This window comes from Streptomyces sp. NPDC040718 (genome assembly GCF_055593565.1).
Map to the genome: position 1 here is coordinate 335,804 of NZ_JBVIXO010000006.1, position 56,816 is coordinate 392,619.

Consider the following 56,816-nt stretch of genomic DNA (forward strand, 5'->3'; position numbering starts at 1 on the left):
GTCCCCCAGGTCGGGGTGTTCGTGGTTGGGGCGCGCCGCGACCGCCTGGCGCAGCCGTGCGGGAAGCCGGTAGGGCGGCCGCACGGCCCGGCCGGGCCCGCTGGTGAGGGAGCTGAGGTCCTGGGTCGTGATGGGCGGGGAGGTCCAGATCACGGAGGCGGCCAGGGCCGCTTCGAGGTCCTCGGGGATCTGCGGCAGGTGCGGCAGGTGCTCCTCGGCGGGCAGGGTCCGGGCCTGCTGCTTCCAGTGCCGGGCGGTACGGACCTCCGCGCAGGAGAGGTGGTGCAGGTAGAGGCAGTGCGCGGCGGTCCGGGAGCCCGCCCCGGCCGCGTACTGGAACCAGAACCGCGCGCCCTCCGTCCGCTCCGTCAGGTGGAGCAGACAGCCGAACAGCAGGGCCGAGTCCACTCCGTGGGGCCAGGACTCGGCGTGCAGGGCGAGCTCCGCGAAGTCCCGGCTCTCCACGAGGGACCAGGTGACGTCGTCCAGGACGCGGGCCGCCCGTACGTGGCAGGCGGCGTCGAGGACCAGGTCGTCGTGCTCGGCGTGCCCGGTCTGCCCGCCGGCGGGCAGGTCCGGGCCGGTGGCGCTGCCGATCGCGGAGCGGGCCCGGTCGGCCACGATCCGGCGGGCGATGCGGCGCCGGGCCGCTCCCTCGTCGTAGCCCGCGTACTCCTCCGCGAGCACCTCGGCGTTCTTCAGGGCCGCGTCCAGTTCGCACAGCGGCATGTCACGGTCAGCGGGCATGTCGCTCACTGGTCCTTCTCCTCTCCGGGGATCCAGTCCACCCCGAGCTTGCGGGACAGGGTTCGGCGTGCGCCGCGTACGTGCGAACGGACCGTCGCGGGGGAGATCCCCATCATCCGGGCGACCGTGTCCGAGTCGTTGCCCAGCAGGAACGCCAGCAGCACCACGTCGTACTGCCGCTCGGACAGCTCCGCGATGGCCGCGTACAGGCCGAGTTTGGACTCCAGCAGTTCGAGCCGTTCCCGCGACGAGCGGCGCAGGGCCGAGAACCACGCCGTCTCCACCATGGCCACCTGGCGGCCGAGGGCCGCCAGCCGGCGTTCGACGTGTTCGCGCAGCACCGCCCAGGCGAAGCCGTGGAGGCTCGCCTCCTTCAGGGCCTGGCGCCACACCTTCAGCAGGAAGGTGAACACGTCGTCGACGACTTCCTGGGCGTCCTTGGCGTTGCCCAGCTGGAGGTGGGCGTAGCGCAGGTACGCGCGGTGCTGCTGGGAGTGGAACGCGGTGAACTCCACGGGCAGGACGCCCGCCAGTTCGCTGGAGACCGTCTGGTCCCCCGCCGGGTCGAACTCGCCTTCGCTCATGCACTCCCCCACCGTTGCTCGTCGCCGCCCTCCGGGGCGGTGGGTGTCACATCGCTCGAGAAAACACGGATCGTGGTGGCGACTATCAGCGCGAGGGCGACAATCTCGGCAACATTCACTTCGGCGCGAAACCTTCCAAGTGGTGTGTAGGGGTGGTCGGCTGCCCGCCCCCGTGTGCGGCAGCCGTGGGGCGGCAAGCGCCCCCCATCACCACCCCATCGGAAATCACGCCCGATCGTGCAAGCCGGTCCCGGAAATCTTCCGGAAGAGTGGCATCCGCCGCCCCGCACGCCCCCTTGCCACCAGCGCGCGCCCCCGCGCACGGGTACGCGCCCCGTACCGGGCCGCGGCTGCGCCTGCGGGCGCCGTGCTCTTTCCTGCGGGAGACTCGGTCGCACTGCCGCGCCGGGTCCGCCGGCGCTCCCGAGGAGGTTCTACGTGAGCTGGACGCTCGAAGTGGTCCCGGTACCGGTCACCGACATGGACCGGGCCAAGGAGTTCTACGCCGACGCGGTCGGCTTCGGGGTGGACCTCGACGACGAGGTCGCCCCCGGGGTGCGCATCATCCAGCTGACCCCGCCCGGGTCGCGGTGTTCGGTGGCGCTCCTCCGGGGGATGCCGCCCGCGCCGGGCACGGCGGTGATGGCGCCGGGCACGCTGCACGGACTCCAGCTCTGCGTCACCGACATCGAGGCGGCCCGCGCGGAACTGGCGGCGCGGGGCGTGGACGTCTCCCCGGTGCGCCGTCTCGGGGCGGCGGGCTGGGAGGAAGGGAAGGGCGACACGTGGAACTCGTTCCTGACGTTCCGCGACCCGGACGGGAACGGCTGGGTGGTGCAGGAGGCGCCCTCGGAGCTGTCGCAGCGCTGAGGAGGGCGCGTCGCGGCGGCCTCAGTCCTGGGCGCGGGCGGTGACCGGGGCGTCGGTCCGGTCGCCGAGGAACTCGTACCAGCGGCGCTGGAGGCACAGGTAGCGGGTGTCGGCCTCGGCGAGGTCGAGGAAGGATTCGACGGTCGTGGCGAGGCGCTCGCCGAGCCCGCGGTCGCCCAGCGCCCCGTCCTCGGTGAACTCCTGATGGGCCATCGCCAGGCTGAACATGTCGGGGTACACCCGCGCCCCGAGGTGTTCCAGCGGGACGCGCAGCGCCCACAGGCCCCGGTTGCCGCCGACCATCGAGGGCGAGGCCGACACCAGCAGGACCTGCTTGTCCTTGAAGGGCTGCGGCCGGATGCGGGAGACCCAGTCGACGGCGTTCTTGACCACGCCGGGGACGGAGGCGTTGTACTCGGGCGAGGCGATGACGAGGGCCTGCGCCGCCTCGATCCGCTCGCGCAGGGCCAGCGCCCCCGGCGGCACGCCCTCGTCGGCCTCCAGGTCGCCGTCGTACAGCGGCATCGGGAAGTCGCCGAGCAGGGCGGGCTCGGCGGTGGCTCCGGCCCGTACCACCAGGCTCGCCACGAGGGCGGCCAGGCGCGCGTTGACCGAGCCGGTGCGGGAGGAGCCCGAGAGCACGAGCACGTGCAGCGAGGCCCGCCCGGTGAGTTCCCCGTCCTGGGGGCGGGCCGGATCCGACGGGAAGCGGTCCTGGTCGGTGGTGTTCACGGCTGTCTCCCTTGCCGGTGCGCGGCCTGCGGTGACGGAGGCGGGGGTGCCCGAAGCGGACTGTACGGTGCGCCCGGCCGGCACCGGGGCCGGGCGCACCGTGTCCCGGCGGGGCGGCGGTCGGAGATCACCCGGGTGCCCGGCACGGCTGCGCGGCGCCCCGCCCGGTGCTCTCGCACACTCGTGGCAGCGCCGCACGGGGCGGTGCGTGGCCGAGGGAGCGACTGTGGTGGATGTGGGACGACGTGCCGCGATGGCGGCGCTGCTGGCCGCGGGTCTGGTGCCCGCCCCGGGTGCCGTCGCCGCCGGTCCCCCGGTGCACGGGGGCGGTCCCGGCGGCGCGGCGGGACCGCGGCCGCCGGCGTCGCTGCTCGGGCAGGAGATCCGGCGGCTGCCCACCGCGCGCAGGGTGGTGGCGCTCACTTTCAACGCGGCGTGGGACGAGAGCGGTCTCGACGCCGTCCTGACGGAGCTGCGGCGGCGGAAGGCGGCCGCCACCTTCTTCCCCACCGGCCTGTACGCGAAGGCCCGTCCCGCGGCCGTGCGGGCGATGGCCGCCGCCGGGCACGGGCTGGGCAACCACTCGCACAGCCATCCCTACTTCGACGACCTCGACACGGCGGAGCGGGCGCGGGAGGTGCGCACCGCGGACGCGGCGATCCGTACGGCGTCCGGGGCCGAGCCGCTGCCGTTCTTCCGGTTCCCGTACAGCTCGACCACCGAGGACGCGGTGGACGACGTCAACGACCTCGGCTACGCGGCGATCGAGTTCACCAACGACACGAACGGCTACCTGGGTCCGGCCGGCGGGATGACGGTGGACAAGGCGGTCGGCAGGGCGGTGGGTTCCTTCCGTCCCGGAGCCATCCTGCAGATGCACGTGGGCAGCAGCGCGGGCGACGGGGTCGTCCTCGACGCGCAGGCCCTGCCGCGGATCATCGACGCGGCGCTGGAGGAGGAGTACGAGGTCGTGGACCTCAGGGAGTTCCTCACCGCCTCGTGACCATGAGGAACCGCCCGCTCCCGCGGCCGTGAGGCCGCGGGAGCGGGCGGTCGGGGTGTTTCCACCGGTTCCGTCAGGGTGCTGCTACCACCAGATGACGGCGTAGCCGGCGCCGCCGGCCTGTCCCGCGAGGCCGGGGCGAGCGCTCTCGGGCGAGGGGCGGCCGCCCGCACCGCCGTTGCCGCCCTCCGCCACGTGCGTGGGGAGGCCGACGATGCCGTCGGCGGGGGTGCCGCCCAACCCACCCGGGGCGCCGGCGGTGGCCGTGGCAGCGGTGCCCGGCGCACCAGCGCCGCCGGCTGCGCCGCCAAGGTTCACGCCGCCCGTGGAGCACGTCCCGGCCCCTCCGGCAGTGCCCGCGGTGCCCGCGGCACCCGCGGCGGCGACCGGGGTGACGGTCGCACCGCCGCCACCGCCGCCGCCTCCACCACCGGGCGCAGCGGCGAGCTGGGTGTTGGTCGCCGACGCGATGATGGTCGTGGCGCCGCCACCGCCACCCGTGCCACCGTTGCCGCCGTTCACCGCCGCCGATCCGGCGGTTCCCCCGGTACCGGGGGTTCCCGCGTCGCCGATGTCCACGCCGTAGTCGGCCAGCGGGGTCACGTTGAGCGTGCACCAGGTGAAGCCGCCGGCGCCGCCACCGCCGCCGCCACCGCCCGCGAGGGCGTTGGTGGCGCCACCACCGCCACCGCCGCCACCACCGGCGCCCCAGACCTGGACGAACACGGTCTTCACGCCCGCCGGGGCGGTGAAGGTGTTGTCAGAGGTGAACTGCCGCAGGCCGTGCGGGAACTGCGCCGGCTTCTTGTAGTGGTCCTTGTCCTTGTCCTTGTCCTTGTCCTTCTCCGGGTTCCTCTGCTTGTCGTGGACCGACGGCGCGTTCTGGCCCGACGGCTTCGGCCCGTCCGCGGACGCAGCCGGGGCCAGCGCCACCAGCTGGCCGGTCAGGGCCGCCGCCGCTGCGATGGAGGCGAGCAGCACCCGGGACCGCGTCCGGGGCACCTTCTGAGCGTTCAGGTTCATGACTTCCTTCCCCGTCGGCACCGCAGCGCCGAGGGAGTGCGAGGGAACGGTTGCGTGGGACCCGTGACCCGTTGGACGGGCCGGGCGCCTCTCCACACACCGCACATACCACCCCTCCCCGCCACGCCGGGCACCCCGACAGGCCGGGAGCATGGGCCGGGCAGGTGAGGAGTTCGTCAACCCGGAGCAATCCCGCCGTCACCCGGGCGTGCACAGCGGGCGGAACGGCGGGGTCCGGGTGCGGGGGCGGGCGGGGCATGGGGCAGGATGACAGTTCCGTTCGGAATGCGTACATCCGCTCCAACGGGGGTGCGCACAAAACGACCTGACAGGTGACAAGGTGACGACACAGCACATACGGCGGCCGGCGGCGGCCCGTTCCCTCGCCCTCCACGGTGCGGGGGCGGGCCGGTGACCCGGGACCTGGTCCTGCACGACTGGGTGGTGGCCGGCATCGCGCTGGCCGCCGGTGGTGTGGCCGGTCTGGTGCTGCGGTCTCTGATGAAGTGGCTGGCCAAGCACGCGAGCCGGACCAAGTGGAGCGGCGACGACGTCATCGTCGACGCGCTGCGGACCATCGTCCCCTGGGCGGCCGTGATCGCCGGGGCCGCGGTGGCCGCTTCGGCGCTGCCGCTCACCGCGCGGGTCGGGGGTGTGGTCGACCAGTCGCTGATGGCGGTGCTCATCGTCATCGCCACCCTCAGTGCGGCGCGGGTCGTGGCGGGTCTGGTGCAGTCGGTGGCCGCGTCCCGTACGGGCGTCGCGGCGTCCGCGACCATCTTCGTCAACATCACGAGGATCGTGGTGCTGACGATGGGCGTCCTCGTGGCGCTGGAGACCCTCGGGGTGTCCATCGCCCCGCTGGTCACCGCTCTCGGCGTGGGTGGTCTCGCGGTCGCGCTGGCCCTCCAGGACACCCTCGCCAACCTCTTCGCGGGGGTGCACATCCTCGCCTCGAAGACCGTCCAGCCGGGTGACTACATCCGTCTGACCAGCGGCGAGGAGGGGTACGTCGTCGACATCAACTGGCGCAACAGCGTGGTGCGCAACCTGTCGAACAACCTGGTGATCATCCCGAACGGCCGCCTCGCGCGGACGAACATGACCAACTACAGCCAGCCCGAGCAGAAGCTGTCGATCCTGGTCCAGGTCGGGGTCGGCTACGAGAGCGACCTGGAGCACGTGGAGCGGGTGACCCTCGACGTCGTCGACAGCGTGATGGCCGACATCACAGGCGGGGTCCCGGACCACGAGGCCGCGGTCCGCTTCCACACCTTCGGGGACTCCAGGATCAACTTCACGGTGATCCTGGGCGTGGGCGAGTTCAGCGACCAGTACCGGATCAAGCACGAGTTCATCAAGCGCCTGCACCAGCGGTACCGGACAGAGGGCATCTCGATACCGGCGCCCGCGCGCACGGTCTCGCTCCGGCAGGAGGAGGCGGCGGCGCCGCTGTCCGTCCCGCCGGTCCCGCACCAGCGGGACGCGTCGTCCGAGGTGCTGGCGGACCGGCGGCGCTAGGAGTCCCGGGGGCCGGGCCCGCCCCGTCGGCGGGACGTCAGCCCACCCAGGCCCCCGTCATGGCCTGGACGGCCGAGCCGTCCAGGTCGGAGAGCTTGAGGCCGACGAAGTCACGGGCCCAGTCCGAGGTCTGCACCCGGAAGGCGGGCTTCTCGGCGGTCAGGGCCTCGGTGATCGGCGCGGCCGCCTCGGCCGGGGTCTGGGCCTGGTCGAAGGACTCGACCGTGCGCTCGACGTACGTCCGGAGCGCCGGGGCGTAGGGACCCACCGCGGCGAGCAGCGCGGGCACGTCCAGGTCGATGGTGTTGACGAACTCGCTCGCGACCGCGCCCGGTTCGACGAGGGTGACGGCGACGCCGGCGGTCGCGGCGACGGGGGCGAGGGACTCCATGAAGCCCTCGACGGCGAACTTGGCGGCGCAGTAGGCCTCGTTGAAGGGCTGGCCGATCACGCCGCCGACGCTGGTGACCGTGATCAGGCGGCCGCGCGAGGCGCGCAGGTGCGGCATCGCGGCACGGGTGACCTGGACGACTCCGAAGAAGTTGACCTCCATGGTGGCGCGGACGCCCTCGACCGTGTCCTGTTCGATCGTCGCGACCCGGCCGGCGCCGGCGTTGTTGACCACCGCGTCGAGCCGGCCGTGCTCGGCGAGCACCTCCTCCAGGCAGGCGTCGATCGACGCCTGGTCGACCACGTCGAGCCGCTTGACCTGGACCAGGTCCTCGACCCCCGCCTCGGCCGCGGCGCGGCGCAGCGGGCCGGCCTTCGCGGTGTCGCGCATGGTGGCGACGACCTGTCTCCGCCCACATCGACCGGGAACTCACGCGGGCCCACGGGCTGCCGCTGTCCTGGTTCGAGGTGATGCTCTGGCTGAACAGCCAGGGCGAGCCGGTCGCCGCCTCCGCCCTGGGGGCCAAGACCCTCCTCAGCCGCAGCCAGGTGTCCCGCGTCGTGGACCAGCTCCAGGCCCGGGGGCTGATCCACCGGGTCCCCTCCCCCACGGACGCCCGCTCCGTGTGCGTGGGCCTCACGGCCGAGGGCCGCCGCGCCTTCGCCGAGGCGGACGCGACCCGCCGGGAAGCCCTGCGGGAGGTCTTCGACGACCGGCTCGACGACGCGGACATCGAAGCCCTCGGAACCGTGTGGGCGAAGCTCAAGCGCCACTGACCCCGCCGCCCGTCCCCGCCCCGCCCCCGCCCCCCGTCAGGAGGCGGAGGGCACCTGGGCCGGGGGCCGGGGCAAGGAGCGGCCACCGTCGCAGAGCAGGGTGATCAGGACGCTCGTGGTGGGGCCGTCCTCCGGGCGGGCGCCCGTGAGCGAGGCCATCGCCGTCCAGTTCCCCTTGCGCATGCTGAGGACCCGCGGGCCCAGGTCCTGTCCGGGCTGCCAGCCCCGGGCTGAGCGGGCACCGTCGAAGGCCGCCTTCAGTGCCGCGTCCGCCGTCGCCGAGGGCGGCCGGCCGACCAGCATCTCGTGGCACTCCATCGCCTGCATCCGCAGCTCCGGCGGGTTCCGCCGCATCTCGACCCCCTGCTCCGCCATCGCCTGCGTCAGGTCGGCCACCACCGCGTCGGGCGGCAGCGGCGGCCCGGAGAAGCGCGGCGGCAGCGGCCCCAGGTCCTGGAGCGGATGTGCGCAGGCCCCGGCCGCCGCCATGACCAGCGCCACCAACCCCAGCCGCCGTCCCATTCGCACGGTTCCGCCCGCCCTTCCCGTCCCGTTCACAGTCGAGCAGTCTCGCATCCCGCGGAACGGCGGCGGCACTCAGGGCAGTTCGGCGAGGGTCCCCTCGCCGAGCAGTACGACGGGGCCGCCCACCTCGACGCTCCGGACGTCCGTTCCGCTCCCGTGCGCGGCCACGGCCATCTCGCCGGGGCGGCCGGTGAACCGGCCCTGGCGCAGCACCACGGTCTCGCCGTCGCCGATGCGGCCGTGGCGGCGCAGGTACGCGGCCGCGCAGCCGGCCCCGCTGCCCGTCGCCACGTCCTCCAGGAGGCCGTCGTTGGCCCAGTGCCGCCCCTCCCGTGCCCCGGCGTCGAGGAGGTAGGCGTAGTCGGCCCCCAGGCGGGCGAGCGGAACGTCGAGCGGGGCGGTGATCCCGGCCCGGGCCAGCGCGTCCCCGCGTACGGGGAGGACCAGGTAGCGCAGTCCGGTCGACACGGTCTCCGGCGGCAGTGCGGGGTCCAGGTCGCGGGCGTGGAGGGAGAAGAGGGCGGCGATGGCGGCGGCCCGCGCGCCCGCGGGGCGGCCGAGGAACTCCGCGGGGCCCTGGTCGAGCACGGCCGCGTACCGGCGCGGCGCCTGCCGGCGGGTGGCCACCCGCACGGTGCGGGCGCTCAGGCGCAGGGTCCAGGCGGCGGCACCGGTGCCGGGGGCGTCCAGGGCGTGCAGCACGCTCGCGGCTCCGATGACGGGGTGGCCGGCGAAGCCGAGTTCCCCGGTGAGGTCGAAGACCCGTGCCCGGCAGGTGCGCGGGCGCGCGGGGTCGCGTACCAGGAAGACCGATTCGAAGTGGCGCAGTTCCCGGGTGATGGCCAGCATCTGGGCGGCGGTCAGCGCTCCGGCGTCGGGGAACACCGCGAGACTGTTGCCGCTGTAGGGGCGGGGGGTGAAGACGTCGACGTGGTGGTAGCGCACCGGGGACCCCTTACGGCCGTACGAGGGGCCGCGCGTCGGCACCGGCGGGCGCGGGCGGCAGTTCCCGGGCGGTCCGCAGCGGGGACAGGAGGAGGGGGACGACGGCGAGGAGCTCCCCCAGGGCGCCGATCCACATCGCGGGCCGGGCGCCGAGCCACTGCCCCAGCAGTCCGCCGGCGAGCGCGCCGACGGGCATGGCGCCCCACACCAGGAAGCGGAACGTCGCGGCGGTGCGGCCGAGCAGGGGCTCGGGGCACACCCGCTGCCGGTGGGCGACCGAGCTGATCTTGAAGGTCATGAAGGCGGTCCAGCCCAGCCCCTGGAGGGCGACGGCGGCCGCGAACCGCCAGTCGTCCTGGTAGAGGGGTACCGCCGCCAGCCACAGCACCCCGCTGACGATCACGGACGCGCACATCGCCCGGCCCTGGCCGAACGCGGCGGCGACGCGCAGGGTGATCAGGCTGCCGAGGAGGCCGCCCAGGGCCTCGGCGGTGAACACGGCCGCGCACAGCAGCGGGGACAGCCCGAGCTCCCCCGCGAGCAGCACCATCAGCATGGCGGCGCCGGCGGTGCCGAACAGGTTGGAGACGGCGGAGGCGGTGGTGAGCGCCCGCAGGGTCCTGTCGCCGAGGAGGAAGCGCAGCCCCTCGGCGATCTCGGCGCGCAGGCTCGTGCCGCGCCGCGCGGCGGGACGGGGCTCGGGTTGGCGGACGCGCGAGACGAGGAACGCCGACAGGAGGTAGCTGAAGGCGTCGACGGCGAGGGCGACGGGCGCGGTCAGTGCGCCGACCAGGACTCCGCCCAGGCCCGGCCCGCCGACCTGGGTGATGTTGCGGCCGGCTTCCAGCCGGACGTTGGCGGCCGCCAGGCGGTCCGCGTCGACCAGGCGCGGCAGCGCGCTCTGGGCGGCCACGTCGAAGAAGACCGTGCACACCGACATCCCGAAGGACACGGCGTACAGCTGGGGCAGCGACAGCACGTCCAGCCAGGCGGCCGCGGGGACGGACAGCAGGAGGGCGGCGCGGCCCAGGTCGCCCGCGATCATCACGGGGCGGTGGCGCAGCCGGTCCACCCAGGCGCCGGCGGGCAGGCCGATCAGCAGGAAGGCCAGGTACTCGGACGTCACCAGCAGTCCGGCCTCGAACGCGGTGGCGTCCAGGACGCCGATGGCCACGAGCGGCAGCGCGATGAGGGTCACGGCGGAGCCGGCCTGGCTCACGACGTCGGCGGTCCAGAGCCGGCGGAAGCCGGCGGGGAGGGGGTGGTGGTTCTTCATGTCCGCGAAGATGTCGGCCTCGGAGGTGGTGGGGCCAATGTTTTAGGCTGCGCGAAAAGGTGCTGCTGGGTTGGGGGCGGGTACGTGGGTGAAGTGCGGTTCGGGGTGCACGACATCGCCGGCATCAGGTTCGCGGTCTCGCCGCTGTGGGAGACCCTCGCCGGTTTCCGGGCCACCGCCGATCCGGGGCGGCACGCGGTCCATCTGCCGTGGATCAAGTCGGCGTTGCCGCTGCGCGAGGACCGCTCCCTGGCCGCGCGGATCGCGCCGCTGCGCGCCGCGGCCGCCTCGCCGGGGTTCGCCACTCCGCCGCCGCGCTGTCCGCTGGCCGAGTTCGAGGAGGAACTCGCCCTGATGGCGGCCGCGCCGGAGCTGGGCGAGGCCCTGCGGGCCTGGTGGGAAGCGGCGGTCCGGCCGTACTGGCCGCGGATCCGGGCCGTGCTGGAGGCGGACATCGCGTACCGGACGCGCCAGCTCGCCGAGGACGGCATCCAGGAGGTGTTCGCCCGCCTCCACCCGTCGCTGCGCTGGACCGGCGACCGGCTGGTGTCCGCGGAGCTGCCCCCGACCGGACCGGCCCTCGGCGGCACGGGCATCGTCCTGGCCCCCAGCGCGTTCGCCGCGCGCTGCCACCTGCTGACCGGGAGCTCGACCGCACCCCCGGCACTCGTCTACCCCTCGCGGGCGGTGGGCGGCCTGTGGGAGCGCCGCGGCACCTGCGCGGACGGGCTGGCCCGGCTGCTGGGCCGCAGCCGCGCCCGGCTGCTCGCCTTCACCGGATCGCCCAGCACCACCACGCAGCTGGCGGCCCTGAGCGGGCTCAGCCTCGGCGCGGTGTCCCAGCACCTCTCGGTGCTGCGCGACGCCGGCCTCGTCACGAGCCACCGCTACCGGCGCGAGGTGCACTACACGGCGAGCGAGCTCGGTACCGCCCTGCTGGAGCGGTCCTGACGGTATGTTCGGCGTCCGCCCCTGTACAGGAGGAGACGGCGTGACGGTGAGCGAAGAGAAGGCCGTGGGCGTGGGGCCGGCGGGCATCGAGGTGGCGTACGAGCGGTGGGGGGACGGGCAGGCTCCGCCGGTGCTGCTGGTCATGGGGATCGCCCTCCAGATGCACGGGTGGCCCGACGGCTTCTGCGCGGAGCTGACGGGGCGCGGCGTACAGCTGGTCCGGTTCGACAACCGGGACGCCGGACTGTCCACGCACTTCCCGGACGCGCCGGTGCCCGATGTGCCGGCGGCGCTCGCGGGCGACCTGTCGTCGGCCTCGTACTCCCTGTCCGACATGGCCGGGGACGCGGTGGGCCTGCTGGACGCGCTGGGGCTGGACAGCGCCCACGTCGTCGGCCTGTCGTTGGGCGGGGCGATCGCCCAGACCATGGCGATCGAACACCCGGGCCGGGTGCGGTCGTTGACCTCCCTCATGTCCACGACGGGCGCCCGTGCGGTGGGGCAGCCGGACCCCGGGGCGCTGGGCGCGCTGGCGGGACCGGCACCGAGGAGCCGCGAGGAGGCGGTCGACCGCACGGTCCACGCCGTTCGGGTGCTGGGCTCGCCGGGGTTCGCCTTCGACGAGGCGGCGGTGCGCGAGCGCGCCGGCCGCGCCTTCGACCGGTCGTACGACCCGCTCGGCGTCGCCCGCCAGGCCTTGGCCTCGGTGGCGTCGGGCGACCGTACGGCGCGGCTGCGTTCGCTGCGGCTGCCCACGCTGGTGATCCACGGGGCCGAGGACCCGATGTGCGACGTCAGCGGCGGCCGGGCCACCGCCGGGGCCGTACCGGGCGCCGAGCTGGCGGTCTTCGAGGGCATGGGCCACGACCTGCCGCGGGCGCTGTGGCCCGCGATCGCCACGCTGATCACGGACCTCGTCCACCGCACGGAGGCGGGCCGCCGGGCAACCTAGTGCCGTGACCGCAGAGGTTCACCGGGTCGCGGCGCCCGGCCTAGGCCGCGAGGCGGCCGACGGGAGCCGGGTGGTCGGTGTGGACGGTCGCGGCCGCCATCCTGGGGATCGCCCGGATCAGCGCGTGCTCGGCGGCGAGCGCGAGTGCGTGCGCCTGGACGACGGTCAGGTGGGCGGGGACCACGATGTCGGCCTCGGCGCGCAGGGTGTGGCCGATCCACCGCATGCGCAGCTGCCCGACGCCGAGCACCCCCGGTACGTCCCGCAGGGCGTGCTCGGCGGTGTCCACGAGGGTGGGGTCGACACAGTCCATCAGCCGGCGGTAGACCTCGCGGGCGGCGTCCTTCAGCACCAGCAGGATGGCGAGGGTGATCAGCAGGCCGACGACGGGGTCGGCGGCCCGCAGGCCGGCCGCGGAGCCCGCGGCCCCCAACAGGACGGCCAGTGAGGTGAACCCGTCGGTGCGGGCGTGCAGTCCGTCGGCGACCAGGGCGGCGGACCCGATCCGCCGGCCGGTGCGGATGCGCAGGCGGGCCACCCACTCGTTGCCCGCGAAGCCGGTCAGCGCCGCCGCGCAGACCGCCCACAGGTGGGTGACCTCCCGGGGGTGCAGGAGCCGGTCGACGGCCGTCCAGGCTGCGAGGGCGGCGGACGCGGCGATGGCCAGCACGATGAGCACGCCGGCCAGGTCCTCGGCGCGGCCGTAGCCGTAGGTGTAGCGGCGGTCGGCCGCGCGCCGGCCGAGGACGAAGGCGATGCCCAGCGGTACGGCGGTCAGCGCGTCGGCGGTGTTGTGGACCGTGTCGCCGAGCAGGGCGACGGACCCGGACAGGGCGACGATCACGGCTTGGCCGGCGGCGGTCGCCCCGAGCACGACGAGGGAGGTCCACAGCGTGCGCATGCCCTCGCGGGAGGCCTCCATGGCGGCGTCGACCTTGTCGCCGGCGTCGTGGCGGTGCGGGGTCAGCAGGTGCCGCAGCCCGCGCCGACGGCCGTGTCCGTGGTCGTGTCCGTGGTCGTGTCCGTGGTCGTGTCCGTGGTCGTGGTCGTGAGGGTGGTGGTCGTGCCGGTGCCGGTGCGTGGAGGTGCTCCGGTCGCTGCCCCGATTGCCGTCCATGGGGCCTACGTTGGCACAGGGAACCCATTGCGGCTACAGCCTTCGTACCCGCCGTGACCAGGTGCGACGGCCTCGCACCTGCGCACCCTGTTAACGTGCGGGCATGCGCGCCCCCATCGGACCCTTCGAAGACGCCCGCCCCGCTCCCGACTGCCTGCCCGAGCTGGTCGCCCCGGTCGCCGGGGCCGTACGCGGCCTCGACGGCGAGGACCCTGCCGCCGCCCGGCAGATCGTCTACGTGGACACCGACCCGGCGATCGCCGACACGGCCGCCTTCGTCGAGCACTACGGGCAGGACCTGCTGGACCGGTCCGCGAACTGCGTGGTGGTCGCCGCCAAGCGGGGCGGCGAGACCACCCTGGCCGCCTGCCTGGTGTCGTCGGCGGCCCGGGCCGATGTGAACGGGGTCGTCCGGCGGCGCCTGGGGGCCCGCAAGGTGTCCTTCGCGCCGATGGCCACGGCCGTGGAACTGACCGGCATGGAGTACGGCGGGATCACCCCGCTGGGCCTGCCGGCCGACTGGCCGCTGCTGGTGGACGCGGCGGTCGGCGACATGCCGTACGTCCTGGTCGGCAGCGGTCGCCGGCGCGGCAAGCTGATCGCCCCCGGCGGGCTGCTCGCCCGGCTCCCGGGCGCGGAGCTGGTCGAGGGCCTCGCCGTCACGCCGTAGCCGGCGGCGGCTCCTGCCCGGCCCGGCTCAGAGGACGGCCGTGAGGAGCCCGACGAGGAGGCCGGCCGCCAGGCCCAGGACGATCACCGCCACCATCGCGGCCAGCGCCGCGAGCACGAACCCGCCCCCGTCCACGGGCTCGCCGCGGCGGGCGCGGGCCGCCAGCCAGGACGCCAGCGCGAGGAAGGGGACGAGGAGCAGTCCGGTCGCGACGCCCAGGTTGCCGACGGCGAAGCCCGACAGTTCGTACGCCTTCCCGCGGGCGGTGCGCACCTCCACCCGGGAGCCGGGCCGGTGCTTCTCCGCGGCCGTCTCCAGCAGGATCTCCTCCGGCGGGCCCGCTCCGCGGCGGGCCGGGGTGTAGCGGCCCTTGCACTCCGTGCCGGCCGCGTACCCCTCCACGTCGGTGGCCTCGTAGCACTCGGCGATCGTCACGACTCCGTCAACGGGGCCGAAGCCGAGTACGGCCGCCAGTTGCGGGCCGGGCAGGAGCCAGACCAGCCAGGCGGCGAGTGTGAGGGTCGCCACCGATCCGAGCGCCGCCGCGCCCCGGGCCGCCGAACGTGCACCATCCCTCACTCCGCACCCCCTCCCCCGCTGGGCCATACCCGTGACGGCGGCTGCCTAACGCGGGACGTGCCCAAGTAGCCACCTTCCGCCATCCGCCATATGGGGTGCCGACGCCCCCGCGGGGTACCGCGGGGCTCCTAGGATGAGGCCCGCCGCGGCCCGGGAGCGCCGCGGTTCGGGTACACAGGCAGGGAGTTGACGAATGAAGCGGTTGCGCGCACTGGTGGCGGTCGGGGTCCTGACACTGGCGTCGGCGGGGGCGGGCACGGCCCAGGCCGTCGCCCTCTCCCCCGCCTCCGGCCCGGCCGGCTGCCCGGCGGCGGAAATCTTCGCCACCGACAACACCGCCGTCATCACGGATCCGGCCGACCCCCGGCTCCGCACCCGGCTGCACCGCTTCGACCGCGAGGTGCGGGAGATCATCCGCTCCCACGGGGCGCGCACCGAGTCCTCGACCCTGCTCGACGGGGTGTTCTGGTCCGAGGACGAGCAGCAGGCCACCTACGAGCGTTCGCGCGAGTTCGACCTCGACCGGGTCAACGCGGACGGGCTGCACCACATCGCCGACGTCATCCGCAAGCAGTACCGGCAGGAGTCGGTGCTGACGTTCCGCTGCCTGCCGCGCACCTCGCCGGAGACCGACGCCGTCGAGATCGAGGCCGGGGGCGTCAGCGCCACCCGGCTGCGCGACGCGCTGCTCGCCGACCCCGTGGCGCGGGAGCGGCTCGGCGGCGGCTCGGTCGCCCTCGACGGTCGGCTGATCCTGATCGCGCCGATCGCGGACCTGCCGCTCGCCCGGAAGTTCACGGCCGAGCTCGGCGTCGACTGGAACACCGCCGAGGTGCGGTACGGCGACGAGGAGTTCGTCGCGTAGGGCCCCCGCCGTGTCCGGTCGGCGGACCGTCCCGGAGCGGCTCGGCGCCGCAGGCTACGCTGCACGCTCGCGGGGGACGACCACAGAACGGGCGAGGTGAACATGTTCGAGCCGGCGCAGGAGAATCCGTACCCGGACAGCGACGTCCTCGGGGAGGGGCCCGAACCGCATCCGCTGCTGGCGCCGGTGCTCCCCCTGCTGGGGCGCTGGCACGGGCGGGGGCGGGGCGAGTACCCGACCCTGGAGCAGGACTTCCGCTACGAGCAGGAGATCTCCTTCAGCCACGACGGGCGGCCCTTCCTGCGCTACGAGGCACGCGCGTGGCTGGTCGACGCGACGGGCGCCCCGGTGCGGCCGGCGGGCCGGGAGGCCGGGTGGTGGCGGGTGACGCCCGACGCGTCGCTGGAGGTGGTGCTCGCCCACCCGACCGGCATCGTCGAGACGTACACCGGGCGGGTCTCCGCTCCGGCCGCGGCCGGGCTGGAGATCGAGATCGAGACCGAGGACGTGTCGCTGACCCCGCTGGCCAAGGAGGTCACGGGCACCCGCCGCCACTACACCCTCGACGGCGACGGCCTGACGGTCGTGCACGACATGGCGGCCGTGGGCCGGCCGCTCCAGCACCATTTGACGACGCGTCTGCTGCGCCGCGCCTGAGGGGGGGTGGCACCAGCACCACCCCGGATACGGGTGGTGGGGAGATCGTTCCGGGCCCCGGTTTCGCGGAGGATCGTCACGACCGATCACCGCGACGGGGGAGACCGACCGGATGGACCTGTTGAAGAAGACCGCGCGCCGGGCCGCGGCCGCCGCCTGCGGGCTGCTCGCCGTGGCGGCGCTGCCCGCAGCCCCGGCGAACGCCGCGCCGGGCGCCGAGGCCCGCGCGATACCCGGCCGGTACGCGAACCAGGGCCTGGACTGGCGGCCCTGCGGCTCGGGGCCGCTGGAGTGCGCCTCGATGACGGTGCCGCGCGACTGGTACCACCCGGGCCGGGGGCAGGACCTCACGGTGGCCGTGTCCCGGCACCGTTCCACGGACCCCGCCGCCCGGCGCGGCGTCCTGATGATGGCCGCCGGCGGCCCGGGGGCATCGGGGCTGGGGCGGCCGGCGGGCCTGGCCTCGTACGCGCCGAAGCTGGCCGCCGCGTACGACATCGTGAGCTTCGACCAGCGCGGTGTGGGGGCGAGCACGAACGTGGTCTGCTCCGGCCAGGAGAAGGTGGACGCCCTGTTCGCGCCCGGTGATCTGCGCGACCGCTCGGAGGAGGCCGTGCGCGGCACCGTGGAGCGCGCGCGGGACTTCGTACGCGACTGCCGGCGCAACTCGGGCGGCCTGCTGCCCCACATCACCACCGACCAGGCCGTGCACGACATGGACCTGTACCGGTCGCTGCTGGGCGTCCGGCAGGTGTCGTACTACGGCCCGTCCTACGCCACCCACCTCGGCGCCGTCTACGCGACCCGCTTCCCGCGCCGGGTCGAACGGGTGGTGCTCGACAGCAACATCGACTTCAGCGGCAGCTGGCAGGAGTTCCTGACGGGGCAGCCGATGAGCTTCCAGCGCCGGTTCGAGCAGGACTTCCTGCCGTGGCTGGCGGCGAACGACGCGACCTACCACCGGGGCAGGACCCCGGGGGAGGCCAAGGCCTCGTACGAGCGGCTGCGCGCCTCGCTGCGCGAGCACCCGCTCGACCTGGAGGGGACCCGCGTCCTGCCCGACCAGCTGGACGCGGCGGCGACCGGCATGATCTACAGCGGCGACCGGTTCCCGGACCTGGCGGCGCTCCTCGGCGTCCTGGAAAACCCGTCGAGCGTACCGGCCGCCACCCGGCGGGCCCTCGCGCAGAAGCTGAAGCACCCGATGGACGCCCGGTTCGCCGCGGACTTCTTCTCCGTGGTCTGCCAGGACACCCCCTGGAACCGCGACACCGCGTACTGGGTGCGCAGGAGCGGGGCGGACAGCCGCGCCTACCCCATGGCGGGCGCGCGGGAGCTGGCCTTCACCTCGGTCTGCGCCGCCTGGCCCCGCTCCGGCGCCCCGCGCGTCGAAGTGACCGGCCGGGGGCTGCCGCCCGTGCTGATGCTCAACTCGGAGCGCGATCCGGCCACCCACTACGAGGGAGCCGTACGGGCCCACGAGCGGCTGGCGGGATCGCGCCTGATCACGGTCGGCGGCGGCGACCACGGCGCCTACCAGTCGAGGAACGCCTGCGTGGACCGCTACGTCGAGGACTTCCTCCTCGACGGCCGGATGCCGGATTCGGACGCCGCGTGCGCGGGACGGCCGCTGCCGGATCCGGCCGCGCGCGGCGGGGCTCAGGCGGAGGAGCCGCTGTCCACGACGAGGTCGGTGCCGACGACCGAGCCGGCCGCGGGCGAGGCGAGGTAGAGCACGGCGGCGGCCACTTCCCCGGCCTCCGCGACCCGGCCGAGCGGGTTCTCCGACTTGACCCGCTCGGCCCGGTCGGCCTCGGTCTCGCCGGGCCGCAGCGACATGGGGCCGTCGGAGGCGCCGGGGCTGACCGCGTTGATGCGCACGCCCTCGTGGATGTGGTCGAGGGCGGCGGCGCGGGTGAGGGCGGAGACGGCCGCCTTGGAGGTGATGTAGGCGGCGGCGTTCGGGATCCGCATGTGCGCGCCCAGGTTGGAGGAGATGTTGACGATGGTGCCGCCGCCGTTCTTCCGCATGTGCGCGATCTGGTGCTTCATGGCGAGCCAGACGCCGGTGACGTTGGTGCGCAGGACGGCGTCCCAGTCCTCTTCGCTGACGTCGCCGACGGGCCCGACGCCGCGGAGTATGCCCGCGTTGTTGACGGCGATGTCCAGGCCGCCGAAGCGGGAGACGCACTCGCGGACGAGGTCCTCCAGCCGGCCCGAGTCGGTGACGTCGGCGGGGACGGCGGCGGCCGTGCCGCCGGCCGCCCCGATGAGGGCCACCGTCTCGTCCAGGGTGGCGGCGGTGCGGCCCGCGGCCACGACGGAGGCGCCCTCGGCGGCGAAGGCGATCGCGATGGCCCGGCCGAGGCCGGAGCCCGCGCCGGTCACCAGGACGGTCCTGCCGGTGAAGCGGTTCATCTTCGGTGACTCCTTCGAGGGGCGATGGGCCCCGTATTTGAACGTTCGGTTCAGAATTCGGGCATGCACAAGGGCATGACGGAGGCGTACGAGGGGGCGGGCCGTCAGTCCAGCAGGGCCAGTGCCTGTTCCGCCGCGTCCCGGACGCGGGCGGGGTCGTCCGAGGCCTTGCCGACGACACGGACGCCCTGGAGCAGGACCAGCAGCATCCGGGCCAGCGCGCGCGGATCGCGGTCGCCGGCCAGCTCCCCCTCCCCCTGGGCCCGTACGAGCGCCGAGTGGAGCAGGGTCTCGAAGCGGTCCCAGCTCACCTCGACGCGGCGGGCGGCCGCGGGGTCGTGCGAGGCCAGCTCGGCCGCGGTGTTGGTGATGAAGCAGCCGGTGAGCCGCTCACCGGGGGTCGCGGCCTCCGCGGCGAAGCGGCGCACGACGGCCCTTACGGCGGGCAGCGCGGGCCCGGGCGCGGAGAGCTGGGCCAGTAGCAGCGGGTCGAACGCCTCGGCGTAGCGGTCCAGCGCCTTCAGGTAGAGCTCGTGCTTGCTGCCGAAGGTCGCGTAGATGCTGGCCCGCCCGATGCCGAGGTGCTCGACCAGGTCGGCCACCGACGTCGCTTCGTAGCCGCGTCGCCAGAACAGCTCCAGGGCCGACTGGAGCACGGCGTCCGGGTCGAATTCCTTGGTCCTTGCCACGTCGAAGATCATAAAGCCATCTGGAACGAACGGTCAACAATCTCTCGCAACCGGAACCGTGCTCCCGGCGCGCCGCGCCGCTCCATCCGTGCTGTCCTCGTAGGGGAGGACACGGAAGGAGGAACACCATGGACAGGAACCTGCTGGCCCGGGACATCATGACCATGGGCGTGCAGTGCATCCGCGAGGACCAGTCCCTGCAGGACGCGGCCCGCATGATGCGCGAGCTGAACGTCGGCTCCCTGCCGATCTGCGGCGGCGACGGGCGCCTCAAGGGGCTGATCACGGACCGCGACATCGTCGTCAAGTGCTGCGCCGACGGCAAGGACCCGGCGGCGATGCGGGCCGGGGACCTCGCCGGCAACCTGCACTGGATCGACGCCGACAGCAACGCCCAGGAGGCGCTGGACACCATGGAGGTCCACCAGATCAAGCGGCTCCCCGTCATCGACGTGGAAGGCGGCCACCGCCTCATCGGCATGATCACCGAGGCCAATCTGGCGAAGAACCTCTCCGACGCGGACATCGCGGAGTTCGCGGTGCGGGTGTACGCAGCCAACTGAACGGAGTGACCGGAGGAATCCGCCGGGCGCCGGCCGTGACCGCCGGGCCGCCGGCTCGTTGAAGGGGGCGGTCAGCGAAGTGCGCAGAGCGCCGGCCGGGCACTTCCAGCCCGGTCGGCGCCTTGTGTCCTCGGGGCCCGGGAACGGTCCGGGGGCGTGTCGCAACAGCCGCTGTTCCGGTTCTCGTCCACCGTCGTCCGGGGACCCTGGAGAGAGCCGAGTTGCGCACCCGCGGATTCCCGCTGACGCCCGTCACCGCCGCCCTGAGCTGTCTGCTCGTCACCCTGGCCGCGGCCGGCGGGGAACCGGCGGCCGCTCCGCCGCCGCACGCCGTCACCCTGACCTCGGCCGGGGCCGCCGTGCTCGCGGACTCCCGGACCCCCTTCAGCATGCTCGCCGTCACCGCGCCCGCCGACCGCCCGGGCGGGCCGGGCACCGGCGGGTACCGGGTCCGCGCCCGGCAGCGGGGCTCCGGCCACTGGTCGCCGTGGACGGTGGTGGAGGGCCGGGAGCCGTGGTGGGCCGGGCCTTCGGACGGCGTCGAGGTACGAGCGGCCGCCCCCGGCGGGCGGCTGCCGCACGGGGTGCGGCTCGACCTGGTGGACCCGGGGCCGGACCCCGCCCCCGCCGCCGCACCCGAGCCGGTGGCGCACGAGCTGGCCGGCGCCGCCGGTTCCCGGCCCCGGATCGTCCCCCGCGCCCGCTGGGGCGCGGCCGAGGGCCCCGGGGAGCCCGCCGTGTACGGCAGGGACGTCAAGGCCGTGTTCGTCCACCACACCGCCCAGAGCAACGACTACGACTGCGCCGACTCCCCCGCCGTCGTACGCGGCCTCCAGGCCCTCCACCAGCGGGTCAACGGCTGGAAGGACCTCGGCTACAACTACGTCGTCGACAAGTGCGGCACCGTCTTCGAGGGCCGGGCCGGCGGCTCCGGCCGGCCGGTCACCGGGGCGCACACCCTCGGCTTCAACGCCGACACCATGGGCGTCGCGGTGATCGGCCGGTACACCGACCTGGAGGCCCCGCCACAGGCCACGGCGGCCGTCGCACGGCTCGCCGCCTGGGCCCTCGGCCGGTACGGGCACGACCCGTCGGGCACCGTCGAGCTGACCGCCTCCGTCGACAACGGGCGCTTCGGCGCCGGGGAGCGGGTGACGGTCGAGCGGGTCTCCGGCCACCGCGACGTCTTCGCCACCGAATGCCCGGGCAGCGCCCTGTACCGGCAGCTCCCCGCCGTCCGGGCCGGCGCCGCGGACCCCTTCAGCGAGCTGTTCGGCGGCCGCTGACCGCCCAGGCTCGGGCGGTCAGCGCGATCGACCCGTCGGGCCGCACGGGCAGGGCCCCGGCGAGCGCGTCGCGCAGCCGCCCGCGTCCGGCGGGGGCCAGGGAGGCGACGTAGCCGGGGGCGGGGCCCTGTCCGGCCAGGAAGGGCTCCCAGAGGTCCGCGAAGCCGGCGAACACGGTCGGCACCTCGACCGGGACGACCTCCACCGCGTCCAGCCCCGCCCCCTCCCACAGCGTCCGCAGCGGCCCCGGCCGGCACAGGGGGAAGCGGCGGCGCTCGTCCAGGGCGGCCGCCGACGGGTCCAGGGCGACGGCGGCGTCCCAGAAGTGCCCCAGGAACCCCATGCCCTCGGCGTAGTCCCAGACGTACGCGGCCACCAGCCCGCCCGGCCGCACCGCCCGGGCCGCCTCGGCCACCGCCGCGCCGGGGGCGGGCAGGAAGTTCAGCGCGAGGGCGCTGACCGCGGCGTCGAACGCCCCGTCGGGCACCGGCAGCGCCTGCGCGTCGGCCACCGCGAAGACCGGCCCCGCCGCCGCGGCCCGTGCGGCGGCCCGTGCGGCCGCCACGAAGGCGGCGGACCGGTCCACGCCCAGCACCAGCCGCGGGCGGCAGCGGTCCGCCACCGCCCCGGCCAGTGCGCCCGTACCGCATCCGGCGTCGATCCACCGGGCGCCGGGGCCGACGCCGAGCGAGACCGCGAAGTCCTCGGCGACCAGCCGGCTCCACCGGCCCATGTAGCGCTCGTAGCCGCCGCCGGCCGCCCAGGTGTCGAAGCGTCCTTCCATCAGACGGGGTGGCCGTCGGGCCCGGTGAGGTCGGCCTGGCTGGAGAACTTGTTGAGGAAGACGTCGTACAGGCCGTCGGGCCGGCGGGTGAGGGTGGCGCCGTCCTGCCAGGTGCCGTTGTCGTCCCACCACTGGCTGCCGTACGGATCGCCCTGGTTCTGGTGGACGTTGTGCATGCCGAGCCCGTGGTCGAAGGGCTCCCCGAAGATCATGATTTCCCGGCCGGGCAGCAGGATGGGTTCCAGCGCCTGGGCCGCGTCGAGGTTGGAGCCCGAGATCCAGGGGCGGGGCGGGTTCAGCCGGTCCATCAGCCCGCGGAGCCAGGCGGGCGGACGGACGGGGAAGGCGCAGCCGGGGCGGTGCCGGAGGGCCGGGTGGCGGAGGTGGTCGAGGGCTCCGGAGCCCGAGGTCATCGAGAGTTCGTGGTAGCCGGGGTCCAGGGAGGGCACCGGATCGAGCACGGAGGCGGCCAGGGTGAACACCTTCCACTGGACCCCGGTGGTGGACTGTTTGCTGTCCACGTCGACGGCGCACCGGTACCGGCCGGCGGGCGCGTCCACCTCCAGGTTGACGTGGAACCAGTGCCCCTGGGTGTCGGGCGTGTCGCGGAAGTGGCGGTGCAGCGTTCCCGACAGCACCCCGTAGGAGTCGAGCGGCATGCGGCCAGTCAACCACCGCTCCGGCGGGCGGCGGCGTGACGCGCGGGGGACGGGGGCTGCCGTCATGCGGTCATCGTAGGGGGCTACTCGTGCGGGCCCGGGGCGAAGGCGGCGAGCATCCGTTCCAGGGCGGCCTGGTCGGGGCCGGTGTAGGGGGTCAGGCCCGGGACCGCGGTGAGGAGGTCGAGGAGGCGCGGGGTCAGGCCGGACGCCGGGGGCAGGTGGGTGGAGAGGACGGTGCCGGGGTCGGCGGAGCGCAGCGGGCCGGCGGCGGCGAGGAAGGCTTCGCGGTCCACCACCTGCGCCCAGGGGCTGTCCACGCTGGCCCAGAGCAGCTGGGCGGCCTTGAGGTCCTCGGCGTCCAGCTCGCCGGCGTCGGGGCAGGTCGCGAGGTCCGCGGTGGGGAGGGGGGCGCCGAAGCAGTCGGAGCTGAAGCAGGTGCCGGTGCGGTCGTCGAAGAAGCCGACGGTGGCGGGGTTGTCGAAGAGCGGCGGCCGGAAGGCGTGCAGCGTGCGGTCTCCGACGGCCAGGCTCTGGCCCGGGTTGAGCAGGTACACCCGGTCCAGGGGCAGCGGGCACTCGGTGGACATCTCCCCCACGCCGAGGAAGGTCGTGATCACCCGGGCCAGGGGCGCCGCCTCCAGGAGGGCGAAGAGGCCGCCGGTGTGGTCCCGGTCGGGGTGGGTCAGCCAGATCCAGCGCACGTCGGCGGGGTCGATCACGCCGGCGAGGGTGGCGAGGAAGTCCCGGTCGGGCAGGCCCAGACCGGTGTCGACGACGACGGGCTCCTCGGCGTGCAGGACGAAGGCGTTGACGGGGATGAAGCCGACTCCGGGGACCTCCAGGCAGTCGGCGAGGACGGTGGTGTCGGGCCCCACCTTGTGCGTGCTCATGATCGTCTCCAAGGCCCTGTGGGAGGAGGGGGCCGTACGTCCATCGTGCCGCCGTACGGGTGGGCCCGCGCGGCGCGCGGGCCCGGTGCTCAGTTCGCGCAGCTCGTGTCGCGGGCGGGGCGCACGCCGGTGGTGAGGAACCGGGTGACGGTGCGGTCGCCGCAGGCGTTGCCGTTGCCGAGGTAGACGCCGTGGCCGCCCTGCTCGACGGTGACGAGCACGGCCCGGTCCCCGAGCGCCTCGCGCATCTTGAGGCTCTCGGAGTGGGGGGTGGAGGGGTCGCGGCGGCTCTGGATCATCAGGACGTTGGAGGGGCCGTGGTCGGTGATCCTGGTGGGCTTCTGCTCGGGGGCGTCCTTCCAGAAGGAGCACGGGAGCACGTTTACCGGCATGCCGGCCGTCAGCGGGTGCCGGGCCCGGTCCTCGTCGACGGCGCGCTGCCGGTCGGCCTGGGAACCGCCGGGCCAGGCCACGTCGTTGCACAGCACCGCGACGAGCTGGGCGGCGTCCTCGTCGCGCAGGGGCCGGGCGAGTTCCGGCGGCAGGGCGGGGGTGTGGGCCGGGTCGCGCAGGGCCGCCGCGAGGCGGGCGAAGCCGGGGAAGGCGGAGTCGCTGTAGAGGGTGTTCTGCAGGGCCTGGCGCAGGCCGTTGCCGGTCAGGGGCACGCCGGGGGTGGTGGACGGGCGGGGCGTGCGGTCCAGGGAGGCGAAGAGCGAGAGCAGGAGGGGTCTGACGTCCTCGGGGCGCTGCGCGAGCCGCAGGCCGTCCTTGTCGCGGTCGGGGTGGGCGACCCAGGCGGCGAAGTCGGGGAAGCGGTCGTCGGAGCCCCGGGCCATGTTGGCGAGCCAGCCCCGGGCGACCCGCTCGGGGTCGGGGTCGCCGCTGCTGTCCAGGACCCAGCGGTCGGTGCGGCCGGGGAACGTCTGCGCGTAGACGGCGCCCACGTAGGTGCCGTACGAGACTCCCCAGGCGGACAGCTTGCGCTCGCCCAGCGCGGCGCGGAGGCGGTCCATGTCGCGGACCTGGTTGGCGGTGCTGAAGCTGCGCAGCACGGGTCCGCCGTTGCGGGCGCAGGCCTCGGCGGTGCGGCGGGAGCGGGCGAGGTTCTCGGTGATGTCCCCGTCGGCGGCGGGCCAGGAGCGCAGGGCGGTGAGGTAGCGGTCCTCGGGGGCGAGTCCGCAGCTCGCGGTGGTGGAGCCGCCGACGCCGCGGGGGTCGAAGGCGACGAGGTCGTAGGCCCCGGCGAGCTGCTGCCGCAGGGCCTCGCCCTTCTGCGTCAGGCGCTGTACGCCGGAGCCGCCCGGGCCGCCGGGGATCACGACGAGGGTCCCGCGCCGGGCCTGGGGGCGGTCGCTGCGGAGCCGGGATACGGCGACCTTGATCTGCGGGCCCCGGGGGTCGTCGTAGTCGAGGGGGACGGGGAGGTCGGCGCACTCCTGGGCGGCGGGGCCGCCCGGCTCGGCGCAGGGGTGCCAGTCGAGGGCGGGCGCCTCGGCGCGGGGGGCTCCGGCCGCCTGGGCGGGGAGGGGGACGGCGGTGATCGCGGTGGCGGCGGCCGCGGCGGAGAGCGCGAGGAGGAGGGACTTGTGCCGGAAGTTCGTCATGGGGCAAGCCTCGTTCAGCCGGCCCCGGCGGCCCATCCGGCGTACCGGCCGCCGCGGGGTGGGGGTAACCCCCCTACAGGAAGCGCCCGTTGACCCGGTGGGCGGTGCAGCAGGAGTCGCGGTGCAGCTGGCGCAGCACGGGCCTCCAGGCCTGCTCCGGTGCCGGGGTGACGGGGTCGGGGAACGCGGCTTCCAGGTCGGCGCGTTCGTACGGGGTGCCGGCGCGCAGGACGGACCGTACGCGGACCAGGTCGGCGAAGTCGGTGAAGGGATCGCCGTCGACGAGGGTGAGGTCGGCGAGCTTGCCCGGTTCGGCCGTGCCGAGGTGGGCGGCGGCGCCGTAGACGCGGGCGGGGGTGCGGGTGGCGGTGGTGAGGGCCTCGGCGGGTGACAGGCCGTACCGGTGGAGGGCGCGCAGGGCGAGGTGGAGGTGGAGGCCGACGGGGGTGAGCGGGGCGTCGGTGCCGAGGGCCACGCGGCCGCCGCCCGCGAGGACGGCGCGGTAGACGGCGATTTCCCGTTCGAGGGCGGTGTACTGCTCGGGGGTCGGCGGCTGGGCGGCGGCGGTCTTGAGGGTGGCCGCGTCCCAGGGCGGCATCATCGCGGTGACCCGGCGTTCGGCGGCGAGCTGCGGGTCGGCGCCGATCAGCGGCAGGGCGGTGAACGGGGTGGCGACGAGGTCGAGGCCGCCGCGGGTGTAGACCTCCAGGGTGTCCTGGTGGGTGTGGCCGGCCGGGGTGGCGCCGTGGCCGTACTCGGCGCGTTCGGTGGCGACCAGATGGGTGGTCAGGTCCTGGCCGGACTGGATGCCGGGGGCGCACAGGTGGGAGCCGGAGCGGACGCCGAGCACCTCGTGGGCGAAGCGGGCGGCCTCTTCCATGAAGGCGTACGGGGCGCGGACGTAGGTCTTGACGAAGTCCCAGTCCAGGGCCTCGGCGCGGGCCAGGGAGCGGGCGAGTCCGGCGTGGGTGCGGTGGGCGCGGCCCATGCTGTAGGCGACGCGGGAGCCGTCGAGGAGTTCACCGCCGGCCAGCAGGCGGGGGGCGGCGAGCCGGCCGGCGCGGATGTCCTCGCGCAGGCGGGCCTGTTCGTAGGCGGATCCGCCGAGGGAGACGGCGGTGGTGACCCCGTAGGCCAGGTGCAGGGCGCCCTGGCGGGCTCCGTAGGTGTAGGGGTACGGGTGGACGTGCGCGTCCCACAGCCCGGGCAGGACCGTGCCCCGTGAGGCGTCGACGGTGCGGGCGGCACGGCGGCGCGGGCGGTGCGGTTCGACGGCGGTGATGCGGCCGCCGCTGATGAGCAGGTCGACGTCGGCGCGGGGCGGGGTGCCGGTGGCGTCCCACAGCAGTCCGGCGCGGACGACGGTGTCGACGGGTTCGGGGCGGCGGTAGGAGAGGGCGACGGGGACGGTGCGGGGTGTGCCGTCCGGGGTGCCGTCGGGGCGGAGGGTGAGCAGGCGCAGCCGGGCGTTGGACTGGTAGAGCAGGGTGCGGGAGTCGGCGGACCAGGAGGGGTGGTCGGCGGGCTCGTCGGTGAGGCGGCGGGCGGGGCCCGCGGGGGTGCCGTCGGGGGTGACGGGCAGCAGCCAGAGGGTGGATTCGGCGACGCAGGCCAGGTGACGGCCGTCGGGGGACCATACGGGGCCGGAGGCGTAGCGGTCGGAGAGGGAGGTGTGCGGGGCGAGGGCGTGGAGGCGGGCGGCGCCGGTGGCGGTGTCGACGATCCGGATCAGGTTGTAGCCCTCGCGGAAGCGGCGGCTGAGCCGGTTGCGGTCGCAGAGGGCGAGGTGGCGGCCGTCGGGGGACCAGCTGGGCGGGCCGGGCAGGCCCCCTCCGCCGAGGGCGGCGGCGAGCGGGGTGTCGGCGGCGGTGGCGAGGTCGCGCACGATCAGCCGACCGGCGAGGTCGAGGGCGGCGAGCCGGGTGCCGTCCGGGGAGAGGGAGCCGTAGACCCGGCCGGGCGGGGAGAGCACGCCGTCGCGGCCGTCGGCGAGTTCCCGGCGGCGTACGGTGTTCAGCCCGTCGCGGTCGTCGGTGTAGAGGAGGGCGCGCCCGTCGGGCGTCCACACCGGGCCCTGGACGTAGGCGGTGGCGGGGGCCTGGAGGATCCGGCGCGGGGCTCCGCCGGTGACGGGTGCGGTCCAGAGGGCGCCGAGCGCGGCGAAGGCGACGGTGCGGGCGTCGGGCGAGAGGGCGGGGAGGTGGATGCCGCGTACGGGCCGGGTCCGGTCGGCTTCGAGGTCGTACTCCTTGACCCGGTAGCGGGGGCGGGGCACTTGGAGGGTGGCGTCGAGGGGGATGTCGCGGGCGGGGCCGTCGCGGTGCGGGCGGATCACCCGGAACCGGCCGTCGAGGGTGATCAGGAGCCGGTCGTCGCCGATCCACCGCGGGGGTGCGGGGGCGAGGTCGCCGTCGAGGGGTACGGGGCGGCCGTCGGCGTACAGGGTGAGCTTCTCGGCCCTGCGGGGTCCGGGGGCGGCGGACAGCCAGGCGGTGCGGCCGGCCGGGGAGAGGGCGGGGGCCAGCAGGCTGCCACCGGTGACGGTGTGTTCGGTCCGGACGGGGCCGCTGCCGTCGGCGGCGACGGAGGCGAGGGTACGGGCGGGGAGGCTGCCCTCGACAGTGGGGGTGGCGCCGGCGGGGGTGGCGCGCAGGAACAGCACGCGGCCGCCGTCGGGCGAGAAGACCGGGTCGAGGTCCTCCCAGGCGCCGTCCTGGCCGGGGCCTTCCTGTCCCGGCGTTCCGGTGAGGCGGCGCAGGCCGCCGTCGGCCAGGGAGACGGTCCAGATCCGGTACGGGCTGCCGGTGACGGGGTCGCCGCCGCGTTCGGAGCAGAAGGCGAGGGTGCGGCCGTCGGGCGACCAGGCGGGGGCGCGGTGGTCGAACGGGCCGTCGGTGAGGCGGCGCAGGCCGGTGCCGTCGGGGCGCATCACCCAGATGTGGAAGGTGCCGCCGCGGTAGGCGCACATGGCGACGCGGTGTCCGTCCGGGGAGAACACGGGCCGGCCGGGTTCCAGGTCGGGCGGGGTGAGGGGGGTGGCGGGCGAGCCGTCCGGGGGCAGCGACCAGAGGACGCTCTGCACCTCGGCGACGACGCGCCGTCCGTCGGCGGTGGCGGTGGCCGCGCCGTTGGTGGCGCGGGTGAAGCGCAGCACGGCCCGGCCGTCCGTCCGGGGGGCGGCGGGCCGGGCGGCCGCCGGCGGGGCCCCGGTCCCGGTGACCGCCGCCAGCGCCCCGGCCGAAGCCGCCCGCAGTACGCTCCTGCGCCCGATCCGCATCCCGGCCACCCGCCTCGTGTTGGTCGTTCCCGCCCGACTGCCCGTCACGGGGGCGAACGATCACGGCACGGGTTCGGCAACGGGCACGGGTCCGCCCCGGCGGCCGGAACGGTCGCCGGGGCGGGGGCGGGACACGGCCCGGCGGGGTCAGGAGATGCGCATGTTGGCCATCATGCCCATGGCGCCGTGGTCGAAGAGGTGGCAGTGGTAGACGTACGTGCCGCGGTAGCCGTCGAAGGTGGCCTGGAGCTTGACGGTCTCGCCCGGCTTGAGCGGCACGGTGTCCTTCAGGCCGGTCTCGGGGCCGGAGGTGACGGGCTTGCCGTTGCGCTCCAGCACCCGGAACTGCACCAGGTGCATGTGGAAGTTGTGCGGGGCGATCTTGTTGCTGTTCGTCACGGTCCAGATCTCGGTGGCACCGTAGGCGATCTCGGTGTCGATCCGGTCCATCTCGTACGTCTTGCCGTTGATGTACGCGCTGCCGCCGGGGGCCTCGTCCATCCGCATGTCGAACTCGCGGTTGACGCCGGCGGGGCCGAGCGCCGGCAGGGTGCGCAGCCGGGACGGGACGGAGCTGCGGTCCGCCGCCCTGCGGGTGACCCGGAACTGGAGCACCTTGCCGACCACGTCCGCGGACTCGAACGGGGCGATGTCCTTGTTGCGGAGCTCGATGACGGTGCCGACGGGGTAGCGGGAGAAGTCGATGACGACGTCGGCCCGCTCGCCGGGGCTGATCGAGACCACGTTCGTGCGGTGCGGGGCGGGGAGCAGGCCGCCGTCGGTGCCGATCTGGATGAGCTCGGAGTCGTCGGCGAGGTTCAGGTCGAAGAACCGCTGGTTCGAGGTGTTGGTGAGGCGGAAGCGGTACTTGCGGGCCGCGACCTCGAAGAACGGCCAGGCCTTGCCGTTGGCGAGGACGACGTTGCGCTTCATGAAGTCGCCCATGGCGTAGACGAGTTCGCCGTTCTCCAGGAAGCGGGCGTCGCGCAGCGAGATCGGCACGTCGTACTGGCCCGCGGGCAGGGGCAGCCGGCGCTCGATGTCGTCGGTGAGGATGTAGGTGCCCGTCATCCCGCGGAAGACGTTCTCCGACTCCATGTGGTGCGCGTGGTCGTGGAACCAGAGGTTCGCGTGCGGCTGCGTGTTGGGGTACGTGTACGTCTTGGTGCCGCCGCCGGCCGGGATCAGGTCCATCGGGGCGCCGTCGCTGTCCTGCGGGACGTGGGCGCCGTGGAGGTGGATCGAGGTCGGGACGGCGAGGGAGTTGGTCTGCTTGATCACGACGCGCCGGTTCGACTCGGCCTTGATGACGGGGCCGGGGAAGGAGCCGTTGAAGGTGCGCAGCGGGGTCTTCAGGCCCGGCACGATCTCCTTGGTGGCTTCCTTCAGGGTCATCCGGTAGTAGCTGGTGGTGCTCGTGGTCCGGTAGGGCTCCAGGACCGGGGGCAGCGGCATTCTCTGCGTGAACTTGGCTATGCCCGCGGCGTCGAGCTCGGCGGCGCCGGCGGCGGTGCGGGACGGCTCGGCCGTGGCGGCGTTCACGACGGGCAGCAGCATGCCGCCGGTGCCGACGATGCTGGTGGCGGCGACGCCTGCCCGGAGTGCGGTCCGTCGAGTGATCACTGTTCCCCCGTGGGTCTGGCCCGACGCCTCGTGTGCCGGTCGGGTCGGTGTGGCGCGCGCACGCGCCGCGGCTGGACGGGAGGAGCCTGTTCGAATGCGGTCGTGCGGCGCTGGTGCGGCTGTGGAGCAGGGGGTGAGCCGCCCGCGAAAGCCCTGCGTACGATGCCCGCTGGTGTTCGAAGCGGATGGGGGCGTGGCCTGATGGACGAGCTGACGGAGCGGCAGGAGAGGGCGCGGAGCGGCCGGGTGCTGGAGGGGACCCGGGGGCTGCTGCTCGGGCTGGCGCTCGGGGAGTCGCTGGGCGGGGCGCGGGGCGGGCCGCCGCCGGCGGGGAGCATCCCGGCGGGGGTGTGCACCCAGCTGGCCTGCTTCACCGTGGAGGGCTCCGTACGCGCCATGGTGCGGAGCAGCCACAAGGGCATCTGCCATCCCCCGTCGGTGCTGTGGCACGCCTACTGCCGCTGGGCGCACCTCCAGGGCATCGAGCGCGAGCGGATGCGCGAGCGCTGGAGGGGCGCCGGCACCCCCGCGTGGCCGGACGGCTGGCTCGTCGGCGTGCCGGCCCTGGCGGAGCGGCGCGGCAGCGCCCCGGCCACCGTGGCGGCCTTGTCGGGGCTGGAGCCGGGCACCCTGGAGAAGCCCGCGACCGGCAGCCGGGGCTGGCACGCGGTGGGCCGGACGCTGCCGACGGCGCTCATGGGCTCGGCCCGGTCGCCGAAGTACGCGCGGCAGGGGGTCGAGCGGGCCCGCGAGATGGCGGCGCTGACGCACGGGGACCCCGATGCGCAGTGGGCGGCGGCGTGCGCCGCCGTGCTGGCGGCGCACTGCCTGGCCGGGGAGTCGGTGCGGGGCTCCGCCGGAGCCGCGCTGGCGACGCTGAACGCGGTGGACGGCGTACCCGGGGCGGAGCTCGGCCTGCTGGCCGCGGCGCTCGGCGAGGCCGCCGCCCACCCGGGGGATCCGGCCCGGCTGGCACGGCTCGCCCCGGACCGGACGGCCTGGTCGGCGGTGCTCGGAGGGCTGTACGCGGCGGCTTCGTTCCCGGAGGGCGGGCAGGTGGAGCGGGCCCTGCGCTTCGCGGCGGCGGCGCCGGACGGGGAGTCGGCGGGCACGGTGGCGGGGGCGCTGCTGGGTGCGGCGCACGGGGCGCAGGCGCTGCCGGTGGAGCTGGTGAGCCGGCACGAGCTGGCCTGGGTACTGGACACCCTGGCCCGGGACCTCCTGTCGGAGATCCGGGAGTCCCCCGGCGGCAGCGAGCACGAGGAGGGCTGGGACCCGCACTGGCCGACCCGTTACCCCGGGTGGTGACGGAGCGTTGGACCGTCCGGGCGGTGGTTCGGGGTGTCTTGCGCGGCTGGAGCGATCGCGTCCCCTCGATGGCGGCACCGCCGGGGATATTGGCTGAACAGCGCAGCGTACGCGCACGCGCTCTGCCGGGCTTCTTGACGCTTCATCACTGGAGGCAATGCGTGATGCGCACACGGTCCGTCCTGCTGGCCACCGCCCTGCTGGCGACGCTGTTGCAGGCGGCGCAGGGGACGGCCGCCGCGGGCGCTCCCGCCTCGCCCGACGGACGGTCGGCGTACGACGGTCGGACCGGGCACCTCGTGCCCCGCCTGCCCGGCGGGCGGTCCGCCTTCGACGGTCAGGCGGGGCACGAGGTGGCCCTGTACGGGATCAAGGGCGCGGGGAGCGCCGGACGGGCGGGGGCCCAGGAGTTCAGCACCGACGACGACCGGCTCTCGCGGGTCTCGCTCTTCATCGCCAGCGCTGCCGCTACCGGGAAGCTGAGCGTGCAGGTGCGCACCGCCCGGGACGACGCCGGATCCGCGATCGCGTCGGCGACCGTGGACCTGGCCGCCCTGGGCGGGCCGGGCACGGGCTGGGTGGAGGTGCCGCTGGCGGCGGCGCTGCGGCCCGGCGCCCGGTACTACCTGTTCGCCCAGGCCACCACCGCCGAGGCCGGGGCGGTGACCTGGCACGGCACGCGGGCGGCCGCGGCCGGCTCCCCGGCGGGCGCGCAGTACGACCAGGCGCGGGGCGGCTGGCAGGCGGGCCCGGGCCGGCTGGCGTTCTACGTGAACCCGTCGGGGTCCGAGCGGTGCGGGGAGACCGAGGCCTGCTACGTCCCGGCCTCGATGAAGCCGGCCCGGACGGCGGGCCTGCTCTCCAACGGGCGGGCGGTGGAGGCCGTCGACCCGGCCTTCGCCGTCGGCGCCCGCTACGTGGAGGGCAGCAACGTCCTGGTGCTGCCGTCGGGGCGCTGGCGCTACCTGCCGGAGGGCGCGGAGAAGTCCCGCGTGGTCGAGGCGGGGGACGCGGGCGCGCTGGCCCAGATCGCCGAGTCGCGGCGCTGGCTGGCCCGGGGCCTGGTGCCGGGGGCGGCGGGCGCGCGGCACGACGGCGCGGAGCGGGCGCTGCTGTCGATGCGGGCGCTGCTGCGGCCGAACGGGGCGCTGGCGGCGGCCTGGTACCCGTTCTGGGACTTCTCCTGGCCGCGCGACTCCGCCTTCGCGTCGGCCGCGTTCGCGCACACGGGCCACGACGAGGAGGCGTACCGGATCCTGCTGTACAACGCGCGGACGCAGCGGCCGGACGGCACCTGGGAGGCCCGGACCCGGCTGGACGGCTCGGGGCCGCCGGACGCCCGGCCGTGGCAGCTGGACGCGAACGGCTGGGTGCCCTGGGCCACCTGGCAGTGGTACCGGACGGCGCCGGAGGCGGACCGGGAGGAGCGGCTGCGCGTTCTGTACCCGGCGATCCTGAAGGCGGCCGACTTCGCGGCGGCCTCCCTGGACGCCGAGGGGCTGCCCCCGGCCTCTCCCGACTACTGGGAACTGCCCACGGACACCGCCAACATCGGCACGGCGGCGCCGCTGCTGTCCGGGCTGCGGGCCGCCGCCGACCTGGCCGCCGGGCTGGGCCGCAAGCAGGAGGCCGCGCGCTGGACGGAGGCGGCGGGGCGGCTGGAGCGGGGCATCGCCAAGCGGTTCGCGCCGCTCGGCTACCAGCGCACGGTGGACGGGCTGCACGGCCACGACAGCGCGGCGGCGTTCATGGCACCGCCGTTCAACGAGGCTCCGGCCGGTCTGCCCGGGGCGCTCGACACCACCTACCGGGAGCTGCTGCGGCCCAACGGCGGGCTGGTGCCGGGCAGTGACCCCGACACCCGGTGGGGGAACATCACCTGGACCGCGAGCACTTCCTTCTTCGCGCTCGCCTGGTCGGCGATGGGTGAGCGGGCGAAGGGTGACGCGGTGCTCGACTGGGTGCTCGCGCAGCGCAACGTGCTCGGCGAACTCCCCGAGACGGTGGACGCGCAGGGCCTCCCGAAGGCCGTCGTACCCCTGGGCTGGACGGACGCGCTGGTCCTGCTGACCCTCGTGCAGCTGGGGGACGCTCCCCTGGCGGCGCCGCCCGCACCGCGTACTTGACCTCCAGGTACACAATGGTGTTGAGTCGCCGTCATGGGAAGGCCGAAGCAGTTCGATCCGGAAACCGCCGTGGAGCAGGCCATGCAGGTGTTCTGGCGGCAGGGGTACGCCGCCACGACGCCGCAGGACCTGGTCGACGCGCTCGGCATCGGCAAGGGCAGCCTCTACAACGCCTTCGGCAGCAAGCACGCGCTGTTCGAGCTGGCCCTGCGCCGCTACCGCGACGGGCAGGCGGCCGCGCTCGTCGAACTCCTCGGCGGGGAAGGCCCCGTCAAGGAGCGGCTGCGCGGGGCGCTGCGGCTGCTCACCGACATGGACCTCGCCGATCCGGACCGGCGCGGCTGCATGGGGATCAACACCGCCGCCGAGCTGGCGGGGGCAGACGCGATGGCCTCCGAACTGGTGCGGCGCATGTTCGACCGCACGGAGGAGGCCTTCCGGGCACTGGTCGAGGAGGGCCAGCGCACCGGGGAGATCTCGCCCGACCGGGACGCCCGCGCCGTCGGGAGCATGCTGCTGAGCACCCTCATCGGCCTCCGGCTGCTGGGGCGCGTCGCCGAGGGGCCCGAACGGCTCTCCCGGGTGGTCGACGCGACACTCGACTCCCTCTGACCGGACCGGCACGCCCGCCCCCGCAGGGGCGGATCCGCCGTACCCATATTTTGTACCTGTAGCTCAAGAACTGGGGAATTCATGAAGCTCGGACTGAACGGCAAGACCGCGGTCGTCACCGGAGCGAGCCGCGGCATCGGCCTCGCCACCGTGCGCACCCTGCTGGAGGAAGGGGTCCGCGTCCTCGGCGCCGCCCGCACGGTCACGCCCGAACTCGCCGCCTCCGGCGCCGTGCCGCTCGCGGCGGACCTCACCACACCCGCCGGAGCGGCCGCCCTCGCGGAGGCCGCCGCAGCCGGACTCGGCGGCGTCGACCTGCTCGTCAACAACGTGGGCGGCGGCCCCGACACCGCGCTCACCGGCTTCCTCGACGCGGACGACGCGCAGTGGGCCGGCTACCTGGACGTCAACCTGTACAGCACGGTACGCGTGACCCGGGCCCTGCTCCCCGGCCTGATCGAGCGGCGCGGCGCCATCGTCAACGTCTCCTCGGTCAACTCCCGCCTCCCCGCCTCCGGCCCGGCGCCCTACAGCGCGGCCAAGGCGGCGCTCACCGCGCTCGGCAAGTCCCTCGCGGAGGAGTTCGGCCCGCGCGGGGTACGCGTCAACACCGTCTCGCCCGGTGTGGTGCGCACCGCGATCTGGGAGGACCCGGAGGGCTTCGGCGGCAAGGTGGCCGAGGCCCACGGGGTGGACCACGCCGCCTTCGTGAAGGCGATACCGCAGAACTTCGGGATCACCACCGGCCGGATCACCGAGCCTCGGGAGGTGGCCTCGCTGGTCGTGTTCCTGCTCTCGGAGGCCGCCGCCAACATCACGGGCGCGGACTACGTCATCGACGGCGGCACGCTCAAGACGGTCTGACCGCCGGCCGCCGCGCGGGCGCGCACGGCAAGGCGCCGGGCCCGGGACGTGTGTCCCGGGCCCGGCTGGAGGAGCTGTCCTCCGGTCACTTCGTGGTGTAGTACAGCCACCACTTGTGGTCCTGCTGCTTGCAGTGGTAGCTCTTGTAGTGGCCCGCCTTGCCGGCCGCCTCACAGGACGACTTGCTCGGGTAGGGCCCCTTCTTTCCCTTGGCCTTGTGCTCCAGCACCGACACCACGTCGGACTGCTGCTGGGGGGCGGCCAGTGCGGCCGGACCGGCCATGATCAGACCGGCGGTGACCAGAGCCACCGGAGCGAGCCGAACGATCTTCGCGTACATGATGGTCCCTCTTCCTCGGATTCTCCGGGCCCGTTCGGGCTTCGGACCATCAACGTACGGAGCCCCCTGTCCCGGGCACATGGTCCCCAGGTCCCGCACCGGTCCCGGCCGTACGCGGGAGTACGGCCCTGGCCACGGTCCCGGTCCCGGTGCTGACCAGGTCGAAGGTGCCGCCCAGCTCCTCGGCGCGCTCGGCCATCGAGCGCAGCCCCACGCCGGTGCCGGCGGGCACGCCCGCGGGAACGCCGGAACCGTCGTCGGTGACCTCCACCGTCACCGCCTCGGGGGTGAGCACCACCGCCGCGTGGGCGTGGCCGGCGCGCGCGTGGCGGACGACGTTGTTCAGGGCCTCCGCCGCGATCCGGTAGAGGGCCACCTCCACGGCGGCGGGCAGTCCCGGGAACGGATCGGGGGCCAGGCTGACGGTGATGCGCAGGTTGCGGCCCAGGTGCTCGGCGAGCTGGCGCAGGGCGCGGGGCAGGTCGGCCCCGTCCAGGGCGGCGGGGGCCAGCCCGCCGGTGATGTGGCGCAGTTCGTCGATGGCCTGCCCGATGCCCTCGGAGACGGTCGCCAGCGAGTCCGTGGCCCGGGTCCCGGTCGGTATGGCCGCGCGTGCGGCGTCGACCTGGAGGCGCAGCCCTGACAGGGCGGGGCCCAGGCCGTCGTGGAGGTCGTGGCGCAGCCTGCGCCGCTCCTCCTCGCGGGCCAGGACGATCTGCTCGCGGCTCGTCTGGAGTTCCTCGTAGAGCTGGAGGGAGGCGATGGCGGGCGCGCTGTGGTCGGCCAGGATCCGGACGGCCTCGCGGTCCTGCTGGTCGAGGGCGAGTTCGCCAGCGCGCGGCGGGACGTAGAGGTGGCCGATGGCGTTGTCCCGGTGGACCAGGGGGAAGGCCTCGTCGCCGCTGCCGGGGCTGCCCAGGCGGGCCAGTTCGCGTTCCCCGTGCCGGGTTCGGATCACCAGGCGGGCGGCGGGCAGCCGCAGGGTGTGCACGACCGTGTCGCACAGCAGGCGGGGCATGTCCCCGGGGTCGAGGGCGTGGCTGAGCCGGTCGGCGAGGGCGCGCACCGCCTGGTAGGGCTGGGCGCGTTCGCCGTAGTAGTAGCGGTCGACCAGCCGGGCGGCCCAGCGTGCGGTGGGCCGCAGCAGGACGCCGACCAGCAGGGTGAGGCAGGCCATCAGCCCGGACTCGGGGTTCAGGGAGCCGGGCGCGAAGTAGTCGAGGACGAAGGCGCCGCCCGCGTAGGCCATGAACAGGCCGAAGGTGAGGACGAAGGCCGTCAGGATGCGCCGCCCCGCCCGGTCCAGGGCCCAGGTGCGCTCGCGGATGTGGACGTAGCCCACGGTCGCCGGCCAGGACGCGGCGGCGAGGTAGACGATGACGACCTCGAAGCCCATCGGCGGGTCGCCGTACTGGTTGACGGCGATCACCGCGATCCACAGGAGGTAGGGCACCGCCAGGATCGCGTAGGGGCGGTCGGACTTGTCGGTGCGGGGCCAGCGGACCGCCATCAGGAGGATGCCGATGCCGGCGATGAAGGGCGGGACCCAGCGCGAGGCGGTGTCCATCCACGGCGTCAGCAGGCGTTCCAGGTCGGCCCATCCGGAGCCGGCGATGGGGGTTTCGACCCCGTAGTAGACGAAGCCGGGGCGGGTGAAGACGTAGTACTGCTGGGCGGCGCTGAAGAGGGCGGTGAAGGCCACGTACGGCGCGCCCCACCGGGGGAAGCGGCCGGTGGGCAGCCACAGCGGCATGGGGTAGATGATGACGTTGATCAGCGTGAAGGCGACCATCACCAGGATGAACACGGCGGTGAGCACGCGCGGGCCCGCACCGTGCACCACGGCGGTCTGCGGCACGACTTGGGCGAGGGTGAGCGCGCAGCCGGAGCAGAGCATGAGCCGGCCGAGGACCCGGGCGGTCCGGCGGGCGGCGAAGACCATGCCGGTGAGGGCGATGCCGAGGCCGACGAGCACGTGGTCGGCGGCGAGGTGGAGCCGTACGGTGCGCAGGGCGGGATGGCCGATGTGGGTGAGGGTGACGATGCCCCAGGTGATGGCGGCGAGCATGGTGAGGACGCATACGGCATAGGCGGGCAGCATCTCCGGCCCCGAGCGGGGCGTGCTCGCGGTGGTCCGGTTCGCTGTGCGCATGTCGGCCTCCCCGGCCGCTCGGTGCGTTGGTCTCCAGCCTGGTGCGCCTCCGGTCCCGGGCGCATGGGGCGGGTGTCCCGGATGCCGGCGCCCCCGCGCCGCGGCCCCGCGGCGGGGGGCCGGCTCCGGCCGGTCCCGGACGGGTTCAGCCGTCGCCGCCCAGGCCGGCGTCCCGGGCCCGGGCCACGGCCTCGGCACGGGAGGTGACCTGGAGCTTCTCGAAGACGTGGGTGATGTGGTTGCGGACCGTCTTCTCGGACAGGACCAGCTCCCGGGCGATGCGCCGGTTGTCGTGGCCCCGTGCGATCAGCTCGAGCACCTCCACCTCGCGGGAGGTCAGGGAGGGGAAGAGCTGTCCGGCGTCGCGCCGACGGCCGCCGGCCAGGAGCTCCGAGAGCCGGGCGGCGATCTCGGAGCCGATGACGGCACCGCCCGCCGCGACCGTGCGCAGGGCGTGCAGCACCTCTTCGGACCCCGCGCCCTTGACCACGTAGCCGCGGGCGCCCGCCTGGAGGGCGGCGAGCAGGCTGCCGTCGTCGTCGGACATGGTGAGCATGAGCACCGGCAGGCCGGGGTGGGTGCCGGCGAGGCGGCGCGTGGCCTCGATCCCGGAGACGTCGGGCAGGGACAGGTCCATGACGACCACGTCCGGCCGGTGCCGGTCCACCGCGTCCGGGACCTCGCCGCCGGTCTCGGCCTCGGCGACGACGACCGCGCCCCGGGTGCTCTCCAGGGCCGCCCGCAGGCCCTCGCGGAACAGGGGGTGGTCGTCGACGATCAAGACCCGGGGGATGGTTCGGTCTTCTTCGTCCACGAAACGACACTAGCAGTCACGTACCGTCGCTCTGTGTGACCGGGCCGGGAGGGGGCGGGACCGGCCGGGAGGGACCTGGAGGGGGTCTGGGCCTCATGCCCCTGGGGTGCGGGCGCCCGGATCGTGAGCGGCATGTCCGCACACCCCTCCTCCGTCCGCATCGACCGGTCCCTCCTCTGCGGCCCGGCGCACGTCCCCGTGCAGATCCGCTGCGGGGACGGACCGGCGGACGGACTCCCCGACGCCCTGCGGGACTTCCTCCCGGGGCGGATCGCCCTGGTCACCGACCCCGGCCTGCCGCGCGAGCCCGCGGCGCGCGTCCTGCGCCTGCTGGGCGCGGCCGCGCCCACCGGGGTGCTGTGGCCCGACGGCGACGGCCCCCTCGTGGTCCCGGACGACGCCCTCGCCGTGGCGCTGGGCGGCAGCCGCGTGATCGAGGCGGCCGACCGGGTCCGCCGCGCCGACGGCACCCGGCCCGCCCTCGTCCGCCTGCCCACCACCCTGCGGGCCATGACCGACACGGCCCTGTCGGTGGCGGGACCCGGCGGCCGGATCGCGGCGCCGGCCCTGGTCCGGATCCACCTGGACTTCCTCGCGACGGTGCCGCCGCACCGGCTCCGCGCCGGACTGGCGCCGCTGCTGCGCACCGTGCTGGCCGTCGTGCCGGCGTCGGCCGCGGGCGTGGCCTCCCGGCTGCGGCCGGGCGGCGGGTACGACGCGCGGACGCTGGCCTCGTTCGTCTCCCTCTGCCTGGAGGCCAGGGCGGCGCTCGGTTCGCACGACCCGCTCGGACGGGGCCCCGCCGCCGCCCTGCGCTACGGCGAGCCCGTCGCCCGGGCGGTGCGGAGCCTCGCCGGCCCGGACCTCCCGTACGGGGACGCGCTCGCCCTGGGCCTGCGCGCGGCCGCCGCGGTCTCCCGCCGCCGGGGCCTGCTGGGCCCGGCGGACGAGGCGGCCCACGAGGACCTGCTGACCCGCGCCGGTGCCGCCCGGACCCTGCCCGCCGGAATCCGCCCGGGCGAGCTCGCGGCGGCCGTGGCCGGGGGCCGGGAGGAGGCCCGGATGGTGCTGCTGCGCGGGCTGGGCGATCCGTACGCGCACCAGGGCTCCCTGCTCGCCCCGGTCGCCGCCGGCGTGCTGGAGGCCGCGCTCGCCGAACTCGTGCCCGCCGGCCGGCGGATCCCGGTACCGGACCGGGACCGGTCCCGGGTGTCCGTCCCGGGCGGCCGGGACGGCGGACTCCCCGCCCCTGGCGGGACGCTCTCAAGGAAGTGATCACCATGTACCCGTTCCTCGGCCACTTCGGCACCGGACTCCCGGCGCACCGGCTGCGCGCCGCCGCCGCCCAGCTCCGCACCGGTCCTCCCGGCGGGATCCGGCTGAGCCGGGGCGAGGGGTGGGCTCTGGCGTCCGGCCGGGTCTTCGAGCGGGGCGGGATCGCCGCGGTCCTCGACGGCGGGATCGAGGGCCGGCTCGCCCTGGCCACCCGGCTGGAGGTACGCGGCCTGCCGGTCGCCGACCGGAACGACGCGGCGCTGGCGCACTCCGCCTTCGCCCTGGACGGCGCGGGGTTCGCGGCTCACCTGGAGGGCGCTTACGCGGCGGCCGTGGTCGACGCGCGCGCCGAACCGGTGCTGGTCCTGGCCGGCGGCACCCCGCTCTTCTGCCACTGGGAACCGGGCGGGGGCCGGTTGTGCTTCGCCTCCGCCCTGCCGGCCCTGCTCGCGCTGCTGCCGGACCGGCCGGGGCCTCGGGTACGGATGCTGCCGCCCGGTACCACCGCCGTCTGCTCCCTGCGTGCAGTCCCGCGGCCGGCGCCCCGCGCGGACACCGCCGCGCTCACGGCGGCGGGCCCACGGAGATCCGTACCGGCGCCCGGGCCGGCGCGGGCGGAAGCCGCAGCGGTCCGCGCCCCGGGGTGAGGGAGCCGAGCACCCGGGGCCCCCGGGCCCCGGTGCACCCGGGGGCGTTGCCGGGGAGGCCGTGCAGGGTGAGGAAGCCGAGGACCGCGAAGGCGTACGCCTCCTTCGCGGAGGCGGGCAGTCCCAGTACCGCCGAGTCCAGCAGGGCGGTGCGCGGGGGCAGTTCCTCACGGAGCATGGCCATCAGGGCCGGGTTGCGGGTGCCGCCGCCGGAGGCGACGACCTCGGTGACCCGCAGCGGGCGCAGGGCCTCGGCGACGGTCCGGGCGGTGAGCCGGGCGAGGGTGGCGAGGAGGTCCTGCGGCGGGAGGGCGGCGCAGCCGTCGAGGGCGGCGCGCAGGTGGCCGTGGTGGAAGAGCTCCTTGCCGGTGGTCTTGGGCGCGGGCAGCCGGTAGTAGGGCTCTGCGAGCAGGCGCAGCAGGAGGGGTTCGTGGACCCGGCCGGCGGCGGCGAGGGCGCCGTCCTCGTCGTATCCGAGCCGGCCGCCGGTGAGTTCGCGTACGGCGGCGTCCATCAGGGCGTTTCCCGGGCCGGTGTCGAAGGCCACGGGCGGGCCGGCCGGGGGCAGGGCGGTGAGGTTGGCGATCCCGCCGATGTTGAGGGCGGCGGGTGCGCCGGGGCGGCCGCGCAGCAGCATCAGGTCGACGAGGCTGACGAGCGGTGCGCCCTGGCCGCCGGCGGCGATGTCGCGGGGGCGGAAGTCGCTGACGACGGGGCGTCCGGTGGCTTCGGCGATCCAGGCGGGGCGGCCGAGCTGGAGGGTGCCGTGGACCTGCCCGGCGTCGGTCCAGTGGTAGACGGTCTGGCCGTGCGAGGCGATCAGGCCGGCGCGGCCGGCGCACAGTTCGCGGTCGGCGCGGGCCGCGAGGGCGGCGAAGGCCTGCCCGATGCGGGTGTCGAGGAGGCAGACGTCGGCCAGGGTGGTCGGCGCGGGCGGCAGGGCCGCCGCGAGGGCCTCCCGCAGGCCGTCCTCGTACGGGGCGCTGACCAGGCCGAGCGGGAGCAGCCGCAGGGTCTCGCCGTCGTCGTCCAGGGTGAGCCGGGCGGCGGCCGCGTCGACGGCGTCGTACGAGGTGCCCGACATCAGGCCGATCACCTTCATCGCAGGGGCCTCCTGTGGTCGTCGCCGCGCAGCCCGGCCAGCGCGACGGCGCTGAGGGCACAGGTGCCGGCGGCGTAGTAGGCGGGGACGTCGTGGTCGCCGGTGGCGGCGGTCAGGGCGGTGATGACGAGGCCGGCGCAGCCGGAGAACACCGCGCCGGTGAGGGCGTACGCCAGTCCGAGCCCGGTGCAGCGCACCCGGGCGGGGAACATCTCGGCGAGCATCGCGGGCCCGGGGCCGGCGAGGAGCCCGACGGTGGCGCCCGCGCCGAGGACGGCGGCGGCCTTGGCGGGGGCGGTGGCGGCGGGGTCCTGGAGGAGGTGCAGCAGCGGAAGCGCGAGGAGGGTGACTGCGAGGGCTCCGGCGAGCATGACGGGGCGGCGGCCGACCCGGTCGCTGAGGATCCCGGCGGGCAGGATGGCGGCGGCGAAGCCGAGGTTGGCGAGGGCGGTCGCGATCAGGGCCTGCCGGAAGGAGGCGCCGAGCGTGGCCTGGAGGTAGGAGGGCAGCACCACGAGGAAGGTGTACCCGGCCGCGGACCAGCCCATGAGCCGCGTGACCCCGAGGAGGACGGCCCGGGCGGTGCCGGTCCCTCCGGGGGGCGCGGGGCCAGGGCCGGCGCCGCTGCCGGCAGAGCCGATGACCGCGGGCGCAGGGCGGGCCGTGACGGTCGCTTGCTGCGGCTCCGGTGCGGGCGGTACGGCTCGCCGCGGTGCGGGCCCGGGCACCCGCGGCGGCTGGGCGGATCCCCGGGGCCCGGCGGGCGCGGCCCCCGGCGCGGGTGGCGCGGCTCCCCGCCGCACGGGCCCGGGCGTGGGCGCCGACACCCGTACCGGCCACGCGGCTTCCGGCGGGGGCGGTTCGTCGGGGAGTCCGGCGCGCAGCCGGTAGGCGGCCAGGCCGAGCGGGAGGGCCAGCAGGAAGGGGATCCGCCAGCCCCAGGCGTGCAGGGCCGCCGGGGAGAGCAGTCCGGCCAGGAGGGCGGCGACGGCCGCGCCCGCGAGCAGGCCCAGGGCGACGGTGAAGGACTGCCAGGCGCCGTGGCGGCCGCGCCGGCCCGGCGGCGCGGATTCCGTCATCAGGGCCACGGCCCCGCCGAACTCCCCGCCCAGGCAGAGCCCTTGGAGCACCCGGAGGAGGGTGAGCAGCCAGGGGGCGGCGGGTCCGATGGCGGCCCGGGTCGGGAGGAGGCCGATCAGGGTGGTGGCCAGGGTCATCAGGGCGATGACGAGGACCAGGGCCCGGCGGCGGCCGACGCGGTCGCCGAGGCGGCCGAAGAGGAGGGCTCCGGCGGGCCGGAAGAAGAAGGACACGGCGAAGGAGGCGTAGGTGGCGACCAGCGGGCCGGCGCCGCCCTGGCCGGCCGCCTGCGAGGGGGTGAAGAACCGGTCGGCGATGACCGTGGCGAAGGCGCCGTACACACCGAACTCGTACCACTCGGTGAAGTTCCCGGCGGAGCCCGCGAGCAGCACCCGGCGCGGTCCGGTGGCGGACCGCCCGGGGCGGGGCGGGGCGAGGGGTGCCACCCCTCAGGTCGTCGGGTCGAGGCGGGAGGGGGTGTCCGGCGGCTGGTGCGCGGCGGCGGCCGGGGTCAGGGCGCTGCCCTCCAGCCAGGTGCGCCAGTCCATGTTCCAGTCGCCGATGCCGTTGCCGAAGGGGTCCATCCGTTCGCCGCCGCTGTTGACCACCTCGACGATGTCGCCCTCGCGGACGGTCTCGTAGAACCAGGCGGCGTCCTCGGTGGACATGCCGGTGCAGCCGTGGCTGACGTTCTCCTCGCCCTGCGACTCGACGGACCAGGGCGCGGCGTGGACGTACTCCCCGCTCCAGGTGACCCGGGTCGCGTAGAGGACGGGGAGGTCGTAGAACTCCTTGGTGCCCTTCTTGATGCCGACGCTGTCGCCGCGCATGCGGACCTTGGCCTCCTTGCCGAGGACGACCTTGATGCCGCTGCGGGTCAGGAAGCCGGCCTTGCCGGTGGTGACGGGGATGGTCCTGATGACGCGTCCGTTGCGGCGTACGGTCATCTCGTGGGCGGCGGAGTCGGTGACGGCCTCGATGCGGTCCGCGACGGTGAACTCCAGGGGCTCGGAGGGGCCGCCGTAGCCGTGCTCGCCGAGGTCGACCCCGTCGAGGCCGCTGCGGACGCGGACGACGGCGTGGGCGGGCCAGTAGGTGCGGGGCCGGAAGTGCAGGGTCGAGCCGTTCACCCAGTGCCAGGCTCCCTCCACCTGGGGCCGGGAGGTGACCTGGAGGGACTGCTCGACGCGGGCGCGGGCGTCGGGGTCGTCGGCGGGGACCGGGCGGCTGAGTTCGGCGGTGACGACCTCGCCGGCGCCGTACGTTCCGGGGCGGGGGCCGAACTCGGCGGTGAGCCTGCCCCCGTCGGCGGGCGCGTCGGGCGGCGCGGTCCGGAAGACCATGCTGACGCCGACGGGGACGCCGCGGCCGTCCTGGGCGCCGACGCGGACGGTGTAGCCCTCCCCCGCGCGCAGGGGTTCGGTGTTGCGCCAGTGCCCGCCGTCCGGGCCGAGTTCGCCGGCGAGGTGGCGGCCGTGCCCGTCGGTGACGGTGACGTCGGTGAGGCGGCCGGCTTCCGCACGGGCGAGGGTGATCTCCAGCGGGGAGCCCGAGTCCGTGGGGAGTTCGCCGGCGTCGCCGATGCCCGGGTCCCACAGGACGGCGCCGCCCCGGGCGGTGGCGAGCACCCGCTGCTCCTGCCAGGTGCCGCAGCGGCCGCCGCGGAAGGCTCCGGCGGCGCACCACACGGCGGAGTCCGCGCGGACCCCGCCGTCCAGGGCGTGGCCGACCAGCAGGGTGACCGCCGCCCCGGGGGCGGCGGGGGCCGCCGCTTCGGCCGTGCGGCCGGGTGCGTTGGCGAGGGCCAGCGCGGCGGCCCCCGTCACCGCGGCGACCGCGCTCCACGCCTTCGTCCGTGACTTCGCCACGCAGCCCTCCCAGGTGTCCTACGGCCGGATGGCAGCATCAAAGAGGACGGGCAGCCGAAACGATGATCATAAACTCGGTGCTGCGTCCGAACGGGCGCCCCAAGTGAACCCGGACGGAGTATCGGGCGGGACCTCCGGAGGGCGGCGGTCCGGTCCCGTAGGCTCGGTGGATGGCGAAGTACTTCGACGTGCACCCCGAGAATCCTCAGCGGCGCACCCTCACCAGCGTGGCCGACAGCATCCGCTCCGGCGCGCTCATCGCATATCCCACGGACTCCTGCTTCGCGCTGGGATGCCGGCTGGGCAACCGGGACGGCCTCGCGCGGATCCGGTCGATCCGCGATCTGGACGACCGCCACCACTTCACCCTCGTGTGCCAGAACTTCGCCCAGCTGGGGCAGTTCGTGTACGTGGACAACGACGTGTTCCGGGCCGTCAAGGCGGCGACCCCGGGCGCCTACACCTTCATCCTGAAGGCCACCTCGGAGGTGCCGCGCCAGCTGCTCCACCCGAAGAAGAAGACGGTCGGGGTCCGGATCCCGGACCACGTCGTCACCCAGGCCCTGCTGGCCGAGCTGGGCGAACCGCTGGTCTCCAGCACGCTGCTGCTGCCCGACGAGGAGGAGCCGCTGACCCAGGGCTGGGAGATCAAGGAGCGCCTCGACCACCAGGTGGACGCGGTCGTCGACTCCGGGGACTGCGGCACCCGGCCGACCACCGTCGTCGACTTCTCCGGCGGCGGGGCGGAGATCCTGCGGCGCGGGGCGGGCGACACCTCCCGCTTCGAGTAGCACGCCCGGCGGGCGGCACCGCCCGCTTCGAGCAGCACTCCTCCGACGGCGGATTCCGGTTCCGGATCATGGATCCGGAATTCGCCAGTCCGCCACTCGATCCGGCCATCGGGGAGCCGGTCGGGAATGCGTCCTCCATTCATACTCAAGCGGTCCATCCATCAGGACTCGTTTAGCTGTGAACAGAATTGACGGACCGGCGGTAACTCCACGGATCGCCGGGGTGACGGAGAGGAGAAGAAGGCCGGGTACGCCGGAATTGATCAGCATCCCAACTCGACTTTCACAAGATCCGTTCTGTAGGGTTCCAGTTATTCACCGCCCAACGGGGAGCGGCGAGCAGCCGCGGGCACTGGTCCGGACTTTTCCGGAGGCGTGTCCGTCTTGGCGGCTCGTTGGAATGACGCCCCCGTCACGCTCATCTGCGACACACGTGACCCGACACGGGGGACCATCAATGCGGTTCCAGCTTTTGGGGCCCTTGAGTATTGCGCACGGCCCCGAGACAGTAGTTCTCAAACCATCCAAGCCGACCAGTCTCCTCGCCGCCCTTCTGCTCCATCCCGGCGCCGTGGTTTCCACCGGCTATCTGCTGCGTGCCGTATGGGACGAAGAGCCTCCGGCGACGGCCCGGGCCGCACTCCAGACCTGTGTGCTGCGGCTGCGCAGGTTATTCGCGAAATACGGTATATCCGCGACCACCATCGAGGCCGTGCCGGGCGGTTACCGGATGCGCAACGACACCGAGACGCTCGACCTGGTGCTGTTCCGGTTGCTGACCGCGCAGGCGCGGGCCGCCGCGGGGACGCCCGAGGAGCTGTACCGGCTGCGCGAGGCCCTCTCCCTCTGGCAGGGGCAGCCCCTGTCGAACGTCGCCTCGGGCATGCTCCAGCGGGACGCGGTGCCCGCCCTCGAACAGGAGCGGCTGCGGGTGCTGGAGCGGGTGTGCGACCTCGAACTGGCCGCCGGGAACTGCCACCAGGTGCTCGTCGACCTGTACGAGGGGGCCCGCCGCCAGCCCGTCCGCGAGCGCTTCACCGAACAGCTCGTCGAGGCCCTCTACCGCACGGGCCGGCAGGCGGAGGCGCTCGCCGAGTACCGCACCGTGCGCGAGCGGCTGCGCGAGGAGCTCGGCGTCGACCCCGGACCGGGCCTGCGCCGCCTGGAGCTGGCGATCCTGCGGGCCGAGGAACTGGGCCCGGCCGCCCGCCCCGAGGCCGAAGCGGCCCCGCCGCGCCCCTCCCCCGCCGTCCGCGACCGCGTCCCCGAGCCCGCCGGACCCCCGCCGGTGCCCGGATTCGCCGGGCGCGGGGCTGACCTGCGGGCCCTGGCGCAGCGCCTCACCGACACCGGCGGGCCCCGGCTGCTGGTCGTCTCCGGAGCACCCGGGATCGGCAAGTCGGCGCTCGCTCAGCAGAGCGCGCACGAGGTCCGGGGGGCCTTCCCGGGCGGGGTGTCCGCCATCGACCTGGCCCGGCCCGACGGGAGCCCCCTGGACGCCGAGGAGGCCCGCAAGCTGCTGCCCGGACCGGGCGGCGACGGCCGGAGGCTGCTGATCCTCGACAACGCGGCCGGAGCGGGCCAGGTGCTGCCGCTGCTGCCCGAGACCGGGGGCGCCACGGTCCTGGTGACCAGCCGGCGCGCCCTCGCCGCCGCGGTCGCCACGCACGGCGGCTTCGTGCACCGGCTCGACGTGCTCGCGCCTGCCGAGGCGCACGAGCTGCTCACCGGCCTCGTCGGAGCCGGGCGGATCGCCGGCGAGGAGCCGGCCGCGCGCGAACTGGCCTCCGTGTGCGGGTACTTCCCGCTCGCGCTGCGGATCGCCGCCGGGCGGCTGCTGACCCGGCCGGGGCTGTCCGTCGCCGACTGCGCGGCCTGGCTGGCGGAGGACCCGCCGGGCCGGCTGGCCCTCGCCGAGGACCCCCGGCTGTCGGTGCCCGAGGTACTGGGGCGGGCCGTCGGCGCACTGCCGCCCGATCTGCGGGAGGCGTTCCTGCGGCTGGGCTCGCTCGAGCCCCGCTCCGGTCCCGCCACAGCCGCGGAAGAGAGCGTGCTCGAACAGCTCGTGGAGGCCGGGATGCTGGAGGACGGACCACCCGGCGAGCCCTACAGGATCCATGCCTTCCTCCACGTGTACGCGCGGTGGCTGGCCCGGGGCCGGTCCGGCGCCGCGGCCCTCCTGCCCCGCTGAGGCGGCCCCGCCCGCCTCCCCGGCATTTCCCACCTCACGTCTTCGTCCCCACCAGACCGCAATCAGAGGTGTTCCATGTCCCTGGACAGCTACCAGCACGTTGCCGCGACACGCCCGAGGATCCGCCGGGACGTGCTCTTCACCGAAACGCCCGACGGCGTGCTGTTCCACAATTCCGACGGGGGCTTCCGCCTCACCGCCCGCACCGCGTACCGGTTCGCCACGCTGATCGTCCCGCACCTGACCGGCGAGCACACCGTCACCGAGCTGTGTCAGGGATTCGGCGACTCCCAGCGCGCGATGGTCGGTGAACTCGTCAAGACCCTGTACGAACGGGACTTCGCCCGGTCCGTCGCCGAGCCCGCCGACACCGACCCGGCCGCCGCGCCGCCGGACGTGGCCCGCAGATTCGCGCCGCAGATCGCCTACGCCGACCACTACGCCGACGACGCCGAGGCACGCTTCCTGCGCTTCCGCGGCACCCGGGTCGCCGTACTCGGCGAGGACGCCGTTGCCCGCTGGTGCGCGCTCAGCCTGGTGCGCAACGGCTGTGCCGCCGTCGGCCTGCCGCCGGGGGCCGACACGGACGGGGTACGGGCCGAGGCGGCCGAAGCCGTCGCCGACGGCTGCCCGGTGGAGATCCGCACCCTGCCCGGACACCCGCTCGGCTGGGCGGAGTTGGAGGAGTACGACTTCGTCGTGGTGACCGGCGGGGCGGCGGCTCCGGCCCGGCTGCTGCCGCTGCTGCGCGCCGGGGTCCCCGAGGGGCGCACCCTGCTGCCCGCCTGGTCGTACGGGAACGACGCCGTGGTCGGCCCTCTCATGGCGCACGGCGCCGCCGGCTGCTGGTCCTGCGCGGCCCTGCGGCTGGGCGCGGCGCGCGGCGGCCCGGCGGCGGCCGCCCTGTGGAGCGCCCTCGCGCTGCCGGAGGCGCCCCTCGCCGAGGGCCCGGTGCCGGGGCGGCCGCTGGCCGCGATGATCGGCAACCTGCTCGGGTACGAGGTGTTCCGCGCGGCCTCCGGCTCGCTGCCCGCCGAGACCGCCGGACGGCTCCTCATCCAGGACACCGCCTCGCTGGACGTCACCGCCGAGCCGCTCTTCCCGCACCCGCGCTGCCCGTTCTGCGCGCCCGGGGAGACCGAGGCCGCCCCCCTGGACCTCGCCGCCGCCGGTACCTCGGGCACGCCCGCGCTGCCGACGCTGGAGACCGCCCGCGAGGCGGACGAGCTGGTCGAGGAGCTCAACCGGCGCTCCGCCCTGGTGCGCCCGTACACGGGGGTGTTCACCCGGTACGCGGACGAGGAGCTCACCCAGATCCCGCTGAAGGCCGGGGTCGTGGAGCTGGGCCTCGGGCACGGGGAGACGCGCACGGTGGCCGCGTTCGACGTCCACCACGTGGCGGGCGCCCGGATGCGCGCCCTGGACGCGGCGGCGCTGGTGTACGCGGAGCACGTGGTGCCGGCCCGCGACGTGGTCGGTGCCGGTGGGCCCGGCGCGGTGCCCGCGGCGCGGCTGGCGACCGCCTCCGGGATACCGGGCGAGGCGTCCGCGTACCAGCGCGCGGTGTCCCTGCTGACGAAGGAGCCCGCGCTGGTCCCGGCGGGCGCGGTACGGCCGTTCGGCCCGCACAACGCCGAGCGGCTCTTCGAACGCACCCGCGCCGGGGCCGGGGCCGGCCCCTCCCCCGCCGACGCGGCCGCGGCCGGGCTGCTGTCGGCGCTCGGGCACGCCGCGCTGCTGCGCGCGGTGCGCGGTGCGGCGGCGGCCCGGGTGCCGCTGCCGGAGCGCGACGGTGAGGACGCCGAACTCGGCTTCCTGCTGCGGTCGGCGGACCGGCTGGAGCTGGAGCCGGAGCTGCTGGACCTCGGGGAGGGCCCGCGCTCCGGGGTACAGGTGCTGCTCGCGCGCGCCGGGGAGCACTGGGCGCTGGGCGAGGGCCTGGACCGGCGTACGGCGGCGGTCGCGGCCCTGCGGGAGCTGCTGGGCGCGGTGCAGTACGGGGCCGACGGCGCCGACGCGGGCCGCGATCCCCTGCTGCTCGACCTGGACCCGCGCGCGCTGGCGGTGTCCGGGGAGGCGGCCGCGCCCCTGGCGGCGGGGGCCGGCGCGGCCTGGGACCGGGTGCTGGAGCTCCTGGCCGGGGCGGGGCTCGACGCGTACGCGGTCCCGACCGGGTCGGCGGAGACGGCCGGGGTGGGGATCCACACCGTGCGGGTGCTGCTCGCCCAGGCGGCGGTCCGGGAGTCCGGCGATGACGCGTAGCGGCTCCGCCGCGGTGGCGGACGGGCTCGGGCGGGAGGCAGCCGGGCGGTTCACGGAGCTGCTGGAGCGGTCGGTGGCCGCGCTGGGCGGGCCGCCGGTGGCCGTGTCGGCGCTGGGGCTGCGGAACGCGTTCGCCGTTTCCGGCCGGGAAGTGCCGGCGGGCGCGGTCCCGGTGGCCCTCTACGGGCACCAGGCCGTGGTGGGCCCCCTTCCGGGGGACGGGCCGGGCTGTGCGCGGTGCCTGGAGCGGCGCTGGCAGGCGGTGCGGTCGGTCGCGCTGCGGGACGCCCTGGAGCTGGGCGGCGGTACCCGGGCGGCGGGCGGCTGGCCGTACGCGCACGCCTTCGCCGCCGACGCGCTGGCCGCACTGGTGGTCTCGGCGGGCTCCGGCACCACCGGGGCGGCGGGCGGGGTGTTCCCCGGGGTGTGGGTGCTGGACCTGCGGAGCGGGGGCGTGCGGAGGTACCCGCTGGTGCCCGATCCGGAGTGCCCGGTGTGCGGGGCGCCCGAGGCTGACACGGCCCGGGCGCTGGATCCGGGGCCCGCGCCCAAGTACCGGCCGGGGGCGTTCCGTACCCGGCCCGTGGAGGCGTACGCCATCGACGTGGCGGCGTTCGCGAACCCGCTGTGCGGGGCGCTGGGGCCCTCGCTGGTGCAGGACGTCTCCTCGACGTCCACCTCCGCGACGATCGGCTGCTTCTCGATGCGCTCCGGCGAGTACCTCCGCGAGACGTTCTGGGGCGGGCACACGGACTCCTTCGACCGCAGCGCCCGGGTCGGCGTGCTGGAAGGGCTGGAGCGGTACGCGGGGATGCGCTCGCGCTCGCGCACGACCAGCGTCACCGGCTCGCTGAACGGCTTCGGGGCCGAGGCCGTCGACCCGAGGGTCGTGGGCCTCTACAGCGAGGCCTTCTACCGGGACAACCCGAGGGTGCGGCCCTTCGACCCGGACCGGGAGATCCCGTGGGTGTGGGGCTGGTCGCTGCGCGACCGGCAGCCGCGGCTGGTGCCGGAGGTGCTGACGTACTACCACGCTCCGGGCCTGGAGAACCGGTTCGTGCAGGAGAGCTCCAACGGCTGCGCCTCGGGCGGGAGTCTGGCCGAGGCCGCCTACTTCGGGCTGATGGAGGTGGTCGAGCGGGACGCCTTCCTGCTCACCTGGTACGGGCGGCAGCCGCTGCCCGAGATCGACCCGGCCACCAGCTCCAGGGCCTCGACGCGGGCGATGGTCGACCGGCTGGCCCTGTACGGGTACCGGGCGCGGTTCTTCGACACGCGGATCAGCTTCCCGATCCCGGTGGTGACCGGGGTCGCCGAACGGTTCGACGGCGGCACGGGGCGGATGTGCTTCGGGGCGGGGGCCGGACTGGACCCGGAGTCGGCGCTGGACTCGGCGCTGTGCGAGATCGCCACGGACGCGGTCAACCTGCCCGGGCGCACCGAGCGGGACGAGGAGCGGCTGCGTGCGATGGCAGCCGATTTCGACCTGGTCACCGCGCTGCACGACCACCCGCTGGTGTACGGGGTGCCGGAGATGGGCCGCCACGCCGATTTCCTGCTGCGCGGGCCCTCGCGGGGTCCGCTGCGGCCGGTGTCGTCGCTGCTGGGCCCCGAGGGGGTGTCGGACGACGTGTCCGAGGACCTGGCGCGGTGCGTGGAGGCCGTCGCCGCCGGGGGGTTCGACGTGGTGGTGGTCGACCAGACCCTGCCGGAGCAGCGGGCGCTGGGCCTGCACACCGTGAGCGTGCTGGTGCCGGGGCTGCTGCCGATCGACTTCGGCTGGTCGCGGCAGCGCGCGCTGGGCATGCCGCGCATGCGCACGGCCCTGCGCCAGGCGGGGCTGCGCGGCCGCGACCTGGAGCCGGCCGACCTCAACCCGGCCCCGCACCCCTTCCCCTGACCCGGCCGCCGGCCCGCCCGGCACGGCCGCACGACCCGAGGAGGACCCGTGGGCTACGCCCATGACTACGCCAGCGCCATCATGTACCGGGGCCGGGTGCCCATGGAGCCCGTCGACTTCGTGCCCGACTGGGCCGACCGCCCCCGCAAGGCGAAGTACTACCCCGGCGCGGAGGTCCTGCCGCTGCCGGATCCGGCGGCCGGCGGGCCGCGCCCCGCGCCGGGGTTCACCCTGCCGCTGCTGTCCGGAATGCTCCAGGACTCGTACGGGCTGACCGGCCGGCGCCTGGCCGTGCAGGCCAACACCGACCTGGCGGCGCTGCCGCACTACACGCAGGCCAACTGGTCGCGGGGCACCGCCTCGGGCGGCGGGCTCTACCCGGTCGGCGTGTACTGGGCGGCCGGTGCGGGCGGACCGCTCGCCCCGGGCCTGTACCACTACGCCCCGCACCAGCACGGGCTGCGCCGGCTGCTGGCCGGCGACGTCACCGGTGACGTGCGCGAGGCGCTGGGCCACGGCCCGGACGAGGGCGCCTCGCAGTACCTGGTGCTGAGCGTCAAGTACTGGCAGAACTCGTTCAAGTACAACAGCTTCTCGTTCCACGCGGTCAGCATGGACGTGGGCGCGCTGGTGCAGACCTGGCGGCTGTGGGCCCGGGCGCACGGGCTGCGGATCGCGCCGGCGCTCTGGTTCGACGAGGAGCGCCTCGCCCGGCTGCTCGGGGTGGCCCCCGAGGAGGAGGGCGTCTTCGCGGTGCTCCCCCTGGAGTGGGAGGGCGACGCGGTCCGCTCCGCCGCCGGGACTCCTTCGACGGGCGCCGGGGTCCGCCGGCGGGACTCGGAGCGGTCCCGCACCGTACTGGCCTTCGAGACCCTGGAGCGGATCCACGGGGCCACCCTCGGCCGGGCCGGCGACCGTCCGGCGCCCGGCGTGCTGGACTCGGCGGCCGCGTACCCGCCGCGGGGCGGGCGGCCCGTCCCCCTGCCCGCCCCGGCGGCGCCCCCGATGGAGGAGGCCGCCGCGCTCCGGGCCCGGCGCAGCAGCTTCGGCCGCTTCGACGCCCGCCGGGCGGTGTCCGCGGAGCAGCTGGCGGCGGCGCTGGCGGACTGCGCGGCGACCCGGCCCGGCAGCGAGGCGGAGCGGCCCGACGGGCCTGCGCTGACCTCTCTGTACGCCTTCGTCAACCACGTCGAGGGGATCGAGCCGGGCAGCTACGCCTACGACCCGGCGGAGCACGCGCTGCGGCTGGTGGTGCCGGGGCCGCCCGGGCCGTTCCTCCAGGCCAACTACTTCCTGTCCAACTACAACCTGGAGCAGGCGGGCGCCGTGCTGGTGCCGACGGTACGGACCACCGCGGTCCTCGACGCGGTCGGCGACCGGGGCTACCGCCTGATGGGGGCGGCCGTCGGCGCGATCGCGCAGACCTTCTACACCACGGCCGCCGCCCACGGGCTCGGCGCGGGCGTGGCGCTGGGCTTCGACAACGTCTCGTACGCCGAGCGGCTGGGGCTGACGGACACCGACGAGGCACCGCTGCTGATCATGCTGCTCGGCCACGAGCGGCCGCGGCCCGCCGACTTCCGCCACGAGATCGCCTGACCGGGCCACGAGAGAAGCAGGGGGAACAGGATGGACACCACCACCGAATGGCACACCGGCGAGCGCTTCATGCTGCGCGTCGCCGGCCTGCCGCTGGCCGCGGCCGACGCGCTGCGCTGCGGGGACACCGGCCGCTGGGCGGCCGACGTCCTCGCGGCCGAGGAGACGCTGCGGGCGGACGCGCAGTGGCTGAGCGAGGTGCTGCACCGGGCGGTCGGCGCGACCGATCCGGAGCCGGGCGGGCCGGGTGCGGCGCACCGGCGCGAACTGCTGCGGCTGCGGCGCCAGGTCCACAACGGGCGGCTGCCCGCCGATGCCGGGGCCGCCCTGCGGGCGGTGGCGGACCTGGGCGAGGAGGCCGGCGACCGGCTGGCGCTCTGGCTGGAGCGGACCCGCGAGCTGGAGAAGCTGCTGGCCGAGGGGGAGCCGCTGCTCGCGGCCGATCTGGGCCGGGGCCGGGCCGCGCTGCGGGAGCTGCTGGGCGACGACCGGCTGCGGCACGGGCTGCTGCTGGCCTCGCCGGTGCTGGAGGGGCAGCTCGACGCGTACGCGGCGGCCACCGCGGGGGGCGGGGAGCCGGGGGGCCGGGCGCGCAAGGCCGAGCGCTCGGTGCTCTCGTACCTCTACCGCACCGCCTGCAAGACCAGCCCCTTCAGCACCTTCACCGGGGTGGCGACCGGCCGGTTCACCCCGGAGGCGGGGGCGGACGGGATCCGGGTGGAGGACGCCTGGAGCAGTCACGTCCGGCTGAACGTGGTGGTGCTGGCGCGCCTCGCCGAGCTGGTCCTCGCCGACCCGGTGCGCCGGCGGGACCTGCCGTTGCGCCCGGCGCCGGGCTGGGGGCGGGAGGACGACCGGATCCGGTACGTGCGCCGCTCGGTGACGGCCGGCGACGACACGGCCGCCGTCACCTTCGACGCGGTCAAGGACCGGCTGTTCTTCCTGCGCCGCAGCGGAACCCTGGACCGGCTGCTCGCCCTCTTCGCGGAGCGGGCCGAGCGGGCGGGTGCCGCGGGCGGCGAGCCCGAGCTGCGCCACCACGAGCTGGCCGACTGGCTGGCCGCCGAGCACGGCGCGGCCCCCGAGGAGTGCGAGGCGTACATCGGGGCCCTGCTCCAGCTCGGCATGGTGCGGGTGCCGTGCCTGGACACCGAGGTGCACGGCGGGGACCCCGTACGGTCCTTCCAGCGGGCCCTGGCCGGCCTGGAACGGCCCTGGGCCGACGAGCTGGCCGCGCTGCTGGAGGAGCCCGCCCGGCTGCTGGAGCGCTATCCGCTCGCCGGGCGCGCCGAGCGCCGCGAGCTGCTGTCCGCCCTGCGCGCGGCGCTGCGCCGGGCACAGGAGGAGCTGGGGGCCCCGGCGGACGCGCCGCTGCCGCAGACGCTGGTGTACGAGGACACCAGCGCGGGCCGCGACCTGGCGGCGGCTCCCCCGGCCTGGGCGGAGCCGGGCTCGGGCGGCGGCTCGCTGCGCTCGGTCGAGCGGATCCTGCCGGCCTTCGACCTGACGGTGGCCCAGCGGATCACCTTCGAGGGGTTCTTCACGGCCCGCTACGGCCGGGGCGGGCGCTGCGAGGACCTGCTGGGGCTGGTGCACGACTTCCACGAGGACTTCTTCGACCAGTACCTGTCCTTCACCGCGCGGCGCACCCCCTTCGACGCGCGCGGCGAGTACGTGCCGGAGGAGAACTGGCTCGGCCTGCCGGGGATCCGGGCCCTGGACGCGGCGCGGCGGGCCTTCACCGGCCGGATGCGGGAGCACTGGGCGGCGTACGGGGAGCGGGGCGCGGGCGGCGGCGAGCTGCGGCTCTCCGCGCAGGACGTGGAGGCGGTCGCGGCCGAACTGGAGCCGGTGGTACCCGGCTTCGCGCCGCGCTGCCACCACCTCCAGCTGGCGCGGGACCCGGAGACGGGCGAGGAGCTGACCGTCCTCAACCGCTCGTACGGCGGGCTCTCCTTCCCGTTCAGCCGGTTCACGCACCTCTACCCGGAGCCGGCCGGGCTGGACGGCGAGCTGCGCGCGACGGCCGCCGGGGTCACCCCGCCCGGGGCGGTGTTCGCGGAGGTCACGGGCGGGGCGGTCACCACCAACCTGAACCTGCACGGCCGGCTCACCGAGTACGAGATCGTCTGCCCGGGCGAGAGCGGAACCCTGCCGGAGGACCGGCTGCTGCGCCTGGACGACCTGTACGCGGAGCACGTGCCGGAGACCGGCCGCGTGGTGCTGCGTTCGCGGCGGCTGGGGCTGGAGGTGATCCCGGTCTACCTGGGGTACCTGGTGCCGCTGGCGCTGCCCGCCGTACCGCGCACGCTGCTGCTGCTCTCACCGTCCTCGATGTCGCCGCTGGACGTCTGGGCGGGGGTGCCGGAGGGCGTCCCGCAGGGCGGGGTGACCACGCGTCCGCGGGTGGTGCACGGGGAGCTGGTGCTGAGCCGGCGCAGCTGGACGACCACGGCGGGCGAGCTGCCGGCGCACGGGGCCCGGGAGGCCGGGCACTTCCTGGAGTGGCAGCGCTGGCGCCGGGCGCACGGGCTGCCGGAGCGGGTGTTCGCGACCGTGTCGGCGGGCCCGTCGGCGCTCGGTGCCAAGCCGCAGTACGTGGACTTCTCCAGCCTGCTGTCCCTGGCCGCGTTCGAGCCGCTGCTGCGCGAGGGCGGCCACCGGGTCGTCTTCCGGGAGATGCTCCCGGACCCGGACGGCCTGCACGTCCGTTCGGCGCGCGGCGCGCACGTCGCCGAGCTCGCCGTCGAGACCTTCACCACGACCGTCCGGACCGAGGAGGGCGCACCCGCATGTCAGAGCTGACCCCGACGCGTGGCGCGTGGCAGGCCATGCACGTGTTCTACGCCGCCAACCCGCAGCCGCTGCTGGTGCAGTGCGTGCGGCCGCTGATCGCCTCCCTGACGGCGGACGGGCTGCTGGCGGGGCACTTCTTCATCAACTACTGGCTGGAGGGCCCGCACGTACGCCTGCGGCTGCGGCCGGTGACCCCGGAAGCGGAGCCGGAGGTGCGCCGCCGCGCCGAGGAGGCCGTGTCGGCGTTCCTGAAGTCCCGGCCCGCGCTGTACGAGGTGGACTCCGGCTTCCTCAACGAGTTCTACAACACCCTGTTCGACATCGAGTTCCCGGAAGGGGACCGGGCCGCCTTCATGGGCGAGGACGGCCGGATGAACCTGCGGCCCAACAACTCGTTCTCGTACGAGCCGTACGAGCCGGAGTACGGCAAGTACGGCGGCCCGGCCGGGGTGGAGCTCGCGGAGTGGCACTTCGCGCACTCCAGCGACCTCGTGATGGACGCCCTGGGCTCGATGAACCTGCACCTGCGGACGGTGCTGCTGGGTACGTCGGCGCAGCTGATGATGGTGATGGCCGGGGTGTTCCTGCCCGACCGGGAGGAGCTGGGGAACTACCTGGACAGCTACTACCGGTTCTGGCACCGGGCGTTCCCGGGCACCGGTTTCATCGGCTCGACCGAGTACGACCGCACGTACGAGCAGACCGGTCCCGGTCTCGGGCGGCGGTTCGAGGGCGTGCTGGAGGCGCTCGGCTCCGGGGAGACCGGCCGGCTGCCGGGGTTCCTGGCCGGCTGGGCGGAGCACTGCCGTGAGCTGCGGCGGCGCGCGGAGGCCCTGGCGGCGGGCGGGGAGCTGGTGTTCCGGTCCTGGGACGGGAACCGCGACGAGCGGGTGACCGATCCGGCGGTGGCGCTGCCGCTGCTGCTGTCCCCGTACATGCACATGACCAACAACCGGCTGCACGTGACGATCCGGGACGAGGCCTACCTCTCGCACCTGCTGGGCCGGGTGCTGCGCGAGGGCGCGGGGGCGGCCGGGGCGGTCGGGCCGTGACCGCCCCCTCCGGGATGCAGGACCACCGGCCGGCGCTGCGGCCGGGGGTCCTGCTGT

At 75.2% G+C, this 56,816-nt stretch carries 48 protein-coding genes and 1 pseudogene (1 of these 49 cut by a window edge); 26 read left to right on the forward strand and 23 right to left on the reverse strand.

What is annotated here, in order from left to right:
* Positions 1–752 precede the first annotated feature (752 nt).
* Positions 753–1,331, reverse strand: a complete 579-nt coding sequence (locus ACZ597_RS18450; protein WP_241253482.1) for an RNA polymerase sigma factor — start codon at positions 1,329–1,331, stop codon at positions 753–755.
* A gap of 438 nt (positions 1,332–1,769) precedes the next feature.
* On the opposite strand from ACZ597_RS18450, the gene ACZ597_RS18455 reads away from it, so the two are divergent.
* Positions 1,770–2,201, forward strand: coding sequence for a VOC family protein (locus ACZ597_RS18455; RefSeq protein WP_471330938.1), 432 nt, complete (start codon positions 1,770–1,772; stop codon positions 2,199–2,201).
* A 21-nt stretch (positions 2,202–2,222) separates the two neighbouring features.
* Here the strand turns inward: ACZ597_RS18455 and ACZ597_RS18460 are convergent, their stop codons facing one another.
* Entirely contained in the window at positions 2,223–2,855 is a 633-nt protein-coding gene (locus tag ACZ597_RS18460) for an NADPH-dependent FMN reductase (RefSeq protein ID WP_471331340.1), read from the reverse strand.
* A gap of 313 nt (positions 2,856–3,168) precedes the next feature.
* Between ACZ597_RS18460 and ACZ597_RS18465 the strand changes: the two genes are divergently transcribed.
* Positions 3,169–3,936, forward strand: a complete 768-nt coding sequence (locus tag ACZ597_RS18465) for a polysaccharide deacetylase family protein (RefSeq protein ID WP_471330941.1) — start codon at positions 3,169–3,171, stop codon at positions 3,934–3,936.
* An 84-nt stretch (positions 3,937–4,020) separates the two neighbouring features.
* Here ACZ597_RS18465 and ACZ597_RS18470 read toward each other — a convergent pair whose 3' ends face one another.
* Complete coding sequence (locus ACZ597_RS18470) at positions 4,021–4,959, reverse strand: glycine-rich domain-containing protein (RefSeq protein ID WP_471330944.1); 939 nt, start codon at positions 4,957–4,959, stop codon at positions 4,021–4,023.
* Between the two features lie 411 nt (positions 4,960–5,370).
* On the opposite strand from ACZ597_RS18470, the gene ACZ597_RS18475 reads away from it, so the two are divergent.
* A complete protein-coding gene (locus tag ACZ597_RS18475; protein ID WP_471330947.1) occupies positions 5,371–6,480 on the forward strand; it encodes a mechanosensitive ion channel family protein in 1,110 nt (369 codons plus the stop codon).
* A 37-nt stretch (positions 6,481–6,517) separates the two neighbouring features.
* Here the strand turns inward: ACZ597_RS18475 and ACZ597_RS18480 are convergent.
* Positions 6,518–7,276: pseudogene (locus ACZ597_RS18480) on the reverse strand (SDR family NAD(P)-dependent oxidoreductase); the annotation flags it as partial.
* Between the two features lie 47 nt (positions 7,277–7,323).
* Here ACZ597_RS18480 and ACZ597_RS18485 point away from each other — a divergent pair.
* Entirely contained in the window at positions 7,324–7,647 is a 324-nt protein-coding gene (locus ACZ597_RS18485; protein WP_471331343.1) for a MarR family winged helix-turn-helix transcriptional regulator, read from the forward strand.
* 36 nt (positions 7,648–7,683) lie between these two features.
* Here ACZ597_RS18485 and ACZ597_RS18490 read toward each other — a convergent pair whose 3' ends face one another.
* The 3 genes from ACZ597_RS18490 to ACZ597_RS18500 all read right to left on the reverse strand — a co-directional run bounded on the left by ACZ597_RS18490 (position 7,684) and on the right by ACZ597_RS18500 (position 10,393).
* Positions 7,684–8,169, reverse strand: a complete 486-nt coding sequence (locus ACZ597_RS18490; RefSeq protein ID WP_471330950.1) for a hypothetical protein — start codon at positions 8,167–8,169, stop codon at positions 7,684–7,686.
* Positions 8,170–8,244: 75 nt separating this feature from the next.
* Entirely contained in the window at positions 8,245–9,117 is an 873-nt protein-coding gene (locus ACZ597_RS18495) for a PhzF family phenazine biosynthesis protein (RefSeq protein WP_471330953.1), read from the reverse strand.
* Between the two features lie 10 nt (positions 9,118–9,127).
* Positions 9,128–10,393: an MFS transporter gene (locus tag ACZ597_RS18500; RefSeq protein ID WP_471330955.1), complete on the reverse strand. Its 1,266-nt coding sequence runs from the start codon at positions 10,391–10,393 to the stop codon at positions 9,128–9,130.
* Positions 10,394–10,477: 84 nt separating this feature from the next.
* On the opposite strand from ACZ597_RS18500, the gene ACZ597_RS18505 reads away from it, so the two are divergent.
* Positions 10,478–11,344 carry an ArsR/SmtB family transcription factor gene (locus ACZ597_RS18505; protein WP_471330958.1) on the forward strand — a complete coding sequence of 289 codons (867 nt, stop codon included), beginning with the start codon at positions 10,478–10,480 and terminating at the stop codon, positions 11,342–11,344.
* Between the two features lie 40 nt (positions 11,345–11,384).
* On the forward strand, positions 11,385–12,296 hold the full coding sequence (locus ACZ597_RS18510; RefSeq protein ID WP_471330961.1) for an alpha/beta fold hydrolase: 912 nt from the start codon (positions 11,385–11,387) through the stop codon (positions 12,294–12,296).
* Between the two features lie 40 nt (positions 12,297–12,336).
* On the opposite strand, the gene ACZ597_RS18515 is transcribed toward ACZ597_RS18510, so the two are convergent.
* Positions 12,337–13,413, reverse strand: coding sequence for a cation diffusion facilitator family transporter (locus ACZ597_RS18515; protein WP_471330964.1), 1,077 nt, complete (start codon positions 13,411–13,413; stop codon positions 12,337–12,339).
* Positions 13,414–13,516: 103 nt separating this feature from the next.
* Between ACZ597_RS18515 and ACZ597_RS18520 the strand changes: the two genes are divergently transcribed.
* A complete protein-coding gene (locus tag ACZ597_RS18520; protein WP_471330967.1) occupies positions 13,517–14,083 on the forward strand; it encodes a YbaK/EbsC family protein in 567 nt (188 codons plus the stop codon).
* 27 nt (positions 14,084–14,110) lie between these two features.
* Here ACZ597_RS18520 and ACZ597_RS18525 read toward each other — a convergent pair whose 3' ends face one another.
* Entirely contained in the window at positions 14,111–14,662 is a 552-nt protein-coding gene (locus tag ACZ597_RS18525; RefSeq protein ID WP_471330970.1) for a hypothetical protein, read from the reverse strand.
* 193 nt (positions 14,663–14,855) lie between these two features.
* Between ACZ597_RS18525 and ACZ597_RS18530 the strand changes: the two genes are divergently transcribed.
* From ACZ597_RS18530 to ACZ597_RS18540, 3 genes are all read left to right on the forward strand, one after another.
* Complete coding sequence (locus ACZ597_RS18530; protein ID WP_471330972.1) at positions 14,856–15,527, forward strand: hypothetical protein; 672 nt, start codon at positions 14,856–14,858, stop codon at positions 15,525–15,527.
* A 102-nt stretch (positions 15,528–15,629) separates the two neighbouring features.
* Positions 15,630–16,184 (forward strand): heme-binding beta-barrel domain-containing protein, encoded by a 555-nt coding sequence (locus ACZ597_RS18535; protein ID WP_471331346.1) that lies wholly within the window; start codon positions 15,630–15,632, stop codon positions 16,182–16,184.
* 112 nt (positions 16,185–16,296) lie between these two features.
* Positions 16,297–17,916, forward strand: a complete 1,620-nt coding sequence (locus tag ACZ597_RS18540) for an alpha/beta fold hydrolase (RefSeq protein WP_471330975.1) — start codon at positions 16,297–16,299, stop codon at positions 17,914–17,916.
* On the opposite strand, the gene ACZ597_RS18545 is transcribed toward ACZ597_RS18540, so the two are convergent.
* Together ACZ597_RS18545 and ACZ597_RS18550 are read right to left on the reverse strand one after the other, a co-directional pair.
* Positions 17,844–18,602, reverse strand: a complete 759-nt coding sequence (locus ACZ597_RS18545; RefSeq protein ID WP_471330978.1) for an SDR family NAD(P)-dependent oxidoreductase — start codon at positions 18,600–18,602, stop codon at positions 17,844–17,846. The two genes, ACZ597_RS18540 and ACZ597_RS18545, sit on opposite strands and share 73 nt — an antisense overlap.
* Positions 18,603–18,706: 104 nt before the next feature.
* Positions 18,707–19,291 (reverse strand): TetR/AcrR family transcriptional regulator, encoded by a 585-nt coding sequence (locus tag ACZ597_RS18550; protein WP_471330979.1) that lies wholly within the window; start codon positions 19,289–19,291, stop codon positions 18,707–18,709.
* Positions 19,292–19,419: 128 nt separating this feature from the next.
* Between ACZ597_RS18550 and ACZ597_RS18555 the strand changes: the two genes are divergently transcribed.
* A complete protein-coding gene (locus tag ACZ597_RS18555; RefSeq protein WP_471330982.1) occupies positions 19,420–19,854 on the forward strand; it encodes a CBS domain-containing protein in 435 nt (144 codons plus the stop codon).
* 221 nt (positions 19,855–20,075) lie between these two features.
* Complete coding sequence (locus tag ACZ597_RS18560; RefSeq protein WP_471330985.1) at positions 20,076–21,140, forward strand: peptidoglycan recognition protein family protein; 1,065 nt, start codon at positions 20,076–20,078, stop codon at positions 21,138–21,140.
* On the opposite strand, the gene ACZ597_RS18565 is transcribed toward ACZ597_RS18560, so the two are convergent.
* The 6 genes from ACZ597_RS18565 to ACZ597_RS18590 all read right to left on the reverse strand — a co-directional run bounded on the left by ACZ597_RS18565 (position 21,115) and on the right by ACZ597_RS18590 (position 29,980).
* A complete protein-coding gene (locus ACZ597_RS18565; protein ID WP_471330988.1) occupies positions 21,115–21,924 on the reverse strand; it encodes a class I SAM-dependent methyltransferase in 810 nt (269 codons plus the stop codon). The two genes, ACZ597_RS18560 and ACZ597_RS18565, sit on opposite strands and share 26 nt — an antisense overlap.
* Positions 21,924–22,583 (reverse strand): DUF2278 family protein, encoded by a 660-nt coding sequence (locus ACZ597_RS18570; protein WP_471330990.1) that lies wholly within the window; start codon positions 22,581–22,583, stop codon positions 21,924–21,926. The genes ACZ597_RS18565 and ACZ597_RS18570 overlap by 1 nt, the downstream gene beginning before the upstream one ends.
* Before the next feature lie 83 nt (positions 22,584–22,666).
* Positions 22,667–23,476 carry an MBL fold metallo-hydrolase gene (locus ACZ597_RS18575; protein ID WP_471330992.1) on the reverse strand — a complete coding sequence of 270 codons (810 nt, stop codon included), beginning with the start codon at positions 23,474–23,476 and terminating at the stop codon, positions 22,667–22,669.
* Between the two features lie 89 nt (positions 23,477–23,565).
* The gene (locus tag ACZ597_RS18580; protein ID WP_471330995.1) at positions 23,566–25,080 is read right to left on the reverse strand and encodes an alpha/beta hydrolase; all 1,515 of its coding nucleotides are present in this window, start codon (positions 25,078–25,080) and stop codon (positions 23,566–23,568) included.
* A 73-nt stretch (positions 25,081–25,153) separates the two neighbouring features.
* Positions 25,154–28,357: an amidohydrolase family protein gene (locus ACZ597_RS18585; protein WP_471330998.1), complete on the reverse strand. Its 3,204-nt coding sequence runs from the start codon at positions 28,355–28,357 to the stop codon at positions 25,154–25,156.
* A 147-nt stretch (positions 28,358–28,504) separates the two neighbouring features.
* Positions 28,505–29,980 carry a multicopper oxidase family protein gene (locus ACZ597_RS18590; RefSeq protein WP_471331001.1) on the reverse strand — a complete coding sequence of 492 codons (1,476 nt, stop codon included), beginning with the start codon at positions 29,978–29,980 and terminating at the stop codon, positions 28,505–28,507.
* Positions 29,981–30,181: 201 nt separating this feature from the next.
* Between ACZ597_RS18590 and ACZ597_RS18595 the strand changes: the two genes are divergently transcribed.
* The 4 genes from ACZ597_RS18595 (at position 30,182) to ACZ597_RS18610 (ending at position 34,890) form a co-directional block, all read left to right on the forward strand.
* On the forward strand, positions 30,182–31,288 hold the full coding sequence (locus tag ACZ597_RS18595) for an ADP-ribosylglycohydrolase family protein (RefSeq protein ID WP_471331004.1): 1,107 nt from the start codon (positions 30,182–30,184) through the stop codon (positions 31,286–31,288).
* Between the two features lie 161 nt (positions 31,289–31,449).
* A complete protein-coding gene (locus tag ACZ597_RS18600) occupies positions 31,450–33,414 on the forward strand; it encodes a hypothetical protein (RefSeq protein ID WP_471331007.1) in 1,965 nt (654 codons plus the stop codon).
* A gap of 33 nt (positions 33,415–33,447) precedes the next feature.
* Positions 33,448–34,026 carry a TetR/AcrR family transcriptional regulator gene (locus ACZ597_RS18605; protein WP_471331009.1) on the forward strand — a complete coding sequence of 193 codons (579 nt, stop codon included), beginning with the start codon at positions 33,448–33,450 and terminating at the stop codon, positions 34,024–34,026.
* An 81-nt stretch (positions 34,027–34,107) separates the two neighbouring features.
* Positions 34,108–34,890 (forward strand): oxidoreductase, encoded by a 783-nt coding sequence (locus tag ACZ597_RS18610; protein WP_470961013.1) that lies wholly within the window; start codon positions 34,108–34,110, stop codon positions 34,888–34,890.
* Between the two features lie 85 nt (positions 34,891–34,975).
* On the opposite strand, the gene ACZ597_RS18615 is transcribed toward ACZ597_RS18610, so the two are convergent.
* The 3 genes from ACZ597_RS18615 to ACZ597_RS18625 form a co-directional block, all read right to left on the reverse strand.
* Entirely contained in the window at positions 34,976–35,230 is a 255-nt protein-coding gene (locus ACZ597_RS18615; RefSeq protein WP_471331012.1) for a hypothetical protein, read from the reverse strand.
* A 49-nt stretch (positions 35,231–35,279) separates the two neighbouring features.
* Positions 35,280–37,382 (reverse strand): sensor histidine kinase, encoded by a 2,103-nt coding sequence (locus ACZ597_RS18620; protein ID WP_471331015.1) that lies wholly within the window; start codon positions 37,380–37,382, stop codon positions 35,280–35,282.
* A 145-nt stretch (positions 37,383–37,527) separates the two neighbouring features.
* Positions 37,528–38,196, reverse strand: a complete 669-nt coding sequence (locus ACZ597_RS18625) for a response regulator transcription factor (RefSeq protein ID WP_470961019.1) — start codon at positions 38,194–38,196, stop codon at positions 37,528–37,530.
* A gap of 132 nt (positions 38,197–38,328) precedes the next feature.
* On the opposite strand from ACZ597_RS18625, the gene ACZ597_RS18630 reads away from it, so the two are divergent.
* Positions 38,329–39,471 carry a dehydroquinate synthase/iron-containing alcohol dehydrogenase family protein gene (locus tag ACZ597_RS18630; RefSeq protein ID WP_471331019.1) on the forward strand — a complete coding sequence of 381 codons (1,143 nt, stop codon included), beginning with the start codon at positions 38,329–38,331 and terminating at the stop codon, positions 39,469–39,471.
* Positions 39,472–39,476: 5 nt separating this feature from the next.
* Entirely contained in the window at positions 39,477–40,118 is a 642-nt protein-coding gene (locus tag ACZ597_RS18635) for a hypothetical protein (RefSeq protein WP_471331022.1), read from the forward strand.
* On the opposite strand, the gene ACZ597_RS18640 is transcribed toward ACZ597_RS18635, so the two are convergent.
* The 3 genes from ACZ597_RS18640 to ACZ597_RS18650 are packed head-to-tail and all read right to left on the reverse strand — an operon-like array spanning position 40,036 to position 44,168.
* Positions 40,036–41,220: an anhydro-N-acetylmuramic acid kinase gene (locus ACZ597_RS18640; protein WP_471331025.1), complete on the reverse strand. Its 1,185-nt coding sequence runs from the start codon at positions 41,218–41,220 to the stop codon at positions 40,036–40,038. The genes ACZ597_RS18635 and ACZ597_RS18640 overlap by 83 nt on opposite strands.
* Positions 41,217–42,746, reverse strand: coding sequence for an MFS transporter (locus tag ACZ597_RS18645; protein ID WP_471331028.1), 1,530 nt, complete (start codon positions 42,744–42,746; stop codon positions 41,217–41,219). Before ACZ597_RS18645 ends, ACZ597_RS18640 begins: the two co-directional genes overlap by 4 nt.
* A 3-nt stretch (positions 42,747–42,749) precedes the next feature.
* On the reverse strand, positions 42,750–44,168 hold the full coding sequence (locus tag ACZ597_RS18650) for a L,D-transpeptidase (protein ID WP_471331031.1): 1,419 nt from the start codon (positions 44,166–44,168) through the stop codon (positions 42,750–42,752).
* Positions 44,169–44,338: 170 nt separating this feature from the next.
* Here ACZ597_RS18650 and ACZ597_RS18655 point away from each other — a divergent pair, with 170 nt between their 5' ends.
* From ACZ597_RS18655 to ACZ597_RS18690, 8 genes are all read left to right on the forward strand, one after another.
* Positions 44,339–44,959 carry an L-threonylcarbamoyladenylate synthase gene (locus ACZ597_RS18655; RefSeq protein ID WP_471331034.1) on the forward strand — a complete coding sequence of 207 codons (621 nt, stop codon included), beginning with the start codon at positions 44,339–44,341 and terminating at the stop codon, positions 44,957–44,959.
* Positions 44,960–45,530: 571 nt separating this feature from the next.
* Positions 45,531–47,150, forward strand: coding sequence for an AfsR/SARP family transcriptional regulator (locus tag ACZ597_RS18660; RefSeq protein ID WP_471331037.1), 1,620 nt, complete (start codon positions 45,531–45,533; stop codon positions 47,148–47,150).
* A gap of 75 nt (positions 47,151–47,225) precedes the next feature.
* Positions 47,226–49,412, forward strand: a complete 2,187-nt coding sequence (locus ACZ597_RS18665) for a TOMM precursor leader peptide-binding protein (protein WP_471331039.1) — start codon at positions 47,226–47,228, stop codon at positions 49,410–49,412.
* On the forward strand, positions 49,402–51,312 hold the full coding sequence (locus tag ACZ597_RS18670; protein WP_471331042.1) for a TOMM precursor leader peptide-binding protein: 1,911 nt from the start codon (positions 49,402–49,404) through the stop codon (positions 51,310–51,312). The genes ACZ597_RS18665 and ACZ597_RS18670 overlap by 11 nt, the downstream gene beginning before the upstream one ends.
* 48 nt (positions 51,313–51,360) lie before the next feature.
* Positions 51,361–52,911 (forward strand): SagB family peptide dehydrogenase, encoded by a 1,551-nt coding sequence (locus ACZ597_RS18675; protein WP_471331045.1) that lies wholly within the window; start codon positions 51,361–51,363, stop codon positions 52,909–52,911.
* 30 nt (positions 52,912–52,941) lie between these two features.
* Positions 52,942–55,716 (forward strand): lantibiotic dehydratase, encoded by a 2,775-nt coding sequence (locus ACZ597_RS18680; RefSeq protein WP_471331048.1) that lies wholly within the window; start codon positions 52,942–52,944, stop codon positions 55,714–55,716.
* Positions 55,704–56,759, forward strand: coding sequence for a lantibiotic dehydratase C-terminal domain-containing protein (locus ACZ597_RS18685; protein WP_471331051.1), 1,056 nt, complete (start codon positions 55,704–55,706; stop codon positions 56,757–56,759). Before ACZ597_RS18680 ends, ACZ597_RS18685 begins: the two co-directional genes overlap by 13 nt.
* 14 nt (positions 56,760–56,773) lie before the next feature.
* Positions 56,774–56,816: the start of a peptidase M50 gene (locus ACZ597_RS18690; protein ID WP_471331349.1), read on the forward strand. 1,046 nt of this gene lie beyond the right edge of the window; 43 of the gene's 1,089 nt are visible here — the first part of the coding sequence; the start codon lies at positions 56,774–56,776; its stop codon lies off the right edge, out of view.

Bases quoted from the DNA above. Each gene is read 5' to 3' on its own strand.
- ACZ597_RS18685 (WP_471331051.1), top strand. From the start codon at position 55,704: ATGTCAGAGCTGACCCCGACGCGTGGCGCGTGGCAGGCCATGCACGTG.
- ACZ597_RS18580 (WP_471330995.1), bottom strand. From the start codon at position 25,080: ATGACGAACTTCCGGCACAAGTCCCTCCTCCTCGCGCTCTCCGCCGCG.
- ACZ597_RS18500 (WP_471330955.1), bottom strand. From the start codon at position 10,393: ATGAAGAACCACCACCCCCTCCCCGCCGGCTTCCGCCGGCTCTGGACC.
- ACZ597_RS18655 (WP_471331034.1), top strand. From the start codon at position 44,339: ATGGCGAAGTACTTCGACGTGCACCCCGAGAATCCTCAGCGGCGCACC.
- ACZ597_RS18610 (WP_470961013.1), top strand. From the start codon at position 34,108: ATGAAGCTCGGACTGAACGGCAAGACCGCGGTCGTCACCGGAGCGAGC.
- ACZ597_RS18535 (WP_471331346.1), top strand. From the start codon at position 15,630: ATGTTCGAGCCGGCGCAGGAGAATCCGTACCCGGACAGCGACGTCCTC.
- ACZ597_RS18680 (WP_471331048.1), top strand. From the start codon at position 52,942: ATGGACACCACCACCGAATGGCACACCGGCGAGCGCTTCATGCTGCGC.
- ACZ597_RS18630 (WP_471331019.1), top strand. From the start codon at position 38,329: ATGTCCGCACACCCCTCCTCCGTCCGCATCGACCGGTCCCTCCTCTGC.
- ACZ597_RS18570 (WP_471330990.1), bottom strand. From the start codon at position 22,583: ATGCCGCTCGACTCCTACGGGGTGCTGTCGGGAACGCTGCACCGCCAC.
- ACZ597_RS18565 (WP_471330988.1), bottom strand. From the start codon at position 21,924: ATGGAAGGACGCTTCGACACCTGGGCGGCCGGCGGCGGCTACGAGCGC.
- ACZ597_RS18470 (WP_471330944.1), bottom strand. From the start codon at position 4,959: ATGAACCTGAACGCTCAGAAGGTGCCCCGGACGCGGTCCCGGGTGCTG.
- ACZ597_RS18515 (WP_471330964.1), bottom strand. From the start codon at position 13,413: ATGGACGGCAATCGGGGCAGCGACCGGAGCACCTCCACGCACCGGCAC.
- ACZ597_RS18615 (WP_471331012.1), bottom strand. From the start codon at position 35,230: ATGTACGCGAAGATCGTTCGGCTCGCTCCGGTGGCTCTGGTCACCGCC.
- ACZ597_RS18665 (WP_471331039.1), top strand. From the start codon at position 47,226: ATGTCCCTGGACAGCTACCAGCACGTTGCCGCGACACGCCCGAGGATC.
- ACZ597_RS18545 (WP_471330978.1), bottom strand. From the start codon at position 18,602: ATGAACCGCTTCACCGGCAGGACCGTCCTGGTGACCGGCGCGGGCTCC.
- ACZ597_RS18640 (WP_471331025.1), bottom strand. From the start codon at position 41,220: ATGAAGGTGATCGGCCTGATGTCGGGCACCTCGTACGACGCCGTCGAC.
- ACZ597_RS18520 (WP_471330967.1), top strand. From the start codon at position 13,517: ATGCGCGCCCCCATCGGACCCTTCGAAGACGCCCGCCCCGCTCCCGAC.
- ACZ597_RS18595 (WP_471331004.1), top strand. From the start codon at position 30,182: ATGGACGAGCTGACGGAGCGGCAGGAGAGGGCGCGGAGCGGCCGGGTG.
- ACZ597_RS18575 (WP_471330992.1), bottom strand. From the start codon at position 23,476: ATGAGCACGCACAAGGTGGGGCCCGACACCACCGTCCTCGCCGACTGC.
- ACZ597_RS18450 (WP_241253482.1), bottom strand. From the start codon at position 1,331: ATGAGCGAAGGCGAGTTCGACCCGGCGGGGGACCAGACGGTCTCCAGC.
- ACZ597_RS18670 (WP_471331042.1), top strand. From the start codon at position 49,402: ATGACGCGTAGCGGCTCCGCCGCGGTGGCGGACGGGCTCGGGCGGGAG.
- ACZ597_RS18555 (WP_471330982.1), top strand. From the start codon at position 19,420: ATGGACAGGAACCTGCTGGCCCGGGACATCATGACCATGGGCGTGCAG.
- ACZ597_RS18620 (WP_471331015.1), bottom strand. From the start codon at position 37,382: ATGCGCACAGCGAACCGGACCACCGCGAGCACGCCCCGCTCGGGGCCG.
- ACZ597_RS18530 (WP_471330972.1), top strand. From the start codon at position 14,856: ATGAAGCGGTTGCGCGCACTGGTGGCGGTCGGGGTCCTGACACTGGCG.
- ACZ597_RS18540 (WP_471330975.1), top strand. From the start codon at position 16,297: ATGGACCTGTTGAAGAAGACCGCGCGCCGGGCCGCGGCCGCCGCCTGC.
- ACZ597_RS18490 (WP_471330950.1), bottom strand. From the start codon at position 8,169: ATGGGACGGCGGCTGGGGTTGGTGGCGCTGGTCATGGCGGCGGCCGGG.
- ACZ597_RS18605 (WP_471331009.1), top strand. From the start codon at position 33,448: ATGGGAAGGCCGAAGCAGTTCGATCCGGAAACCGCCGTGGAGCAGGCC.
- ACZ597_RS18635 (WP_471331022.1), top strand. From the start codon at position 39,477: ATGTACCCGTTCCTCGGCCACTTCGGCACCGGACTCCCGGCGCACCGG.
- ACZ597_RS18585 (WP_471330998.1), bottom strand. From the start codon at position 28,357: ATGCGGATCGGGCGCAGGAGCGTACTGCGGGCGGCTTCGGCCGGGGCG.